The sequence below is a fragment of the Fervidobacterium sp. 2310opik-2 genome, from assembly GCF_011057735.1.
GTDB lineage: Bacteria > Thermotogota > Thermotogae > Thermotogales > Fervidobacteriaceae > Fervidobacterium > Fervidobacterium nodosum.
Genome location: NZ_LNGG01000026.1, coordinates 1 through 57,671 on the forward strand (window position 1 = coordinate 1; position 57,671 = coordinate 57,671).

Sequence of the window (57,671 nt, forward strand, 5' to 3'; positions counted from 1 at the left end):
TAAGAATGAAAGTGAAATATTAAGTTATTGAAAGTCAAAGTGTTGACTAGGTTTTTTATTTTTCTATTTTTTCTCCTCTTGACTTATTACCGGAAATCTTAAAGAAGTTTTTTAGATACAAATTTTAACGTTGGTAAAAAAATTTTTATATATTTTAACACAAACAACCAAAACAAGTCAAGCGATTTTATTAGAAAACGAGAGAAAATTAAAAAAATATGTATTTTTAGTATGTTTTTACAACTTAATCTGATTTTTTGAATAATTATAGTATCGAAAGACTAAAATTGTTACTTAATAAATGGAATTTGTGTTTAATTTAACGTGATTAAAATTGTTAAAGAAACTTAATGTTTCAAATATGGTATAATTATTTGTGAGTATTTCTGAAAAGAAGAGGTGATAAAATTGAATATTCTGCTTGGCGTTAGCTCAGGTATAGCGATTTATAAGGCAGTCGACTTAGCGAGTAAAATAAGAAAGCAAGGCTGGAATCTTCAAGTTATAATGACTGAAAATGCTAGTAAATTGATAAATCCTATTGTTTTCTCATCGGTTGGAAACTGTAAAGTTTATACAGATACATATGAAATTGAATCTGGTTGGATAATACACACTGAGCTTTCAAAATGGGCTGATGTATTTATAATTGCGCCCGCCACTGCAAATACAATAGCAAAACTTGCAAATGGCTTGGCTGATAACTTGCTAACCACAACCGCGCTTGCATTTGACAATGGTAAAAAAATAGTTGTCCCAACTATGAACACAAGAATGTACGAAAATCCAATAACACAAGAGAATATAGAAAAGCTTGGTAAGTTAGGTTGGAAAATACTCAATCCTGAAAGTGGCCATCTTGCCTGTGGAGAAGTTGGAAAAGGCAGATATCCTGAGAATGAAAAAATTATAGAATTCATAAAGATAGTATCAGAAGAAAAACCATTGGAAGGTAAAAAAGTCCTTGTAACCGCCGGTCCAACTGTAGAATCTATAGATCCCGTTAGATACATATCAAATTATTCAAGTGGAAAGATGGGTTATTCCATAGCGACTGTAGCTAAAAGATTGGGAGCGGAGGTTATGCTAGTAACTGGACCAACATGTATTGAATATCCTTTCTTTATGGATGAAATAGTTTCTATTAAATCTGCGGAAGAAATGTACAAAGCAGTTTTGAGTAAAAAGGATAATTATGATATACTTATTATGTGTGCGGCAGTTGCTGACTACAAGCCTAAGGTTAGTGCTCAACAAAAAATCAAAAAATCCGCAGAAACACTTATTATTGAGCTTGAGAAAAACCCAGATATACTTGAAACAATTGGTCATTCAAAAAAAGAAAATCAAATTGTTGTTGGATTTGCCGCAGAAACAGAAAATATAATAGAAAACGGTTACGAAAAACTTGTGAGAAAAAACGCAGACGTGATAGTTGCAAACGATGCTAGAACTGCTATGGGAAATGATAGAAATCACGTTTATATAATTTTCAAAAATAATTCAATCGTTGAACTTGAGGGAACAAAAGAAGAAATAGCAAAGGAGTTGTTGATAAAGCTATGCAAAGTTCTACAAGAATCCTAAGAAAAATTTATATATTTATCAACATCATCTTATTAATTCAAACATTTACTTTTGGGGTAAACATTGAAAAAGTTTACGTTGGTATCAAGTATTCTTTCAGGAATTTTAGGACAGACGGTACAGTAATTTTAGTGGATCCTTTTAGTAGAAACATGGTTGTATACAATCTCGAATCAAAACAAATAGTTACAGCTTATTCTTCCATTGGAAGTTACGTCATGAACGTTTATCAATCAGAAAACGATTATATAATAGTTGACAGAACAACACCAAAAATTTCAAAGATTAACCCTTATGGTAATTTAATTAAAAGCGTATCTTTTCAAAAAAGAATTCAGTCAAGTTTACTGCAAGATAATGTTTTATACATTCTTCTTGAAGGAGGCGAACTTTATTCCTTTGATAAAGATTTAAATACTATAGGAACATACAAATTTTCTGGATCACCAGCTTACATATTCTCTTGGAATGGAAAAATATTTGCAACTTATCTTTGGAATGAAAATTACGACATAGAGTTTGTAAACGAGAAACCTCAAAAAATAGGATTAACAACACCTTCTATTCTTGTTGGTGACATACTTATAGATACCCGTGATGGACAACTTTATAACCTTAAAACAGGCAAAATAACTAAAATATCCAAATACATCTCGAGCGCTTATTACGATGGTGAGAAATACTATATAACTTCTATGGCAGGATTGTCACTTACTATTGTGCAAAATGATTCTGTTCAAAATTCTTTCAAAGTGCCATACACCCCAACTTTTGTAAAAAAGGTTGGAGAATACATAGTTATATTAAGCGCTCCTTACAATAAAGTTATGGTAACAAAAGATGGGAAAGAAATCAACGTATTTGATACGGGTGATTATCCTTTTGAAGTATTTACACTAAAAGATTCACAAAGCGCATTTTCTGTATATTGTTCCGATAGTGGCGAGTTTTATTATTACACTTTTTAAAAAACTAAAAATCATTAATTATTAAGGAGGTAGAAAGATATGAAAGCAGTCAGATGGGTTAATACATTTTTTCCAAAGGTAAAAAACACGCAGTCAATTTCTGATGCACTCCATGAAATGAGAAAATATTCTTGTGATTATTGTATCGTCGTAGACGAAGATGGCAAATTTGATGGATTGATTCACAAATCTGTTATAAAAGAAGTTGAAATGGAAGAACAGGTTGGTAAATACGTTATTTTCCCAGATTTTTATATTGTTGAGGATTCAACAATCGAAGAATCTGCGATGATGCTTATTGAAAACAAAGAAACGGTACTTCCCGTTGTTAATTCAAATAGTGAGGTTATAGGTGTACTAACCATTCAAGAAGTACTCGAAGCTATGACAGAAATGTCAGCAATGGATGAACACGGAATAAGAATTAATCTGACACTTCAAGACAAACCTGGCGAATTGAAGAAAGTTATCGATGTGCTTGCAAACAACAGAATAAACATTCTTTCTATACTAACACTTAAAGATGATAACAATCGCCTTGTATCAATAAAAGTTGATAGTAAAGATGCAGAAAGCGTTGCAAGTATACTTGAAGTATATGAAATTCCATACGAATCAATAGTTGAAGAAGAGGGATTTTTCCAATAAGAAATGGATATACTATTCAAACTAGAAACATTCGAAGGTCCTCTTGACTTACTCCTTTATTTAGTCCAGAAAAAACAGATAGACATCCGCCAGTTGTCGATTTCACAACTGGCAGATGAGTTTTTATACTATATAAATCAAATGGAAGAATTCAATCTAAACGTTACTTCAGAGTTCATATCAACGGCAGCTTATTTGCTTGAATTAAAATCAAAAAGCTTAATTCCTTCATTAAGTGATAAAGAAAGAAAAGAGTACGAATACAAAAGGGAACTTTTGTTTAGGAGAATCGAAGAATACGCTCGATTAAAACAATTAGCAGAAGAATTATCAAGAAAAGATTCTGCTGAGCAATATCCTGTGAAAGTTTTGTATACTTTCCCAAAGGTAGATGAGAAAAAACTTGTAAATATAGTTAAAGCAGCAATAAAGGAATTAGAGGTAAAGCAAAAAGTTTACGTTATAAAAAAAGAAAATTACTCTCTTGAAAAAGTGATGGAAGAAATAGAGCAAAGTTATGATTCAATAAGTCTATACGAATTGCTTAGAAATAGTACATCAAAATATGAAATAATAATCAAATTTTTGGCTATACTTGAACTAATACGTTTTGAAAAATTTATCATTGATGAAAACCTTGTTTTAAAGAAAGTGGTGAAGGCGAATGTCGCAGTATAACACCAAAAACAAAAAGGCATTAATTGAATCGATTATCTTCGCCTCACGCGGAATAAGTAAAGAAAACATATCCACTTTGACCGAAATTCCTCTTGAGGAAATTGAATTGTTAATTAACGAAATAAAAGAAGATTATTCTTCCGAAGATCATGGTATTGAACTTAGAGAAATAGAAGGTTACTTAAGATTCTATACGAAACCTCAGTTTTCAAGTATTGTTTCAAAAGTAGCCAAGAGAAGATATCTTGGAAGTCTTTCGCCTTCACAACTTGAGATAGCTATATTTTTAGCAGTTAGAAAGCAAGCAACAAAATTAGAAATAGACAGTATGCGTGGAAAAGATTCAACGAATGTAATTAAACAATTATTAACCTCTGGAGTCGTTAAACGAAGGAAATCAGGAAGAACTTTTGTATATAGCCTTACTGAAACATTTAAAGATGAAAGCATGATTGAAGAACTTGTTCGCCAAGCAGGTGGTGCTTCGTTCGAAAGCATTGCACAGAATATTTTTGAACCTGAAGAACAAAGCAATTCAAATAACAAACAGGAAAATCAAGAAAGCTAAATAAAAAAACTAAAGAGGGATGTTCATGACTGTAAATGAAGCAAAATATCTATCACAAAAGATAATGGAAGCTGGCGAAATTCCACTTTTAATAGGACATTTTGGTGTTGGGAAAACTGATATAGCAAGGGATATAGCAAAGGAAACAGGAAGAAAGCTTATTATTTTAGTCTTATCGCAGATGGAACCAGGGGATTTGATTGGGTTACCTGCGAGAGATGAGAATAAAACAAAATTCTTAGCACCAGATTGGTGGCCAGAAGATGGTAACGTGATAATTCTTTTGGATGAAATAAACAGAGCTCACAGAAGCATAAGGAATGCGATAATGCAACTTCTTGTGGATAAAAGAATTCACAATCATGTACTTCCAGAAGGCACATGGTTAATGGCGTCTATGAACCCACCTGATGAAAACTATGACCAAGTTGAATTAATAACAGACCCTGCTTTTCTCTCAAGGTTCTTTATTCTTGAAATACATCCGGAACCATCTGAATGGATAAATTGGGCTGAAAAAAATAGTATTCCAAGAGACATAATTAACTTCATAGAAAAATACCCAGAGTTTCTTTCTGTTCATGATACTCTGTCATTAAAAGCCTCTATAAAACCAAGTCCGAGAAGTTGGTATAAACTTGGGAAAGTACTTTCTCAATTAACTGAAGAAGATAAAAAAGAGTATTTATACATATTAGCAAGTGGAATAATTGGTCCAGAAGCTGCAAAAGTGTTCGTCGATAGGGCAATTTCTTCTAATATTTTAAGTCCATATGAAGTACTCATAAATGGTAATATTCCTACAGAGCTGGATATTCATCAAGCAAACGGATTGTTGATAAGATTAGTAGATTTTATAACCTCCGTAGATGAAAAAGACCTTCAAGAATTACGCAAAAAATTAGATAATATATCGGAAAATTTAATAAGACTATCGAAAGTCGTTCCATCTGATTCGTTCGAAGCTTTTATGAGAATGTTGGTAAATCTCTCCAACACACCTGGGTTAAAAGGCGAATTTTGTGACAAACTTATGAGAAAATTAATTTCTCTTGAAAAAAATAATTAAAAAACAACCTCGAGTATTTAAGCTCGAGGTTATTTTATTATATAATTAAACTACTTCAAATTTTCTGCTAGAATTTTGCTGAAAAATTCAAACTTTCCATTCTTAATAGTTATTATAAGAACATCCTTCAAAGCATTGCCATTTGCGTCTATAGTTATAAAGCCCGTTACTCCTTCAAAGTTTTTGGTTTTCCTTATTGCTGACGCTATTAACTCTGAATTCTTAGTTTTTGCTCTTTCAATTGCATCAATAACAAGCATATAAGCATCATAACCGCATGCAGAGTATGTCGAAGGTTTTTCACCATATTTCTTTTCAAATGCTTGAATAAATAACTGCGATTTTTTTGTTCCGAGTGCATCAGGGTGAAAATGATCCGAAAAGTAAAGTCCTTCAACAGCTTGACCGCCTAATTTTATTATCTCAGGCACAGCGGCACCATCACCTGCTAATATATACCCCTTATAACCCATTGACCTTGCTTGTTGAGATATTAACGCTATCTCATTGTAATATCCAGTGATAACTATTGCCTCACTACCATATTTAATAGCTTGAGATATTTGGGCACTAAATTCCTGATCTCCAGATTTATATTGTAACTGTAAAACTTGCCCACCTAATTTTTCAAACTTTCCAGTAAAATAATTTGAAAGACCAACACTGTAATCTTGTTCAATATCAGTAAAAACACTCACTTTTTTTAATTTCAATTTTTTTGATGCAAATTCAGCAAGAGCAAACCCCTGCAAAGGATCGATAAAAGTAACTCTAGTGACAAATTTTTTCCCTTGAGTAACTAATGGATTAGTAGACATAGTAACCATCGGTACTTTCTTTTTTTCTACTACTTCACCAGCTGCAATAGAATTACTACTAAGGATTTCTCCAAGAATAGCAATAACTCCTTCTTTGTCAATAAGCCTTGCAGCGCCATTTGCTGCTTCTGTTTTTTCACTTCTCGTGTCCATATACACAATCTCTACTTTCTCACCTAAAACAATGTTTTTCTCTTCCCAAGCAAGTTCTATACCTTTTTTAAACATATCACCAAAAGATGAAACACCACCAGTTAACGGTAAAAGCGCACCTATCTTGATAACACCAAAAGTACTCAGACTCAAGATCAAAAGAAGTATAAAAACAAATCTTTTCATACAAGTCTACCTCCTTGGAAGAAATTCTTGTAATATACAAAAATGTTTAACTTAAATCAGCTAAAAAACTTGAAATTTCATAATACAAATCAAAATTTAATATACTTAAAAAATTTTTTCGTATTTTAACATTCAAGAAAACATTTGTCAAGGAATAATTTTAGACAAAAGATGAAAAAATTTAAAATTAGCGAATAATTCAACATGGTTGAATATAATTTGCTTTTTTAAAATTAGTTAATATAGCGAACAAAAAATTAATTTTATTAATTTTGAAAACATAAATGAGCAAAAAATTAGAAAAAAACAACTTTTTCCACTCAATATGACTCGATTAAAATTCTTAACTACAAGATATTGGTTTTCATATTTTTTTAAATTCGCCTTATTTCTTATTTACTCTTAAATATCCAGAGTTATCTAAAAAGTGAAAAAGGTTCAGTTAAGTGATATAATTAGAAAGTGTATAAATAAAACCTTAACGGGGGGATGATTTATGCCAGAAGTCATAAGGGCACCAAGAGGAACACAATTAACATGCAAATCATGGCAAACAGAAGCCGCGATGAGAATGTTAATGAATAATCTTGATCCAGAAGTTGCAAGAGATCCGGCCAATTTGATAGTTTACGGAGGTAAAGGTAAAGCTGCAAGAAACTGGGATTGTTTCTACAAAATAGTTGAAACACTTAAAAAATTAGAAAACGATGAAACGTTACTTATTCAAAGTGGAAAACCAGTCGCAGTTTGGAAAACACACGAATGGGCACCGCGTGTACTTATCGCAAATTCCAACCTTGTACCAAAATGGGCAACGTGGGAATATTTCAACGAACTTGAAGCACGTGGGCTGATAATGTATGGGCAAATGACAGCAGGAAGTTGGATATACATAGGTACACAAGGTATACTCCAAGGTACCTACGAAACATTCTACGCTGTTGCTAAGAAATACTTTGGTGGAACACTTAAAGGTAAACTTGTCCTAACGGCAGGGCTTGGTGAAATGGGCGGAGCCCAACCACTCGCAGTTACAATGAATGACGGTGTAGTAATCGCTGTTGAAGTTGATAAAAGGATGATAGACAGAAGAATCCAAACTGGTTATCTTGATACATGGACAGATAACTTAGATGAAGCTTTGAGATTAGCAAAAGAAGCATTGAAGGAAGGTAGACCTCTATCGATAGGTTTACTTGGAAACGCAGCAGAAGTACATCCAGAGCTTGTAAGAAGAGGTATCATTCCCGATGTAGTAACAGACCAAACAGCCGCACATGACCCATTAAATGGTTATGTCCCTGCTGGCATTTCATTCGAAGAGGCTTTGAAACTAAGGAAAGAAAATCCGGAAAAATACCTTGAAATGGTTTACGATAGTGTTGTGAAACACATTGAGGCAATACTGGAAATGCAAAGACAAGGTGCAAAAGTATTTGAGTATGGGAACAACATAAGAAGATTGGCACTAGACCATGGAGTAAAGGATGCTTTCAATATCCCAGGGTACGTTCCCGAATACATAAGAGATTTATTCAGTGAAGGTAAAGGCCCATTCAGATGGGTAGCATTGTCTGGTAAGCCGGAAGACATTTACAAGACTGACCAAAAGGTATTAGAACTATTTGGAGAAGACGAGCATCTTAGGAAATGGATAGATATGGCTCAAAAGAAGGTAAAATGGCAAGGATTACCGGCAAGAATATGCTGGCTTGGTCAAGGACAGAGAGCAGAAATGGGACTTGCAATGAACGAAATGGTCAGAAAAGGCGAACTTGAAGCTCCTATAGTTATAGGTAGAGACCACCATGATACAGGTTCAGTAGCAAGTCCATACAGAGAAACAGAAGCAATGAAAGATGGTAGCGATGCAATAGCTGACTGGCCATTGTTAAATGCAATGTTAAATGTTGCAAGTGGTGCGACATGGGTCTCTATCCACCATGGTGGAGGCGTTGGAATAGGATACTCAATTCACGCTGGAGTTGTTATCGTTGCTGATGGAACAGAACTAACAAGACAAAAACTCGAAAGAGTATTGACAAACGACGTTGGCATGGGAGTAGTAAGGCATGCAGACGCTGGATATGAAATAGCTATCCAAACAGCCAAAAAGCATGGAATTAGAATGCCAATGATGGATTAAAACTATTCGAATGGAGCAGGTGAAAGATGTACTTTGGACCGGAAAAGTATAAGAGTATAGAAAAAATCGAATTTGATAGCTCAGAATTATTGAACTTTCTAGAGAGTAAAAAAGATAGGCTTGATGTTTACCACCGCCATGTTGCGGTGGTAACTTGTTATTCGAATGAACATAGTGAAATAAACCCGACTGAATCACAAAAAAAATTCCCATTTTTTATGAATTTCCTAGTAACTCCTTCAAATGAAAAACTCATAGGTTTATCCATCTCTAACCCTATGTCAACAAATCCAGCAATATACAAGCTCCAAAAGATTAAAGATGAAGAAAATTTTAAGGAAAAATTCAAAAACTTCACAAATGAAAATTGTAATCTTCAATGTGGTATAATTAAACTGCCTCTCAAAACACGCTTTGTTGCAATCTCAGGTCCAGATGAATTTTTAAAAAAAGAAATATTTAGTGAAAAGGTGCTGGGAACAGAATCTTTCTCTTTTGCACAAAAAGTTGATGAAAAAATTATTGAACGTTTGGAAAAATACAAAGAGGGAAAATTCAAAATCTGTAAAACCATTATAAATGATGAAGGGATAAATTTCTTCATCGTTGATAAAAGTGTAAATGACGAATTTAGACCCTTATTATCCGAAGTTGTGTCATTGCTAAGAAAAAAGCACAATCTCAGCCCAGCAAAATACTTTGCATTAAACGAAAAAGTTATAGGTTCTTTTATGTTAGATTTCAACACAATATTTTCAGAAAACCCGTTTGTCCAGGTCGAAAAGCTAATAGAAGAATATGAAATGATAAAAAAAGATTTAATCAGGCATTTTGTATGACCTTACAAAATCATTTTTTCATTTAATTTTATGGAGATGATTTCAATGAAGAAAATATTTTTAATTATTCTAATTTTTCTACTTTTTCTAAACTCATCTCTAATAGCAATTACATTTCCACAGCCAACACCATTGAAATATGTTAACGATTACGTTGGAATAATTAGCGAAGATTATGTAAAAAACATAGTCTCTATAGGTAAAGAACTTGAGGAAAAAACTGGTGCTCAACTAACAGCTGTCATAGTTGATACCATAGGAGACACAACAATCGAAGAATACGCTGTTGAGTTATTCAGAAAATGGGGAATAGGTCAAAAAGGCAAAGATAATGGCGTGTTATTACTTGCTGCCATAAAAGACAGAGTAATGAGGATTGAAGTTGGGTACGGGCTTGAAGGTGCGATACCAGATGGCAAGGCGGGACGAATAAGAGACGAATACATAATACCATATTTCAAACAAGAAGACTATTCCAAAGGAGTTTACTATGGCTATTTGGCTCTTGCGAAAGAGATAGCAAAGGAATACAATGTAGAATTGACAATGGATATAGATAGTGAATTACCTCAACCAGATGAAACTGAAACAATTCAAAAATATTTACCGATAATTGTCTTTGTAATCATCGTAATACTGATAACTCTATCAAAAAGAACAAGGATAAGTGGTATGGGACCAAGGGGGCCATTTGGACCAGGTGGATTTGGTGGATTCGGAGGTTCCGGTGGCGGAAGAAGTTCTGGCGGTGGATTTGGTAGTTTCGGTGGTGGGCGAAGCGGTGGAGGTGGAGCAAGCGGGAAATGGTGAAAAATGAATTAGACAAAAAAATAGATAGAGAAGAAAAAGGTGGCAAGTTAAATGTACTTATAATGGAAGGACTTGCTATATTTTTTGTAATGCTAGTTCACTCTGGAACACCTAACTATATTTACAGTTTTTTTAGTTACGGTTTGTCATCTCTAATCTTTGCAAGAGGATATCAATGGAAAGAGAAAAGTTTGGATAAATTTATTTTATCAAGAATTCAGTTAATAAAAACATATTATTTCGCAGGACTAATAAACTCGCTTATATTTTTGCTTATAGTCCCTGAAAAATTTATCACAACATCCAGATGGAAATACCTCGTGAATTTTCTTATAGGAAAATTGGATAAGCTTTCAGAAATCCCTATAAATATTGTTCCATTGTGGTTCTTTCTAATGCTATTTTTTGCGGAAATATTCTATCTGATACTATCCAAAAACAAGATAACCATCTACATTGCAATCGTACTTTCTATATTCATACGTATTATTCCACATACTCCGCTTCCATTTAAAATAGACGCAGCACTATGCTCTATACCATTTTTTTACATTGGAAAAAAATGGAAAGAAATGAATATGAAAATTTCGTCTCCTTTCTTTCTCTTATCAACATTCGGTTTATTTCTAGTAAGTAGATACAACGGAGATATATCTTGGAACACCCAATGGTTTGGTAAAAATGGCTTGATTGCCTTTTTAGGTGAAATACTTGCTATATTTGTCGTTATTTATCTATCAGAGTTCATAAAAAACTCAGTATTTGAAGGTTTCTTTTATAAGCTTGCTTTCAATTCATTATTTGTGATATCTTATCATTTCTTATTTGGTTCAATTCTTTACTATCCTTTTTCCTTATTGCTTGGACCTATTGAAAATCCTATGGAATTACTTCATAAATTTTGGTTTATCCACTTTGCAGCAGTTATAGTGATAGTATTATTATCAATTAAGTTCATCCCAAGAAAAATTAGAAGCTTCCTTATTGGAAACTTTAATGATTTTACAAAAAGGAAAGGAAGGAGATCTGTTTGATTAAACCTCTGGTATCAGTTATAATCCCGGCATATAACGTTGAAGGGTATATAGAGAAAACTATTGAGAGTGTATTAAATCAAACATATAGGAACTTAGAAATAATAGTCGTAAACGACGGCTCAACTGATAAAACAAGAGAAATTGCGTATAGTATACTGAGAAACTCCGGTGTAAACTTCAAAATCATCGATCAAACTAACCAAGGAGTCAGCGTTGCAAGAAACGTTGGAATCGAAAATGCATCTGGAGATTACATAAAATTTTTAGATGGCGATGACAGGCTTCCTCCAAATTCTATTGAACTTCTTTTGAGTAAAGCTTTGGAAAAAAATATAGGTATTGTCTTTGGCGGACAAGACGTTATAACATTTAATGGTAAAGTTATATACAAATATGAAGATATGTATAAATTCAAATGGGAAACAGAATCATACAAAAGAGCAATAATTGACTTTTTAACAGGTGAAATATACATATCCGTTAATAACTCGCTAATAAGCTCAAAATTAATCAAAGAAAACGACATAAAATTTACTAAAGGAGCTAAATATGGGGAAGATAACGAATTTTTGACAAAAGTTATCTATTATTCGAAATCAATTTATTATCTAGGAATTACAACCGCACTATTAGTTTACAGGCCAACATCATCAACAAAAAAACCAACGCTTTCAGTATTTCACAACGTTGGTTCGGTAAAACGACTTATAAAATTCTTTAAAAATCTCTCCGAAACGGAAATAGCAAAAGTTTTAGAAAATTATTCGCTCCCTTCTGCGTATGGTTGGTCCATAGCAAATTTAGCTTTTAGTGGTTATCCTTACAAAAAATGGATAAAACTTGCAAAAAATAAGCATATTTTAGAAAATGTAAAAAAAATGAAAATACCTACCAGAAAAAGAACAAGATTTCAAAAACAAGCTTTAATCCTAAAAAACATATATTTAACATGTCCATCAATTCTGTACTTTATTCTTAGAATATCATCAAAATACTTCTCAAACAAAGCTGGAAGATAAAAAATAATGATGAAATTGGGGATTCGATTAGAAAGGAGGAAAGAGCGCGTTAACTTGTATTACAAAACAAATAATCTGCGCTCAAATTAGATGGGTAAGAAGTATCTTATTGCCACGGCATGCAATAAAAAGTACGAAGAATTTTTGATAAACCACTGGCTGAAGTCTTTGAAAGAAAATGTAAATTTAGCTGAAATAGATATATTAGTATTAGACTACGGATTAACAGAAAATGCTAAAAATATATTGAAAGAAAATTCTGTAATTGTGGAAGAAGCAACAGAATTCAACGGTCATATAAACAATTTAAGATTCAAAGAACTAAAAAAGTACCTTGAAGCAAATACTAAATATGAGCAACTAATTTTTTGTGATTCAGGTGATATAATCTTCCAATCCGACATTTTGCACCTTTTCAAAATTGAAAATGATAAAGTGAGAGGGGTATGCGAAGAAATATCACCGAATATGGATGTACTAATAAACAACGAAAAGGTAAAAAATGCTGATGAAATTAAGAGTTTTCTAAGAGGAAAAAGATTAATAAATGCAGGATTTGTCGTATACCCATCTCATAAATTTATAAATATCGTTAACGAAATGTTTCAAAAAATTATAGATCCATACGCATGGGGCGTTGATATGATACTCCTAAATTATTTTGCATATAAATATGGATTTTATGAACTTCCAACAATCTATAATTTTATTCCGACAACCTCGACTAAAAAATATTTTGTGAAAGACGGGAAATTTTACCTTAAAGATGGAACAATAATTCCTATTGTTCATAACGCGGGTGGGAAGAAATTTTTAAGGCCTATAAGAAACTTTGGATACGGTAAAGAATACAATCAAACACGTTGGTTAATAGTTTATTTACTGAGAATTTTCTACAAAACACTTTCATTTTTTAGAAGAAATAAATAATTAAAAAAATCTTATAATAAACACATTTTATTAGTCTTATTCATTTATAACAGACTTTATAACTGATCTCATTCTATTTCCATTAATAATCTCGTTTCTTAACTTTTCAATGTTATTTCTCCAAGTTTCATACTGTTCAGGAGTAATATTTTCAAGCTTGCTCTCAAGTTCCAACAAGGAATCTACACCAAAACCTATGTTGTATTCTTCTATAAGCTTAAAAATAGCGCTCCCTTTCCATGCAATTATCGGTAATTTGCTGACAATGTACAAAGATGTTTTGTGTGGAAGATTATATTTTAAATATTCGCCTCTTTTTCCAAGAATTCTATCTATATCATCTCCATCCCATATAAGTCCAAAATGACCTTGGATACGTGCGGGGAGTTCATCTGGAGGATATGCACCTTTAATTTCTAAAAATTCATTCATAACCCCATCGTAACCTTTTCCATAGAGTAAAAGTTTGTAATTTTTCGGGAAATAGTTACTTTCAGCTATTTTATGAATAAATCCAGCTTTCCACTTGCTTAAGTTTCCAGCATATACAACTAAAAATTTTTTATTTTCAGGAAACTCTCCTCTATGAGTTTTAATTATACTGTCAAATTCTTCGAAAATTAGATAATCAAAAAAACCTAAAACGAATGTCTTACCTCTAAATCCAAACTTTTTCTTTAAGAACTCTGCCATTTCCTCCGAAGGGCAAATAGCATGGGTAAATTTCGAAAAAACTATCTTTTCACGTAAAAAATCAATTTTTCTACCAATTCTTATAGTCTCTATATCGTGAACAAAAATAACCCTTTTCCCATCTCTAAATGCAAGCTTAATAAAAGGCGATAAAATTGCGTCAATTCCCGTACCGTTTTGAAAAAAGACAGTTGAGCTTTTATACTTTCCACCAAAGAAAGAATATATTATGAACTGGAAAAATTTAGATAAAGAAAAAATTCTTGTATTCTTACCATCTTTAAATAAATTTATAGGCTTAAAGCTTTCGCTTTGAAAAATTCTTTCAATATCCATTTTTGCTTTTGAAGCTGCGTTATAATTTTTCCAATAGAACGAAGAAATGTAATATATTTCCTTATTTGATTGCCTACTCACAAACAAACACCTCCATCACCAACGTTACTGACAATTATTGACAATATTAAGCTGCAATGATAGAATATAGATTGCGTTGTATATTCTCAAATATTATTGGGAGGTCGTCTAATGGCAGGACTGCGGACTCTGGATCCGCCAGTGGAGGTTCGAATCCTCCCCTCCCAGCCAATACATAAATTTCCCCCACGTTTCGTGGGGGATTTTTATTAGATTACTGCATTTCTGTTATCATGTCTTTTATTCCGCTAACTACAAAGCTTCTTTCAAACTCCAATTGTTCACCTGTTTCCATATTTTTTACAAGCACGATATTTCTTTCAAGTTCACTCTCACCAACGATTATCGTAAATTTAGCTCCAACTCTTGCAGCATTCTTGAGTTGCGCGCTCAACCCACGTTCCATAAGCTCAAGACCAACTGGTATACCTTCCCTTCTAAGTTCTTCCGAAAGCCTTATCGCTTCAGCTTTTACATCAAACCCACCAAGGTAAGCGATGTAAACTACGTTGGTTTCAATTTCATCAACTAAAACATTCTCAGCTTTCAATGCAAGTATCAATCGTTCTATGCCCGTTGCAAAACCTAACGCTGGAACGTCTTTACCACCTATTTCTTTTATTAGTCCATCGTATCTTCCACCACCAGCGATAGCGCTCATAGCCCCGAGCTTTTGGTGGTGTATTTCAAAAACCGTTCTATTGTAATAATCAAGACCTCTAACAAGTCTTGGATTTTCAATATACTTTATACCTACCGAATCAAGCAATGCTTTCAACTCTTCATAGTGCTTCCTAGAATTCTCACCAAGATAATCCGTTATCTTTGGCGCATTTTTTGTGTATTCTATATCAACTTTACAATCCAAAAGCCTAAGTACGTTCTTTTCATATCTAACTTTACAATCATCGCATAAATTTTCTAAATGCTGTGCGTAATATTCTTTTAAAGCTTCGCGATATTTCGCCCTATCTTCTATATCACCAAGCGAATTTATATGAATTTGATAATCAACAAGTCCTATTTCTTTCATCAATCTATCGGCAAAGATTATAAGCTCTGCATCGGCTATAGGTGACGAGCTTCCGAAAATTTCTGCACCAAATTGATGGAACTGCCTTTGCCTCCCAGATTGTGGCCTCTCGTATCTAAACATCGGACCAATGTAAAAATACTTTTGTGGAAATCCTTGAGCTATCATTCCATCTTCAACAAAAGCCCTTACAACAGGCGCAGTCCCTTCAGGCCTAAGTGTTATACTTCTTCCACCTTTATCCTCAAATGTGTACATTTCTTTCTGAACGATATCCGTATCCTGCCCCACGCTTCTAATAAAAAGCTTTGTTTCTTCGAATATTGGTGTTCTTATTTCACCGTATCCGTATCTTATTGCTAAATCTTTTGCCTTTTTCTCTATCCAATACCAATACTTCATCTCTTCGCCGTACAAATCTTCCGTGCCCTTTATTTTTTGGTACACTTCTTCTCCACCTCCGCAAGTCTTTGCTTCGCGTCTTTCTTTGCGTCCTCATCCACAATTTTCCACTCGGGTCTCGTTGGTAAACTCAAAGCTTTCTTATACATTTCAACTGCTTCGCAGTATTTTCCTTTTCTCTCATATAACTTACCGTACACAAAATAAGAATACACATGATTGGGTTCAAGTTCTATCGATCTTTTAAGTAACGCTTCGCCTCTTTCAAGGTCAGGAAAAATCGGCACTTCTATGTACCTTATAGCCGCTAAGAAATGAGGTAACCATTGGTCTCGACCATATTTAACAGCCATATCTAAATTATAGTCTATCTTACTTGTTAAAGTCAAAGCTAATAGGTTATTTTTCTGGACTCTGTGGGAAAGCACAAGAGCCATGCAATAGTAACCTTTCCAAAAATTTGGATAATCTTTCACAATTTTCTCTGCCAATTGATAAGCTTTTTCGGAATAATTATAACCCATTCCACCCCAACTGTACAGCTCCGTATATGCAATAACAATATCCCCCTTTTCATCGGGGGATAATTCTTCATAGTTAATTGACTTCAATAGTGCATCAAGTTCTTTTGCTTGCCTGTTGCCAATCATATATTGAATTTTGTAAGACAACTCAGAAGAATAAGACGAAGCCAAAAGCAACTCTTGTAAAATAAAAAATATTAATAAAACTAAAAAAACTCTAATGATACGCTCTAAAAAATTTCTCAACGACCTAGCACCAACTTTCTAATTGCGTATGCGACTCCCGCTTCATTGTTTGATTTACTTACATATTTTGCGTATTTTTTGACTTCATCTGGTGCATTTTCCATAACAACGGGATAACCAACGATTTTTAACATGCCTATATCATTGTAATTATCACCAAGATACATCGTTTCTTCAGGCTTTACATTAAAATACTTGAGTAAATAGTTGAAAGATATATCTTTAGATGAATTTGGGCCAAAAAATTCATAAAACACTTCTGAATTTATCCTATTATTTTTAACAACACTTACAGACTCACCAAATATGAATAAGTCATTCTCTACAATACTTTTTATCTTTTCCTCATCACCAACAAGAGCCACTTCGGCTATTGAATCCCTGTTTGATATATAATTTACAACATCGCTAACATAATTTATTCTCCATTCATTTTGCTTCAAATAACTCAAAAACTCACCTGAATAATTTGTGTCTATATACATATCTTTCTCTTCCAAGAAGTCCATGTAAACGATATAAAACAAACCTTTTTCCCGAGCTTTTTCAACGATTAATTTAGCAACTTCAGACTTCAAATCGGATTTGTATATAACTTTATCCTCCATCCATTGGTAAATGAACGCTCCATTCTGCAAAATAACAGGGACATCCAAACCAAGCTCTTTCATATACCTTTTCGCTGAACCAAAATTTCGTCCAGTTGCGATACTTACATGCACACCTTTTTCCATAGCTTCTCTAAGAGCGATAACATTATCATCTGGAATATGTTTATCATCGTTCAATAATGTCCCGTCTAAATCCGTAACTATCAACCTAACCACTCTAATATACCTCCATCTTTCCAAAATTAACAAAATTAACAATTATATATTATCTTGAAACAACAACCTTTCCAAGGTCACCAACAATAATTTGAACACCTTTTGGTTTCCCATCGTTCTCGACAATTTCTACTTTCTTACCTATTAAAGATGAATCTATCCTTGGTGAGAAATTAGAAATTCTAACCTCATCCATAACAATAGAATTTTCAATTTCGCAATTCTCAATAAGCACGCCATTTCCAATCGACGTGTAAGGACCTATGTAGGCATTTGAGATTGTACAATTTTGACCAATTATCACCGGACCTCTTATAACACTATTCACCACTTCGGTACCTTCACCGATACTAACTCTACCTTGTATGACCGATGATGCCTCAACAGTTCCTTTTATACTGAACTCTTCGATTATATCATCAAGTATCTTGTGATTAGCTTCCAGCAAATCTTCGGGTTTACCTGTATCTTTCCACCATCCGTAAATTATATGTCCCTCGACATTCCCTTTGTTTTGGATAAGCCAATCAATCGCATCTGTAATTTCCAGCTCACCACGCCATGATGGTTTAATATTTGCAATACCTTCGAATATATCTTTTCTAAACAAATAAAGCCCTATAATCGCAAGATTTGAAGGTGGTTCTTTCGGCTTCTCAATAGTCTTTACTATCTTGTTTCCTTCCATTACCGCAATACCAAACCTTGTTGGATCGTTAACTGGCGAGAGCATTATAAGTGCACTTATATTCTTTCTTTGCTCGAATTCATCAACAAAAGGTCTTATATCATCCATAATAAGGTTATCACCAAGGTACATCATGAAATCTTCATCACCTAAGAAATCTTTTGCCATCAAAACAGCATGTGCAAGTCCTTTTGGTTCAGGTTGGAGAATATAAGTAATCTCAACGCCGTATTTGATACCATCACCAAGATTTTCTTCAAAATCAGCCTTATTCTCCGGGCTAACTATAATACCTATTTGCTTTATACCAACACTCTTTATTTTCTCAATTGTGTAAAGAATAACTGGTTTATTTGCCACAGGAATAAGGTGTTTTGCAGTTGTATAAGTTAAAGGTCTGAGCCTTGTTCCCTTACCTGCACACAGTATAATAGCTTTCATAGTCTTATCCTCCTTTTTCACTCTCTCAAATTTTGCGAGCTTCTTTAACAATATATTATAACCCAACAATTCATAGTAACAATTCTTAAATTATTCAGAGTGTTAAAACATAACAATGCATCGCAAAGTATATTATAGCATATATAGAAAAATTTAAGATAATAAAATGATTTTGAACATTAAGAAGGTATAATAGAACTAATTTTGTGCATTTTGATTTGTACTAAAATATAACAAGTGATAGAATTTTTGTACACGAATAAATTATTGGAATGGGAGGTTATCCATATGGACGCAAGCCAAATTTTAAAGTTAGTTGAGCAAGAAGGAATTAATTTCATAGACTTAAAAGTTGTTGATCTTTGGGGCAGATGGAGACATGTAACTCTTGCTAAAACAAATTTCTCAGAAAAGACATTTGTTGAAGGTGTTGGATTCGATGCTTCCAATCTTGGTTACGCCGAAGTCTTCAGCAGTGACATGGTAATAATCCCTGACCCAAACACAGCGATAATAGAAGAATACAACAGTGAAAAAGTCTTATCCATGATTTGTGATGTTTACGAAGTCGAAAACATGACACCTTGTTCGCACGATCCAAGAACAATACTGAAAAAAACACTTGAGTCAATAAAAGACATTGCGGATGAAGTATACCTTGGACCCGAATATGAGTTCCACATATTCGAAGATGTTAAGTACGAGGTAAAAACAAACAAAATATCTTTGGAAATTGATAGTTCAGAAGCATTTTGGAAATCGGGTGAAACAGGGGAATATTTCGTAGGAAGGAAAAAGGGTTATCACCGAATTCCTCCATTTGATAAACTGATGGAAGTAAGAAACGCGATAGTTAAAAAATTACTCGAGTACGGTGTCCCCGTAAAATATCACCACCACGAGGTGGGAACATGTCAGGTTGAAATAGAATTACCATTAATAGACGCTCTTAAAGCAGCCGATTATACAATGTTAGTCAAGCATGTTGCACGATTAGTTTCAAAAGAATACGGTTACTTAGTCACATTTATGCCTAAACCATTGTACGATGAAGCTGGAAATGGAATGCACGTGCACCAATTTTTGAAAAAGAACGGAAAAAATATATTCGATGGCGATAAAATCTACAACCTTTCACAAGAAGCGCTTTATTACGTGGGTGGTATACTAAAGAATGCCCCATCACTGATGGCATTCACCAATCCATCTACAAATTCATACAGAAGATTAGTGCCGGGTTTTGAAGCCCCAACAAACGCCGTTTTTGCGCTTGCAAACAGGACTTCAGCGATAAGAATTCCTGCTTACGTAAAAGACCCAGAAAAAAGAAGGATAGAATTTAGAACGATCGATGCAACGTGCAATCCTTACCTTGGTTTTGCAGCTATGATACTCGCTGGTATAGATGGTATAAGAAAGAAAATTGACCCAACCGTTGAGGGCTTTGGACCATTTGAAGGCGATCTATACGAAAAAGAGGTTAAACCTCTCCCGAAATCTCTCGAAGAAAGTTGCAACGCAATCTTAGCAAATAACGAATTCCTAACGACTTTCCCGAAAGAATTGATTAAACACTGGGTAAACGTTAAACTCTCCGAAGAAAGACAAGTTAACTCAATACCACATCCAAAAGAATTCGACTTATATTTTGATGTATAATTAATATCTCAATATATCAATAGAAAAATAAACGAAATCCCCTCTAAACGGGGGATTTCGTATTTTTATAATTATCACTATTGATTTTTTATCAATATTGATATATAATATTACCGTCGTCAGAAAACACTATCACCTAACATCTAAGAGGTGTTTACTTATGAGAAGAAAATGTGGCTGTCAACATGGTCAAGGTGGAAATATGCACAGATGCGAAGAAACTGGTTTTTCAACGGGAGATTTCCTTACAGCGGTTATTCTGAAACTGTTAAGCCAAAAACCGATGCACGGGTATGAACTTTACGAAAAACTTCAGCAGGTTGATTATTATCCGTTCAAACATGATCCATCCGTTATTTACAACATTTTAAGAAAACTTGAGCATCATGGAATTATCGAATTCAAAGTTGAAGAAGGAAACGGAGGATTAAGGAAGGTGTACTCTATAACTGAAAACGGAATTAAATACTTTAACAATCTTCTAAAGTTGATAGATACTCTTAAAGAATCCTTTGAAGAATTCTTGAAGAGTTAATTTAAAACAATTAAATCGAATAATCAAAAGGAGGCGGTATTATGGTAAGAATTGCAATACCAACAGACGATGGTAAAACCGTAGCTTCACACTTTGGAAGAGCGGAGTATTTTGTAATTGTTGAAATCGAAGATAGCAAAGAAGTATCAAGAAAACTTTCTGAAAATTTACACGCAAGAGGTCACCACGGCGGAGAGCATAACCATCATGGGTATGGAGAACACTTTGGAGAGCCACATAATGAACACAGGCACGAGCACGGGCATCACCATGGGCATGATGAAGTATTTGCTTCGACAGGGGATATAGATGGCGTTATAGCCGTGAAAATGGGGCCCCATATGTTTAATGACCTTAAAACAAGAAAAATAGGAGTCTACTTAGTACCATTAAATACTACCATAGACGACGCAGTAAAACTATTTTTAGAAGGAAAAGTGAAAAATATAGTTAAGTAAAAATCACTAAATACTACTCAAATTTTCAAGAGAGAATCCGCCCTTGTGTTTTAAAAAAGGGCGGATTTTTTATTAAACAAGAGCAAAGAAAAACAACAAGTCGTATTTTAAAATAAAAGCACAATATTTATTCCTGATTTGACATTTTTCGAAATTTAGTGTAAACTTTAAAGGGGTTTATTGGACTTTGGAAACGATTCAAGAAAATTACAAAGTGTATTACAACAACGATGAGTAAGAGAGGTGTAGATAGTGGCTAAAAACTCTAAAATTGACATAACAAATCAATTTACATATCATCTCAATCACACATTAGCTGAAAATAAAGACTTTTCAACAACTCTACAGAAATTTTTTGCACTATCTTACTCCATTAGAGACATCGTTGCGGAAAAATGGCTTAGAACCGAAGAAATCATATACAAAAGAAAAGATTTGAGAATTGTCAATTACTTATCGATGGAGTTTTTAATCGGTAGGTTGTTGTACAATAACATATTAAACCTACAAGTTGAAAACGATGTAAAGACCCTTCTTAAAAAATTTGATTTAGACCTTGATAAAATAGCATTACTTGAAGAGGATGCTGCTCTTGGCAACGGTGGACTTGGAAGACTCGCCGCGTGTTTTTTAGATTCTTTAGCAACTCTTGGATATCTATCATACGGTTATACGATAAGATACCAATACGGACTCTTCAAACAAACAATCGAAAATGGTTTCCAAAAAGAAGTACCGGACGATTGGCTAAAAAATGGTTATCCTTGGGAATTCCCAAAGCCTGAAGAGGCTGTAACAGTTAAGTTTTTCGGTAGAAGCGAGCCTTATACCGATGAAGAAGGTAACCTTAGATTCAAATGGGTAGATACGTACGATATATTAGCCGTACCATATGACATTTACATAACTGGTTACAACAGCGATATTGTTTCAGTGTTAAGACTTTGGCATCCTAAAGCTACCAATGAATTTAATTTCGCGGAATTTGAAAAGGGAAATTACGAAAAAGCCGTTTACGAGAAAAACCTTGCAGAAACATTGTGTAAAGTTCTATATCCAAACGACGCGTTTTACCAAGGTAGGGAATTAAGGCTTAAACAAGAACATTTCTTTGTAAGTGCAGCATTGCAAGATATAATAAGAAGACATAAAAGAAGATTTGGAAACAATTTAAGCAACCTTCACGAGTCTGAAGTTATACAACTCAACGATACACACCCTGCCCTTGCAATACCAGAGCTTATGAGAATATTACTCGACGAAGAAGGATACGGTTGGGATGATGCCTGGAACATAGTCAAAAACACAATAGCTTACACAAACCATACTGTAATGCCTGAAGCACTTGAAAAATGGGAAGCTCCATTACTCCAAAATCTCCTTCCAAGACATTATCAAATAATTGAGGAAATAAACGCAAGATTTTTAAAAGAAGTCGGGGAAAAATTCAACAATAATCTGAAAAAAATTATAGATATGTCCATATTTGAAGAAGGTAACATAAAGAAGGTAAGAATGGCTAATCTCTCATCTGTAGCTTCGTTCTCAATTAACGGTGTTTCTGAATTGCATACTGAAATACTTAAAAAAAGTGTTTTAAAAGATTTTTATGAAATGTACCCTGAGAAGTTCAATAACAAAACAAATGGGATAACTCAAAGAAGATGGCTCTTAGAATGTAATCCACCACTTGCAAAACTCATTACCGAAAGTATAGGTGATGGGTGGATAACAGACCTTTACGAGTTAAGAAAACTAGAAACATTTTTAGACGATAGTGAATTTCTCAAAAAACTTGCCGAAGCAAAAAAATGGAATAAAGAACGATTAGCAAATTACATCCGTGAAAAGTTAGATATATCCGTTGACCCATCCACGCTATTTGATATACAAGTTAAAAGGATCCATGAGTACAAAAGACAATTATTAAATGTTTTACACATAATACACCTATACAACGAAATCTTAGATGGGAAAAAGCCGGAAGTTCCGAGAACATTCATATTCGCAGGTAAATCCGCTCCAGGATACAGAATGGCAAAGCTTATAATCAAGCTCATCAACAGCGTCGCGGAAGTCGTGAATAGAAATCCAATTGTCAATAAACACTTGAAAGTTGTATTCATACCTAACTATAACGTCTCAGCGGCACAGATTATTATTCCTGCCGCGAATATCAGTGAGCAAATTTCCACGGCGGGAACGGAAGCTTCTGGAACCGGGAACATGAAATTCATGATAAATGGAGCGCTCACATTAGGAACATTAGATGGCGCAAATATAGAAATCCTAGAAGAAGTAGGCGAAGAAAACATATTTATCTTTGGACTTAAAGCCGAAGAAATAGAAGAAGCAAGAAGGAAAGGAATTTACAACCCGTTTGGAATTTACTTAGAAAACGAAAAAATTAGGAAAGTGCTTGACATGATTAGGGGTGGATACTTCACACCAAATGAACCAGATTTATTTGTAGATATATACGAATCTTTGCTTTACGGAAAACATGCTCCAATGCCAGACCAATACTTCTTACTCGCAGACTTTGAATCATATGAAAAAGCTCACAAAGACGTGGAAAAATTGTATCTTAACCAAGAAGAATGGAACAAAAAATCCTTACTTAATATAGCAAGAAGTGGAAAGTTTTCAAGCGATAGAACTATTGAAGAATACGTTAGGGATATATGGAAGACAAAAAAAGTTAACTAATCATCTTACAAAAAACAAGCGGGAGTTTAACAACTCCCGCTTGTTTTTTATTTATTCAAATTATTTCAACTTCTTGTGGCAGAACCACCAATCGTAACAATCGTATTCTTCCATTCTCTTTGCAGCCGTTGCACAGTCGCTCGCGGGCGGAATAATAACCTCATCGCCGATTAATTCGTTATTTGGCCAATTCGCTGGGAGAGCAACACCATTGGCATCATTGACTTGCAAACCTTTAACCATTCTAAGAATCTCATCCATATTTCTTCCAAGTTCTTGTGGGTAGTAAAGCGATGCTCTTAGTATACCCTTTGGATCGATAATGAATACTGCTCGGACCGTATTCGTTCCCTTCCCTGGGTGAATCATACCGAAAAGCTCTGCAATTTGACCCCTATCGTCCGCAATTACTGGGAATTTGATTTCCAAACCAAGCTTTTCCTTAATCCACTGTACCCATTTGATATGTGAGAAAACCTGGTCAATACTCAAACCAACAAGTTCTGTGTTTAGAGCCTTGAATTCATCGTACCTTTTCTGGAATGCAACAAATTCTGTTGTACAAACAGGTGTAAAATCTGCCGGATGGCTGAAAAGTACTACCCATTTACCTTCATAATCTTTTGGAAAATTTATAACTCCGTGTGTTGTCTTTGCTGTAAATTCAGGAACCTTTTCTCCTATAAGTGGTAAACCCATACCAAACACCTCCTATTTCAAAATTCATAATGGTTTTTCTGTTTTTCCTAAGTCATTTCTAAACCCAATATAATTTTATACTTAGTCTAAATAATTTCAAGAAACAAAATGTAACCAAATTGTTAATTTAATATTTATCAAATCAAAGTAGTGATATTAAATTATTTAATGAACTTATACATTCTTCCGGAAGCCTATCGTATCCTTGGTTTTCAATCTCTTTGTTTTTAATAAATTCAACTCTTTTTGTCAGTGAGAGTTTAACTAGTTCTCTGTACTCATAGTCCGATGTCTTTACTTCAAATTCAGGTATTTGCATAGTTTTTAATCCACCGAACCAATCGACAAAATTGGCTTTTTTCTCAACAATTTGCTCTATAATTTCAAGGGTCAATTCCTTTGGTACTTTCTTATTGAGATAGAATCCTGTATTGACTATATAACATTCCACTCCCTTTTCAAATAGTGCTTTAAACTTATTGTAGTCTTCAGAGAGCGGGTAAGTTCTGAATGGATTGGCGTATGGCTCAAAAACGAGCGCTTCAGGGTCTACTCCTGGAAGCAATTTTTCTGCCGAAGTTCTTTTGGTAGCCAATGTTGCACCCATTGTAGAAGCAAGAATAGGATCTTCTATCTTTACAACTGGTGGTAAAACCGGGTCTTTCATTATCCAGAATATTGCATTTACAGGCTCTTCAATCTTATCTACCCTGTTTGGTGACCATAATTTAGATTTTATCGCTCTACCATTTCCGTTCCTAATATCTTCCATAACGGGGACTACTTTTAAATTTTCGTCAACAGTTGCACCACAGTTTTGTATTGTTATCAAATATTTATTGTCTTCACTTGTTAGAGGATAATCTGATGTTTTATCGAAATACGACGGTTCAAGAGCGATGGAAGAAAGATCTTCTAAGTTTATAACAAGCGCATCATCATGAAGAACCGTAATTTGATACTTACCTTTATGTTTTGCGTGAGTTAGTGTAGACTTCCCAGAACCAGAAAGTCCAAAAAATGCAGCAACAAAATGCTTACCATCGTACTCGTATTTTTTCAAACCACCATGACACGCCACATATCCCTGTCTATTTCCAACAGACCAACCAAGTGTCAAAGTACCCTTCTTAAATTCTCCGAAATATCTTAATCCAAGCAACGCGGCACAGTTGTTATTCGGGTCAAAGAGCGCAAGCCCACCAGGATAATTAGGATGTGACCAATCAGGATCTGTAAATATGTAAATATCAGGTTCATTCAAAAGCTTGGAATTTTCATACATAAGTGAATATTCTGAAGTTAAGTCTTGAAAGTTTAGAAGCCAATTGTAAACAGTATTTTCAAACCCCTCTGGAATTAATATATGATTTTTGACGATAAAGTCAGGATGTAATCCTGTAAAACTAATCGCATGGTACATTTTCCTAAACCTTGTACCGTAAACTGCTTCACGAATTACTTCTGCTAATTGGTCCTCATTAACACCTGGCATACCTATTATTTTCCTTGCGCCTGCAAATCTTCCCACAGTCGCACCATCGTTGAAAAGCAATATTCTTGTCCCCTCATCGAGATTAAGAAGTTCTGGCTTATAGACAAAAAGGTCTGTCGCTATAGTTCCTGGAGATTTTAACGCTTTTTTGTAAGCTTCTCTTCTTGAAGTGAGTAACTCAACATTATTTCCATAAAAAGCTGTTTCAATCGTCGTTCTAATCTTAGAAAAGTTAACTTTGTTAATATCCTGCCACTTCCACCTTCCCTTTGTTGACATACAAAAACCTCCTCTTCTGATTCTAAAGTTTTGATTTTCAAATTTATCAATAGATTTAACCCATGAAATTTCACAAGTAAATTTTAAACCTTTTAAACATAACAAATAAACTTTGCATAATAAAACATACTATAACATAGCATTGAAAATCGATAATTTAAAGAGATTAATACAAATATAGGACTTTTTTCTTCTTTTTCCAAAGTTTTATTGATTAAAAAAATTAGTTTAATTTTTGAACTATTTAAAAAATAAACTGTCTAAATATATAGGGCGAAAATCAAAATAGGAGGGTCAACTATGGAACTCAACATAGAGTTTGCTAAAGAAGTTGTAAAAAACATTATGGAAATCACCACCAATTTCGTAAACTTCATACCACAGATTTCTGAATTTGAAGAAATGAGTACAACTGAACTTTACATATTTTTGTTTATAGCAACAAACGACAAAACTTTTAATAACGAAATTTCCAAAAAACTTGGAGTATCAAAAAGTACAGTAAGTATGTCTTTGAAAAAATTAATAGAAAACAAACTTATAGAAACTGTTGAAGACGAAAAAGACAGAAGATATACAATGATTCACTTATCGGAAAATGGACAGAAACTATTTAACAAGTTCTTGTCCTCATTTCAAACTATATTAGATGGCGTCTATAAATCTTTCGGAAACGAAAAAATTCAAAAACTAAACGAGTGTTTTGATAGTATACTCGAATTTTCAAGAGTAATTTCTAAAAAATAATAAATTTGGAGGCTGAAAGAGTATGGTATTAGTTACTGGAGGTACAGGACACCTTGGCAATGTTTTAATTAAAAAATTAATCACCGAAGGTGAAAAAGTAAGGGTTTTAGTCCAACCTGGAGATTCTCTCTATTCATTACAATACTTACCTATCGAGGTTGTTTATGGTGATATTCGCGGTGATATTAAAAAAGCTTTTAGTGGTGTCGATGCTGTCTTTCACCTTGCGTCGGTTATATCAATCACAAATTCCAACAAAAAGCTAATATATTCTGTAAACGTTGATGGCACAAATAACATTATAAATTTAGCTAAAGAGCACAGAATTCCACTCATATACGTTAGTAGCGTACATGCGTTCTCCGAAGTCAAACCCGGATCCGTAATAGATGAAAAGACTCCAATTGACGAAAATAACGTAGTCGGGGATTATGCAAAGTCAAAAGCAATAGCCACCAAAAAGGTTATGGAAGCATTTAAAGATGGTTTAAGTGGTTTTATTGTATTTCCAACAGGGATATTTGGGCCATATGATTATAAATTTTCTTATTTCTCAAGAGTTTTGGAAAAATATAGGCTTGGAAAGCTAAAGATAACAGTAAATGGTAGATTCGATTTTGTTGATGTTAGAGATGTCGCAAATAGCATCGTTGCTTTATATAATCTTTTAAAAGAAAGACATTATATCGTGAACCATCAAGGCTTCATAGTCTCTGGAAACAAAATTCACTTCGAAAAATTACCATTGTTATGTGGTCTGAGAAAATACAAGATACTAAAAAATTCATCCGCACGTCTAATGAGTTATTTAACACTATTATTTAACTCGCTTTTTAAAATCCCCGTTGAATTCGTTCCATACGCGTTACACACACTTGAGCTTGATTATACTTTTTCTCACGAAAAGCTTTCAAGCACAATAGCTTATCATCCAAGAAAAGTGGAAGAGACCATTCAAGATTTTTTCAAATGGCTTGACGAAATACATTGAACTTTTTATTTACCAAATTTATATTATTAAATATCAAATTTGCCAAAAATATTTTTGACAAATTTGATATATTTTTTTCATTTGCTTGAACAGGTTGAATAAAGTTGTGGTTGTGTGATATAATAGCATTTGTGGAACTGAGGAGGTGGATTTATTGGCACGCTTAAGGGTATACGAATTGGCAAAGCAGCTTGATATGGATACAAAAGAATTACTCCACGAGTTGGAGGAGCTTGGTATTGAAGTTAAGAGCCACATGAGTTTTATTGATGAGGAAACTGTAAATATCCTCCTTGACATATACAAGCAAACTCTTGATGAAGAGGAAGATATATCTCTTGCAAAAACACGTGAACCGTCTAAAGAGAAAACAGAAGCGAAAAAGCCTCCAGTCCACATAACAGAGGCTGATTTAAAGCTTGATAAATTTGCCGAAAAGATAAAAATACCACAAAACAGAATTATTCAAGATTTCTTCATGAAAGGTGAAATTCTCAAACCCGGTCAAACAATTTCCATTTCACTTGCCAAAAAAATTGCAAAGATGTACGATGTAAGATTAACTTTCGAAGAAGATGAAACTGTTGTAAAAGAGCAACCAAAATTGGAGAATCCTCTCGATGAATTAAAAAGACAATTTGAGGAAATATACCAAAATAATAAAGACAAATTGGTAAACAGGCCTCCTGTAGTTACAGTAATGGGACACGTCGACCATGGTAAAACGACCTTACTTGACTATATAAGAAAAACAAGAGTCGCAGAAAAGGAAGAAGGCGGAATCACTCAGAGCGTTGGTGCTTACCAAGTTATTGTAAATGGTAAGAAAATCACATTCATTGATACACCTGGTCACGAAGTTTTTACAGAAATGCGAGCCCGTGGCGCTCAAGCGACTGACATAGTAGTATTAGTTGTAGCCGCAGATGACGGTGTCATGCCTCAAACCATAGAAGCCTATAACCACGCGAAATCTGCGAACGTACCAATAATAGTGGCTATTAACAAAATAGATAAAGCAAATGCTAATGTTGACATGACAAAGCAAGAATTAGTGACGAAATTGAATCTCATTCCAGAAGATTGGGGCGGAGACACGATTGTTGTCCCTATTTCGGCAAGAAATGGAATCAACGTCGATACACTTTTGGAAATGATACTCCTTGTAGCTGAAATGCAGGACATACGATGCATACCAGATTCGCCAGTTAGAGCGGTTACCATAGAGACAAGGCTTGACAAAGGCTACGGTCCTGTTGCAAACGCTATCGTTAAAGATGGTGTATTAAAAGTAGGGGATTACGTAGTCGCAGGTAAAGTATTTGGTAAAGTAAAAGCTCTCATCGATGATAAAGGTAAAAGATTAAAAGAAGCAGAACCATCAACACCAGTTATGATTGTCGGTTTTGAAGAATTACCAGACCCACACAGTATAATCTATGTAGTTGACTCAAAAGAGAAAGCACTTGAAATTGTCGAAAAAGTAAGAGAAATAGAAGCAAGGGAATTAAGAAAGAAGAGACAAGTAAAACTTGAGGAAATACTCAAACGAATGCAGGAAACTGAAAAACGAGAATTAAAACTTATTTTGAAAGCCGATACCGTTGGTTCACTCCAAGCCCTTCAAAACGCAATAGCAAAATTAAGAACAAATGAGATAGATATAGATATTGTCCACTCAGCGGTCGGAGCTATAAATTCAAGCGATATAATGCTAGCAAGCGCATCTGAAGCTATTATCCTTGGATTCAGGGTTAAAGCCGACAACCAAGCTTCAAAGCTTGCTGAGAGCGAAGGAGTTCAAATAAAAACATACACAATTATTTACAAACTCCTTGAAGATTTAAAGGCGGCGCTTGAAGGAATGCTTGAACCTGAAGAAGTTGAAGAAAAAACAGGTTATGGAGAAATTAAGAAGGTATTCAAAATCCACAAATACGGAAATATCGCAGGCGTTCAAATGTATGATGGATACGTTGATAAATCTGGATTTGTGAGAATATACAGAAACGGTGCACTCGTTTTCGAAGGGAAAATAGAGTCTCTGAAACATTATCAACAAGACGTCAATAAAGTTAGCGCTCCACAAGAATGCGGTATAAAGTTCCAAAACTTTGACGATATAAAAGAAGGCGATGAGCTAGAATTTTACATAATCAAAAAAGTACCGAGAAAGTTAACAACCTTGGTTGAAGAAACAAAACAAAATGAAAATTAAGAATAAATATAGAAAACAAAAATCCTCCGATAATCGGAGGATTTTTGTTTTATTAATTACAAAAACATATTTATTTTTTGAACCATACCGTTACCTTTGTACCAATAAGATGCTTTGATTCAAACTCTATCCTGTATCCTGCGATGTTAGCAAGATGCTTAACAACCGCTAATCCCAATCCTGAACCAGAGGCCATTTTTACCGCACTTGGTGTTCTATAGAACCTACCGAATATCTTTTCCTTCTCAGAATCTGGCACACCAATACCAAAGTCTTGAATACTCATTCTTTCAGCACTAAACTCGAGAATAACTTTTGACTTTTCGAAAGAATATTTTAAAGCGTTTGAAAGTAAATTTTTAAGGATTGTTCGAATTATGAATCCATCAGCTTCTATCGTTTTAGTCTCAAGATTTATGGAAATTTCTATTTCTTTTTTCTTCCTCAACTCTTCGATTTCTTCCATAACTTCTGAAATAATTTTCTGGACATTTAAAGTTTCCTTTCTTGGAACGTAAAGACCAAGTTGTGCCATAGTTATATACTCAATCTGTTGGATAATTCTATTAAGCCTTTTGGACTGTTTTTCTATTTTCCATAATTTTTCTATTTTTTCTTCATCTTCTTCGTTTTCAAGCATATCAGAAACAATGCTTTCAATAACTCCCAACGGATTTTTTAACTCATGCGAGATAAGAACAGACATGTTTAATTTAGCCTCTTCGATAATTTTTATAAAAGATACATCTCTCATTAATAAGGCTTCTATTTCTGGTATGTATCTAATGTAAAAATCACACCAGCCGCCTTTCTTACTGAGAAATACTTTTGATTCGATATTCAATGGTTTACGTTCATGTATTGAATCCACTAATAAAGTAGACTTTTCAAATATAAGCAAGTCAAAAATATCCATACCTTCGCTTGGGCCAAAAAAACTTTTTGCCATTTCATTGGCAAATGTGATAGTTGTTTTATCGAGTAAAAAGATCGCTTCTTCTAAATTGTTTAATAGTACCCTTACAAAGTCCTTATCATAATCGCTCATTTTCACTTGATTGGGCATCTCCCTTTTTTGAAAATTTGTACCCAACCCCCCTAACGGTTATTATCCAATCTTTTCCAATTTTCTTTCTAAGACTATTTATATGTACATCGACAACTCTATCAAAAACATCATACTCATCAGTCCAGATGGTCTCTAATATTTCTTCACGAGAATAAACCCTGTCTGGTCTTTGAGCCAACAATTTCAATATTTCAAATTCTTTTGCGGTTAAATCTATCTTTTGCCCATCGTAAAGGACAACGTAATCAGATGGATATATCTCCAATTTACCATAACGTATAACCTCTTTTATGCCTTTTGTACGGCGTAAATACGCTTTAACTCTAGCAACAACTTCTCTTGGATTGAAAGGTTTTCCAACGTAATCGTCAGCTCCAAGTTCTATACCAAGTATCTTATCAATATCCGTACTCTTTGCTGAAATTACGATAATACCTATATCAGGAAACTCATTTTTGAGCGTTTGAATCTCGTTTATAGCATTTCCATCAGGTAACATCAAATCGAGCAATATAACTTCATAAGTATTTTTCTCAAGTTTCCTATACATATCGTTTATCCCATTAGCGACATCCGATTCAAAACCATCTGATTTGAGCAACTTTTGAAGATTTTCTGCGATAATACGCTCATCTTCAACGATGAGAACTCTCATAGAAATGATTTCAACTCCTTTCCGGTTTCTATAAAAACAATTTCCTCACATACGTTCGTAAGATGGTCGGCTATTCGTTCAAGGTCTCTTGAAAATAAAATATAGAGTACAAGCGAATGCGGTTCAATATTATCAACTTCATTTGTTATTCTTCTATCAAGGTTGTCTACTACATCATCCATTTTCCATGTTTCGATAGCTAAATTCACATCTCTTTTGGAGAAAGCTATAACTGTCTTTTGTAGCATCCCTATAACTACTCCAAACATCTCTTTAACAAGCATAGATGGTTTAAAATCTGGCAAGTGTTCAACTATCCATATGGTTCTTTCCGCAAAATTACAAGAGTGGTCGGCGATACGCTCTAGGTTATTTGAGAGCTTCATAGCCGCAACAACATATCTAAGATCCTTTCCCAATGGATTAAACCTTGCAATTATATCGTAAACGAGATTTTCTATCTCCCTGTTGAGATTATCAATTTCATCGTCTAATTCTATAACTCTTATTGCAAGGCTTTTATCAAGGTTCTCGAAAGCCTTTGAAGATATATCAACAGAATCACTTACCAAAGATACCATCTTTACAAGTTCCGCTCTAAGTAATGAAAATTCTTTATCAAAATGATGTCTCATTTCAACCATTTTATTTTCCTCCCTATTAAAATTTTTATTTTTCATTTCTCTATCCAATTTTACCACTTAAAAACTGCTGAGTGATTTCATGCTGTGGATTTCGCAGAATTTCAGCGGTATAATTTTGTTCAACGATTTCACCTTGATACATGAAAACTGTGTAATCTGAAATTCTAGATGCTTGACCTATATTGTGAGTCACTATAACTATCGTAAACTCTTCAGCTAATTCTTCAATTAAACTTTCTATCTTTTGGGTGGCTACAGGGTCAAGCGCGGACGTTGGCTCATCGAAGAGAATTACCTCTGGTTCGATAGCTATAGCCCGTGCTATACACAATCTTTGTTGTTGACCTCCTGATAATCTCAACGCACTCTTATCCAACTCCGCCTTAACTTCGTCCCAAAGCGCTGCTTTTTCAAGGGACCACTTAACTTTTTCTTTTATTTCCTTTTTATCTGTTATACCGATAAGTTTCAATCCATAAGCTATATTATCATATATAGACATGGGAAACGGTGTTGGTTTTTGGAAAACCATCCCTATCTTCCTGCGTAAAGTATAAATATCAACATCTTTATCGTATATATTCTTTCCATGGAATAGAATTTCACCATCAACCTTGAAATCTGGTATTAAATCATTTATCCTATTTATACTTCTCAAAAGTGTGGACTTCCCACACCCAGAAGGTCCCATAATCGCGGTAATTTTGTTCTTGTATATTTTTAAATTTGCATTTTTTACAGCTTTCTTTGCACCATAATAAGCGTTAAAATCCTTTATATCCAAAACAAGTTCATTAGAAATATTCTTCATCTTTCTTCCCTCCTAAACATAAATGCTAATGTGTAGACTAATATAACGAAAACTATAAGAACGGACGCTGTTGCCTCTGCCATCCAACGTGCCTTCTCACCGTAGGCCGCCGCTAAGAAATACAAATGTGTTGGCAGTGTCATAACTGGTGAAAGCAAATTTCTTGGAAGGTCGGTCGCATAAAATACCGCTGCAGTGAGTATCAACGGTGCAGTTTCTCCTATCGCCCTTCCCGCAGAAACGAAAGAAACTGTCAATATGGATTTTTTTGCTGCGGGCAACAGCATTTCAAAGATTACTTCACTTTTCTTCGCGCCAAGTGCGTAAGCAGCTTCTCTCAATTCCCTAGGAATTGCCCTCATCGTTTCGTAAACTGATGATGAAATGACAGGCAGAACAAGGAGTGATAATGTTAATCCACCAGCTAAAATAGACGTGCGCATTCCCATAGTTATACAAAAAAGCCCAAGACCGAAAAGCCCATAAACAACTGAGGGAATTCCGCTAAGAATAGTCACAACGAACTTTATATATTCAAGATTGTATTCAGACAAAACAACACCAAGTAAGATACCAAGAGGTATACTTATCGCAAGTGCCGTTAACGTTAAAAGCAAAGACCCAAGAATAGCTGGGAAAATTCCTCCACCTGTCATTCCATCTTTAGGGAATTGAATAAAAAACGTTAAATTCCAGTATTTTAAACCTGGTATAAAGGCAAGCAAAAACAAAACAATTATCATCAAAGAAATTAAATACGTTAAAATCCTCAAAAACACATTCGCTCTTTTATTTTTCTTGGATGATTTACTATTAATAACAAGCTCATTTACATTTATCTCATTCATTTCTTATGCCTCCTTAAAATGGAAATTGAAACAATTTCAAAAATAGTGGAAAAGATTATGAGTATAAAACCAGCGGCAAAAAGAGCATGATAATGCATAGAGCCTCGTGCTGTTTCTGACATTTCACTTGCTATTGCGGCCGTCAATGTTTTCATCGGGTCAGTTAACTTTTGAGGTACTATTGAAGCTCCTCCACCAAGTAATAAAACCACTATCGTTTCTCCCACAATCCTATTGGCCGTAAGGACAATTGCGTTCATAATACCAGGGAGAGCTGCTTTGGAAGTAACTTTTGTGTAAGTTTTGAACTCGTTTGCTCCAAGCGCGGCACTTGCTTCTTCTAATTCGCGTGGTACGTTATCTAAAGATTCAAGAATGAGTATAGTGGCAATAGGTATAGTCAAAAAGAAAAGTCCTATGAGTGCAAGGAGTAAATTTTGAGGCGAGTATATACCAATTTTTGGAAAAATCGGGCTCGCAAAATCCAAAAGCACGAAAGCTATTATCACGGAAGGAATACCAGATAGATATTCAAATATCCTACGTATTACATATTTTTCTCTAAAATAAGCGTAACCATGGAGATATAAAGCTATAAAATAAGCTATTGGTAAAACCAATAATGAACCAAGTACGGTTACCAATATTGAATTTACTATAAGATTTCGCATTCCAAATTCTGGAGGATCCCAAACAGGATACCATTGATTCGAAAGAAAAAGTTCTGCCCCAACATTTTTTAGGGCAGGAAGAGATTCTTTAATGAGATACACATATATTCCAAAGAGAGTGCTTATTGCCAATATCGCAGGTACAATTAGCAGCAGGTTCCTAACTCTATCTTTTAAAGCTCGATTCATGTGGATCTCCTTTCTAAAAAAGTTTTAATTTTAAATTATTTAGATTTATATGAAAAGGTAGATGGTTGCTTTCAAATATCCGCATAACCATCTACCTTGCGTATATCTCTTATTACTGACCTAACGCTGCGACAAAGCCTGCTTTTTCAACCAATTCTTGTCCTTTCTTTGACATTATGAACTTAAGATATTCTGCGACTGGACCTTCTTCCGGCCAACCGTTTGTTACATCCACGAACACAAAGAGCGGTCTTGAAAGTAGGTATTTACCAGCCAATATATTTTGCTTTGATGGCGAAATGCCATTTACTGTGAGAACCTTAACTTGGTTCGGATCAACATATCCAACGCCAAAATAAGCTATTGAAAATGGTGTTTTTGCTACTGTTTCAAGTTCTGCCATAGATGATTCCAACATCCTTACCCTTGGAGACATCTTTTCATCACCTAAAACCTTTTCTTTAAAGACCTCGAATGTACCAGAAGCCGTATTTCTCGAAAACGCTACTATATCTTTTGCTGGAAGATTTGGATCAATTTGGTTCCACCTTGTTATTTTCCCAGTGTAAATATCTTTCAATTGTTGGATTGTTATATTCTTTATTGGAATATCTTTGTGTACAACTATTGCTATACCGTCCCACGCAACCAAAATAGGTGCAAACCACTTTTTCTGATTGAACATATTCTGCACTTCTGAATCCTTAAGCCATCTACTTGAGTTAGCGATATCCGTTGTATTGTTGAATAAAGCAGCTATACCCGTAGAACTACCTGCGCCTTCAAGTGTAACTTTTATTTCGGGATAAAGTTTGTTGAATTCCTCAATCCAAAGTTGCGCAACATCAAGTAACGTGTTTGAACCTTTGATAACTAAAGCATTCTTATCCACTGCGAAAATGCTTAAAGCGAGAACTAAAACCAAAATACCTAATAAAAATCTTCTCATAATATGCACCTCCCAGTTTTTGAAGTTTACAGCTTAATTTTCTAATAGAATTATTTGGAAAAAATTTTGAAACGTTAAGAAATATTAAGAAAACTTGGAAATGATTCCAAAAAAATATGCAAAAATTGAATAAGTAATGTATAATTTATATTGGAATTTTCAAAATTCTTCAAATTCAAAAATGGGAGGTGCTACTATGGTTAATTTTTCTAAGAAAGCTCTTGTTTTTCTATTTTTATTAGTTGTTGTTTTCTCATACGCTGCAACAGAACTGGTCATCCATTATCATCGCTGGGATGGCAATTACGATGGTTGGAACTTATGGATTTGGTGGGTAGAGCCTATCTCTAAAGACGGTACGGCATACCAATTTACTGAAAAAGACGATTATGGCGTCGTAGCAAGAGTTAAATTCGATGAAACTTTGACAAAAGTTGGAATCATTGTTAGACTTAACGAATGGCAGGAAAAAGATGTTGCTATGGATAGATTTATAACAATCAAAGATGGAAAAGCGGAGGTGTGGTTGTTGCAAGGTATCGAACAGATATACACAACAAAGCCAGATACAAGCCCAAGAGTACTTTTCGCTCAAGCTAGAGCACAGGATGTTATCGAAGCTTACTTAACAGGACAAGTTGATACTACAAAAGTTAGCGCAAAAGTTACAGTCGATGGTGTTGAAAGAAAAGTTGCAAAGGTTGAAAAAGCAAATCCAACGGATATATCAAAAACAAACCACGTAAAAATCACTCTTGCTGAACCAATAAAGCTTGACGAAGTCAACAAAGATGTCCAAGTCGCAATCGAAGGCTACAAACCAGCAAGAGTAATCATGATGGAAATCTTAGACAAAATATACTACGATGGTCCACTTGGTTTTGAATATTCACCAACGAAGACCACAATCAGAGTATGGTCTCCTGTCTCAAAGACAGTAGATGTGCTACTTTACAAAAATTGGGATGACAAAGAACCTACAAAAGTCGTACCTATGAACTACATCGGAAATGGCGCGTGGGAAGTTGTTCTCGATGGTGATTGGGAAGGTTGGTTCTACAGAATAAGATATTTCAGTTACGGAGAGTATAGGGAAGGAGTAGATTACTTCTCCAAAGCAGTCACGAAAAACTCTGCAAAGAGCGCAATCATAGATCTGAAAAAGACAAACCCATCTGGTTGGGATAAAGATGTAAGACCAACCATGAAAGCTCTTGAAGATGCTATAATCTACGAAATTCATATTGCAGATATGACAGGACTTGACAATTCCAATGTCAAAAATAAAGCTACATACCTTGGCCTTACCGAAAAGGGTACAAGAGGACCAAATGGCGTTACAACTGGTTTAGACCACCTCGTTGAATTAGGCGTTACGCATGTGCATATCCTTCCAATGTTTGATTTCTACACAGGTGATGAATCAGAAAGAGATTTTGAAAAGAGCTACAATTGGGGATACGATCCTTACTTATTCACAGTACCAGAAGGTAGATATTCAACAAACCCAATTAACCCATACGTAAGGATAAACGAAGTCAAGCAAATGGTCAAAGCATTACACGAAAATGGAATAAGAGTAATACTCGATATGGTATTCCCACATACATTTGGTATCGGCGTTCTTTCACCATTTGACACAGCGGTCCCTTACTATTTCTACAGAATCGATAAAACAGGCGCTTATTTAAACGAAAGTGGTTGTGGTAACGTCATGGCAACAGAAAGACCAATGCTTAAAAAATACGTAATCGATACATTGAAGTGGTGGGTATTAGAATACCATGTTGATGGATTCAGATTCGACCAAATGGGTCTCATGGATAAGAAAACAATGCTAGATTTGGAAAAAGAATTGCACGCTATAGACCCAACGATATTACTCTACGGTGAACCATGGGGTGGTTGGGGCGCTCCAGTAAGATTTGGAAAATCAGATGTTGGTGGAACACACATCGCTGCATTTAACGATGAATTCAGAGACGCTATGAGGGGTTCCGTGTTCAACGCAACAGTCAAAGGTTTCTTAATGGGCGCGCTTGCAAAAGAAACAGCAATCAAACGTGGCGTTGTCGGAAGCATTGAGTACGACGATGTAATAAGAAGCTTTGCAAAAGACCCAGAAGAAACAATTAATTACGTTGCATGCCATGATAACCACACACTTTGGGATAAAAATTACTTAGCAGCTCAAGCAGATACAAACATAAAATGGACAGAAGAAATGCTCAAAAACGCTCAAAAATTAGCTGGAGCCATACTATTAACTTCTCAAGGTATACCATTCTTACACGCTGGTCAAGATTTTGCAAGAACCAAAAAAGGTGATGAAAATTCATATAACTCACCAATTTCAATAAACGGTCTTGATTATGCAAGAAAAGCAGAATTCATAGATGTCTTCAATTACTACAAAGGACTCATAGAAATCAGAAAAGCTCATCCGGCATTCAGACAAAGAACAGCAGAGGATATAAAAAAGAAAATCACATTCTTGCCAACCACAAGGAAAATGGTTGCCTTTACAATCAAAGATGAAAACGATAGCTGGAAAGAGATACTCGTCATATACAACGGTGATACAAAAGACCAAGATTTCACATTACCAGAAGGCACATGGAACGTGGTAGTCGACCAACAAAACGCAGGTACAAAAGTATTGTATCAAGTTAGTGGAAAAATAACTGTAAAATCCACATCCACGATGGTAATGTACAAGTAAAATTAAAATTATTGAAAAAACCATCAGTATTGTGGTATAATATCCCCAAGAAAGGGGGTAGGATATATGCCCAAAAGAATTCTTGTCGTGGAAGACGAACCAAACATGAGACTATTGGTTACGGAAGAACTTACCGATGCTGGCTATGACGTAGATGAAGCGGCAAATGGAGAAGAAGCCCTAAGAAAATTCACAGAAAAAACATACGATCTTGTAACGATTGATATAGAAATGCCTGGAATGAACGGTCTTGAACTTGCCGGAAAATTAAGAGAAATAAAGCGTGATGTTAAATTAGTATTGTTAACCGCTTATTCGCATTACAAAAGTGATATGGCTTCTTGGGCCGCTGATGCTTACGTTGTTAAATCTTCTGACTTGACAGAATTAAAAGAAATAATAAGCCGTTTAATTAACATGTGATATAGTGCCCACACCAGACAAAAAGGGGTGGGCACTCACCCCTTTTTGTCTTTATATATACAAATATAATAATTATATATAAATTCTAAGCAAAATCAGGAGGTGTTTGAATTGGATTACAAAGAAACGTTAAACTTGCCACAGACCAACTTCCAAATGAAAGCAAATTTAGTCCAAAAAGAACCGAACATGCTAAAATACTGGGAAGAGAAAGAAATTTACAAAAAAACACTTGAGACCCGTGAAGGTGCTCCAACGTATTTGCTCCATGATGGACCTCCTTACGCAAATGGAGATATCCATCTTGGTACCGCAATGAACAAGATTTTAAAAGATTTCGTAACAAGATACAAAACAATGCGCGGTTACAGAGTCCCATACGTACCTGGGTGGGATACACACGGTCTTCCAATTGAGCACAGAGTCACAACAACCCTTGGCGAAGAAGCAAAGAAAAAATCACCAGTTGAAATAAGAAAGCTTTGTAAAGAATTCGCTTTAAAATACGTGGATATCCAAAGAGAAGAATTTAAAAGACTTGGCGTGAAAGGCGATTGGGAGCATCCATACATAACACTCACACCAGAATACGAGTACCACATATTAGACGTATTCAAAACATTGGTTGAAAATGGGAACGTCTATCGTGGCAACAAACCAGTTTACTGGTGTCCAACTTGTAGAACTGCACTTGCGGAAGCAGAAATCGAATACCACGACCACGAATCCCCATCAATATACGTAAAATTCCAAATGATTGATCAACCAGATACATACGTTGTCATCTGGACAACAACACCTTGGACAATCCCTGCAAACGTTGCAATAGCGCTCCATCCAGAATACGAATATTTGAAAATCAAAGTCGGAAACGAATACTGGATTGTCGCCGATGGTCTATTGCAAAAATTCGCTTCAGAAACAGGTATCGAATTCCAAGTAACCGAAAAATTCTTAGGAAAGACCCTAGAAGGCAAATTAACAAAACATCCTTTGTACGACAGAACTTCCGTTATCGTACTCGCCGATTACGTTACTCTTGAAGATGGTACTGGTTGTGTCCATACAGCACCTGGTCATGGTGAAGAAGACTATCAGACTGGTTTAAAATACAACCTCCCAATCTTATCGCCAGTTGATGACGAAGGAAAATTCACAAAAGAAGCTGGAAAGTACGAAGGATTGAAAATATGGGACGCAAACAAAGTAGTAGTCGAAGATTTAGAAAAAGCAGGGGCATTGATAAAATTTGGAAAAATCAGCCACAGTTATCCACACTGCTGGCGCTGTAAAGGTCCCGTTATGTTCCGTGCAACACCTCAATGGTTTATCTCTGTCAATAAAAACAACTTAAGGGGAAAGGTTCTTGAACAAATAAAGAAAGTAAAATGGTTCCCAGCATGGGGAGAAAATAGAATCACCGCGATGGTCCAAGAAAGACCTGACTGGACTATATCAAGACAAAGAGTTTGGGGTGTACCAATCCCCGCAGTAAAATGTAAGTCATGCGACGAAGTTACACTCGATCCAAAAGTTATAGAACACTTTGCGAATATAGTCAAAGAAAAAGGTACAGATGCTTGGTTCGAACTTGACATAAAAGAACTTATGCCATCTGATTTCTCCTGCCCAAAGTGCGGAAGCAAAGAATTTGAAAAGACTTACGACACATTAGACGTTTGGATTGATTCAGGTTGTTCTTGGGAAGCGGTTATAAGGTCAAAGGGTGAGAAATTCCCCGTTGACTTGTACTTGGAAGGCGATGACCAACACAGAGGATGGTTCCAAAGCTCAATATTCCTCGCAACAGCAAAGACAGGAAATGCGCCATTCAAAACAGTTGTTACGCACGGATTTATCAAAGACGAACAAGGCAGAAAAATGAGTAAATCACTTGGAAACGTAATCGACCCAATGGAAATTGTAAATAAATACGGTGCGGACATACTAAGACTATGGGTGGCAAGCACCGACTTCTTTGATAACATAAGGGTTGGAAAGAATATAATAGAGCAACAAGTTGAAGTATATAGAAAACTTAGAAACACGCTCAGATACTTACTTAGCAACCTTTACGACTTCACAGAAAATGATATCTTACCATACGAAAAACTACTCCCACTTGACAAATGGGCACTTGGAAGATTACAGAAATACATTGAACAAGTAACTCAATATTACGAAGAATTTGAATACTCAAAAGTTTACAACGCAACAGTAAAATACTGTACTACAGAATTAAGCTCCATATACCTTGACATACTTAAAGACAGACTTTACGTTGAAGCCAAAGACTCAATTTACAGAAGGTCTGCACAAACAGTACTTTACTACATACTCGAAGCACTTATCAAAATCCTTGCGCCAATTATGCCATTTACAGCAGAAGAAGCTTACCAAGAAAGTCCGTTGAAAAAATATGAAAGCGTACACCTTGAAAATTGGCCAGAAGTGAGAAAAGAATTTATCAATGAAAACTTACTCGAAGAATTCCAACAACTGCTGCTTGTTAGAGACGACGTTCTAAAAGCACTCGAAAATGCACGTTCTTCTGATGTAATCGGTCACTCACTTGACGCACACGTTAAAATTGAACCTAAAAACAGTGAAATTAGTCAATTGCTTGAAAAATATGCCGATATGCTGGAAGACTTCTTTATCGTATCAAAAGTCTCTATATTAAATGAACTATCAGATGGTATAAACGGACAGCTTGTGACTGTATTAGTTGAACACGCGGAAGGTCAAAAATGTCAAAGATGTTGGAAATACCATCCAGATACAGGAAAAGATGAAAATCACCCAGAAACCTGTCCAAGGTGTAGCGCAGTACTGAGAGGGGAAAGAAAATAAAAACATGACTATTAAAAGACTAAACATGGAAACATTTAGAAAATCTTTTGTTTATAAGCTTCTAATATTAACAATATTCACATTCTTTGCATCCTCGGTGGTGTACGCCGCCGAGGCTTCTCTATCGATACCATCAAAATTGGGAATTAAAAAAATAGAGTTAAATAAGACTATAAAAGTCGACGGAAAAAATTATCCGTACACCTTTTTAGATGGAATGCTCCTTAAAGATGGTGAAAGAAAAATTACAATAGACAACAAGACATACACCGTGGAAGTTAAGACACAACCAGACAAAGAATCTATTGAAGTTACCCAATCTTTGTACGCTTATACATTCACCAAATCAGCGTTAGTAATTAATCCAACCAACCGTTCATTGGAAAACTCAGGGAAAAGTACTGAGGTAACTTTGTCTGAAAATCCTCAAATCGCAATATTTGAAGATGAATTCGGTAATATTTCCGATGTTATATTCATCCCTCCACTACTTGAAAAACTAGACATACTAGATTCCCAAGTCCCAATAACAAACATATCTGGAAAAAAATTCCTACTCTCTTCAAAATCACCTTACAGACTACTGAGCAAAGTTCTTCTAAACGAACAAAGTGGACTCATACTTGAAGAAGGTGTGGTTATAATAAACGCGCTCAACTCTGAGCTTAACATCAAAGGTTCATTCATATCAACAGGTCCAATAACTATTCTCGAAAGCGGAAGATTAAGCGTAACTCAAAGTGGCATACTTTACCTAAATGGGAATGCGTCCACTACAAATGTAAACTCCGATATAGGGGCTTTAATCTTTCTTGATAACGCGAAGGCTAACAATGCCAATTTAGTACTACCAAACTTCGTTGTCATAAGAAATTCTGAACTTCAAAATGTAACAATAAATGGCGCTTACGCTGTGTATATAATAAATTCAAAGATAGAAAACCTAAACATCCAAAATTGCGGAAAAGTATATATAAACAACTCTGTAGTAAACACCTTCGTGACTTCTCTACTTTCCAAAGTAATCATGTACGACTCTCAAATAGACAACTCTGAAATCTCGGATCTTTCTGAGCTGAACATAGTTAATTCGAAAATTTCATCGCTGAAAATTCTAAAAGGTGGATTAGTTAAATCAAAAAATTCTGAATTAAACCAAATTGATATTGATGATTATTCAATAATCTACTTATTCAATACAAGTGCAAACGCGCTCAACGTAGGCAATGGAAAATATTACAACCTTGAAAGTAAGATAAAAACAATAAACAAAATTAAAAAATGAAATCTTTCAGATTGTGGGGGTGAAAATGATGAATGATTGTGTATTTTGCAAAATAATCGATGGGCAAATACCTTCTGAAAAAGTATACGAAGACAATGACTTTATCGTTATCAAAGACATTCGCCCAGTCGCTCCTGTTCATCTGCTTGCGATATACAAAAAACACATTGCGACAATAAACGACCTTTCCGAAGAAGATTCTAAAAACATGTGGAAACTATTTGAAGTGATAAAAAAAGTAACAAAAGACCAAAACCTCGAAAGCTATAGAATCGTCCAAAACAATGGCAAAGACGCTGGTCAAGAAGTTCACCACATACACTTCCATATAATCGGCGGAAGAAAATTAGGCGCTTTGGGATGATTGAATCGATTCTGAGCTATCAAAATACAAATAATCAAACAAATTCACCAAAAATCGGCAATTGACATACAGATATAGGTAAGATAAAATCAAATTAGAAAAAGTGAATATTCTCCCAAGGGGAGCTCCATACTGCGGGGCTGAGAGGAGGGAGGCAATCCCTCGACCCTACGAACCTGATCCGGGTAATACCGGCGGAGGGATTGGGAGTGGTAATTATTGTAAAAAAGTTAAATAAGCAAAATGAAATATCAAAACAAAAATCCCTCCGAAGAAAATTCGGAGGGATTTTTTATTGTAAAAAACTTCAAAACAGAGAGGAGATGAGTATGAAAGACTTAAAGATTTCCCAACTTATCGTAAAGCATTACTTCCAAAAACTAAACGATGTGCTGAATGTAGATGTAGCTATAGCTGGATGTGGGCCAAGCGCCCTTGCTCTTGCCACAGAACTTGCCAAAAATGGTAGAAAAGTAGCGATTTTTGAGGCGAAAAACGAACCTGGCGGAGGTATTTGGGGCGGTGGAATGATGTTCAATGAACTAGTTTTGGAAAGTGAACTCGAATGGTATTTGAAGGAACATCATATTAAGTACAAAAAGGAAGATGAGTTCATCGTTGTTGATGCCGTGCACTTTGCTTCCGCAATGCTTTACAACGCAACGAAAAATGGTGCGTATATATTCAATAACGTATTCGTTGAAGACCTTGTTATGTACAATGAAAGAATATCCGGTGTTGTCATAAACTGGATGCCAACTATAAAGGAAAAATTACACGTCGACCCTATAACGGTTGTAGCTAAATTCACAGTTGACGGCACGGGACATCCAGCAAATCTCGTCAGATTACTCTCCAAAAGAGGAATAATTAATTCTGTAAAAGGTTCTTCGGAAAACCTTTGCTCATGCGGAGTTGTTGAATACGAATTTCCAATGGACGCTGAGAATGGTGAAAAATTCGTCGTTGAAAACACAAAAGAAATTTACCCCGGTCTTTACGTCATGGGCATGGCGGCGGTAAGTGTCGGTGGTGGACCAAGAATGGGGCCAATTTTCGGTGGAATGATAATGTCTGGTCTTCGCGCTGCTGAATTGATCGAAGAAGAAATAAAAAGGATAGAAACATCAGAAAACAAAAAGCTGGTGAAAGCATGACACAACTTGAAATGGCAAGAAACTCTCAAATATCTCCAGAAATGACAACCTGTGCACAATACGAAGTGGTAGATGTCAAAGAAATAATTGAAAAACTGGCACTTGGGAAAGCCGTTATACCAAAAAACAAAATCCACAAAATATCAAGACCAATGGTTGTCGGTGAAGGATTTTCTGTAAAAGTTAACGCAAACATTGGAACATCACTTGGCTATAGTTCACTTGAAGAAGAAATCGAAAAGTTAAAAGTAGCTATAGACTCTGGTGCGGATTCCGTCATGGTACTCTCCACGTGGGGAGATTTAAAGGAAATGAGAAGAATTTTAGTCGAAATGAGCCCTGTGCCGGTTGGTTCAGTACCAATTTACGATTCCGCTGTTCTTTCGTACAAATCTGGAAAAAACGTTGTAGATTTCTCAGAGAAAGATTTCATAGATATGGTTAAATCGCACGCAGAAGATGGTATAGACTTCATGACCATTCACGTTGGAATAACGAAAAACGTGCTTGAAAAGGTTAAAAACAACCAAAGAATACTAAAAATAGTTAGTCGCGGGGGAGCGATTGTCACAGGCTGGATGATAAAAAATAACAAAGAAAATCCTTTCTATGAGTATTTCGACGAGATATTAGATATAGCTAGAGAATACGACGTAACGCTTAGCTTAGGTGATGGCATGAGACCCGGCGCTATTCTTGATGCCACTGACCATCAACAATTGGAAGAATTGTTCGTTATGCGCGAATTGGTTGAAAGAGCTTGGGAAAAAGGCGTACAAGTCATGTTAGAGGGTCCTGGACACGTACCACTCAATGATATAGAGATGAACGTGAAATTGATGAAAAAAGTGGGAAAAGGTGCTCCAATATTTTTATTAGGTCCCCTCCCCACAGATAGAGGTGTTGGATACGACCATATAGTTAGCGCTATTGGAGGAGCTTTGGCAGCTTACTATGGTGCCGATTTCCTGTGTTATGTAACACCATCTGAGCATGTTTCACTTCCAACTGTTGAAGATGTCAAAGAAGGTGTTATAGCTTCAAAAATAGCAGCAACGATAGCCGATGTGGCTCGTGGAAACAAAAAAGCCTTAGAACTCGAAAAACAAATGGCCATAGCAAGGAGTAAATTTGATTGGGAGAAGATGTTCGAATTGGCTATCCACTCTGAAAAAGCTAAAGATTACTTAAAGAAAAGACCATACGAAGAAAAAGGCTGTTCGATGTGTGGTCCTTTTTGCGCAATAAAAATAGCTAACGAATACGCAAAATAAATAAAATCAAAAGGGGATAAAAAATGCGAAAAGGCATATCAACAAGCATGATAAGGGCAAATATCGAAAAAATAGAAACTTTACCGGTATCATCACATTACGAACTCACATTTTTTAAGCAACAAGATGTTGAGACAGTCTTAAACTTCCTAAAAAAACGAAACGCGACATTTGGAATACATGCACCGTTTATATACAAATACAAAGAAACGCATCCATTCCCAACGCACCTCTTAGAAGATTTGAGAATAGACACATACATAACGAACGTATTTTGTGGTAAATTTGCAAAAAACATAGGCGCAGAATATATAGTAATCCACTTTCCAAACGCAAAGCAGAAGGATAATTGGAAAAAGGAAAAGATAGTAAATCAAGCGATAAACCATATCGTAAATTTAAATCGAATTATAGAAACTAGAATTGAAAATGTATATTTAAATGATTATTTCCATAATCCACAAGATTATGTATGGCTCGCGAAGGAAACCAACACTAAGCTATGTATAGATATCGGCCATTTACTCATAGACGCGGAACATTACATGTTCGACACTATAGACTTTCTTAATCAAACAATTGAATACACCAAAGAATACCATCTTTATTACGCTGATATTGAAACATACAACAAATGTCACCATGCGCCGTGGGGGGATTCTTTACAATTCAAAAAAATACTCGAATTTATGATCCAAACTAAAGAATTAGATATAGATTTGTTAATCGAACCATCAAACGATTGTCCAAATGAATTGAGTAAGCTTTTAGAGTTTTGGGAGGCGGTCTAAACATGTCAAATACCGTACTTGTTGTATCCGGGTTTGATCCATCAGCAGGAGCCGGGATTTTACAGGATATAAAATCGTTATCTTTACTTGGAATAAGCGCAATCGGAGTTGTCAGCGCGTATACAGTTCAAAATAGTGAAAAAGTTTTTCTCGCAAAATTCAGAAAATGGGAAGAAATAGATTCGGAGTTAACAGTCCTTCCCGAGCCTGATTACGTAAAAATAGGTCTCATATCTCCTGAAATGGTCAAATTCATTCGAGAAAAATATCCTGATGCGAAAATTGTTTGGAACATTGTTCTCAAAGCAAGTTCTGGGTACGAATTTGAGCAAAGAGAAATCGTTAAAGAAAATTTTGATTACGCCGATTACATTGTTTTAAACAACAAAGAAGCGCAAGAGTTAGATGTTAAACCTTCAGAAAAATTTATTGTAACGTACGGCCATACCGAAGGAGAATACATTAGCGTTTACTATAATGACAAAGAGATGAAGACAAAAAGAATTAAAGGACCTAAAGGTTCATCATTCCACGGAACTGGATGTGCTTTCACAAGCATTTTCACAGGATTTCTATCTATGGATTACCCCGTGGAAGAGGCTATTCAATCTGCGATGATTGTAATGAGCAAAATTCTAGAAAGAAGTACGGAAATACAGCAAGTGCAAAGTGAAAAACTCGCCCGTGAGTGGATGAAATACGACGCATTAGAAAGCCTAAGAATCGTGAAGGAAGAAATAGAAAAGATAGGCCACTTAACTATTCCAGAAGTTGGTCAAAATATTTCTTACGCACTCCCATGGTCACAACGTGAAGAAGAAGTAGCTAAATTTCCAGGGAGAATAAGACTAAAGGAAGGAAAAGCGTGCTTTGTCTCAGACCCGTCTTTTAATGACAAATCGCACACAGCAAGAATGGCTATAACGGCAAAGTCATTCAAACCTTACATAAGATGCGTAAGTAATGTAAGATACGAAGAAAAGTACATAGAAAACGCAATGAAAAAAGGGTTGAAAGTATTTAAATACGATAGAAACTTGGAACCTGAAGAGATTAAAAACAGCGATGGGAGTTCCATGCAATGGATGATAAAATACGCCATAGAAAAGACAGGTGAACTCCCAGATATCATTTACGATGAAGGTTGGTATGGAAAAGAAGCGATGATAAGAGTATTCGGAAGAAATCCTCAAGAAGTAATACAGAAAATAAAAATAATCGTTGGCATTTCAGAATAGCAAAAATTAAAGGCTTCGGAAAAAGACCGAAGCCTTTAATTTTTATCAACCATTAAAAGCCTTTTTCAAATTCACCATCTCCAACGCAGCCATAGCTGCTTCAAACCCTTTGTTACCACTCTTTATTCCAGCTCTATTCAAAGCTTGTTCTACAGTATCCGTTGTCAACACGCCAAAAGTGATAGGAATCTTCGAAGTCATATTAAATTGAGCAACAACCTTTCCTATTTCATTAGCGACAATATTGAAATGGTAAGTCTCACCTTGGATAACAGCAGCTAATACAATTATCCCATCGTATCGTTCCTCCTGCTTTGTCATCAAATTAAGTGCATACGCAACTTCCATACTTCCCGGCACTCTAACAACTTCGATGTCTTCGTATCTCACACCATGCCTTGTCAAACAATCTACAGCACCCTCAAGAAGCCTTTCAGTAACGGTACTATTAAACCTTGACAAAACTATCCCAAAACGCAAACCTTCTCCTGAAAAACCGCCTTCAATTACTTTGTAATTTTTGTAACCGTTGCTCATAAATTGACCTCCTTTGACCCTTCAATCTCTATCAAATGACCAAATTTTTCTACCTTAGTCTTTAGATAACTCACATTGAATTTCGTTACTTTCCCATAAAGGCTCACACGTTCAACGACGCTTATCCCATAACTTTCTAAAGCCTTAACCTTGTTTGGATTATTCGTTAAAAGCCTTACTTTATCAATGCCAAGTGCTTTTAATATCTGACTTGCCGCTGCATAATCGCGCTGGTCAGGTTTAAACCCCAGTTTTACATTCGCCTCGTACGTATCCAACCCTTTATCTTGAAGTTCATAAGCACTTATTTTTGCGCTTAAACCTATATCCCTCCCTTCCTGCCTAAGGTAAATAAGCACTCCTCCATCTTTTTCTATCATCTTCAAAGCTTTACCAAGTTGCGAGCCGCAATCACACCTTAGAGAAGATAAGCAATCGCCAGTCACACATTCAGAGTGAATCCTTACAAGTGGCACACCTTGCCATCGCTTAACAAGCGCAAAATGCTCTTTGTAATCTAATTTATTGTCAAAAGAAACAATTTCAAATATCCCATATTCGGTTGGTAATTTCGCAGTGGATTTAATCTTGATAAGTTCATTACTTAAAACGTAAAGTCTCCATACATCTTTAATACTCATAGTCTTCAATTCAAACTTCTCAGCTAATTTACTTAAATAATCAAAATCATGCGAGTCGCCTCTCTCGTTTAAAATTTCAACAATAACAGAGTAAGGCTTAAATCCACACATTTTCATGAGCTCAACCGAAGATTCGCTGTGCCCACGCCTTTTGGAAAAATCCTGCGAACCAATCAACATCACATGACCTGGATACCTAAATTCACTTATTTTTTTGTCTCTATTAGCCAACGCCCTGCAAGTTACCGCCCTTTCATACGCACTTATCCCTGTACCATCACCAAAATCTATTGGAATAAAATAATTTGCGCCGTAATTCGTGGGCAACTTGAAAAATCCTCTGCTCAGTAAATCACCTTCCGGTGCAACCAAACAAAAAAGCCCTTTACCATACCTGACAAAAAATTCAACCATACTCTCATCGATAAGCTCGGCTGGATAAACAAAATCCCCTTCTTTTTCTCTATTCTCATCAATTAATATAAGTGGTTTACCCGAAAGAAAATACTCCCTCAAATCCTTCAAAATACCCAATTCAATACTCATACATCATCCCATCCTTATACCCCTTCTCAAGATTATTTAATTCATTATGAATAAACCTTGCTAATACATCAATCTCATAGTTGACATAGGAACCAGAGGTAATAAATTTAAACGTCGTATTTTCTATTGTGTGTGGTATAAGTTGAACAGTAAAAGTATCAAGAGATGCATTCGCGATAGTAAGACTAACTCCGTTCAAAGCTATAGAACCTTTCTTAACAACTCCCCATCTTTCCTTTGGCATGGAGAAAGTAAGATACAATGTTTTATCGTATATATGCTTAGCTATAAGCTTCACCATACCATCGACATGACCAGTCACAAAATGTCCAGAAACAGAATCTCCAAGTTTCAAAGCCCTTTCCAAATTAAATAACTTCTCGTATTTAATATTAGTTAACTTCAACGTTTCCGCCCCAACATCGAAATACATAAACGAATCGTCAAAATCTGTAAGTGTAAGACAAACACCGTTAATGGCAATACTCTCTCCCAGTGATAAATCTCCCCAACAACGCTCAATTTTCAACCTATTCCCCACCAAAACTCCCTTTGCTACCTTTTGTATTATCCCTGTGAACATCTCTTCATCACCACCAAGAATTCTTTCTTATTCTTCGAAACTTTAAAATGCTTAATCGAAAAATCGAAAGGGGAATCTATAAAATTCACTATATTTTCAAAAATACCTTTACCTTTACCCAAAGCTTTCAATCCGTAAAAACCATAAATCTCATCGGCAAAGGGCAAAAATTGGCTGAAAATCTCGCTCCCACCTTCTACTAGCACAGAATCTACACGTTCTTCCTTGTAAAGTGTCTTAAGAATCTCAATCGGTTCCAAAACATTAAATATCTTCACTCCATTCACTCCATTGAGCTCAGGAGCACTCACTTGCTTTTCCGTAAAAACAATCACCTTTTCGCCTTGAAATACGTTCAAATCTTTTATCTTTTCAAAAATAACACCTCTTTTATCAAGCACAACTTTTATAGGATTCCTCTTCTTGCTTTTTAAAAACCTAACGTTGAGCGTCGGATTATCTTTAATAACCGTACCTGCGCCCACTAAAACCGCCATATGTTCACTTCTCAATTTGTGAACAACCTTCCTCAACTCATCTGTAATCCATTTAGAGTTTCCGTTAACATCCGCGATTTTCCCATCAAGCGTAGCAGCGTATTTTAACGTAACATATGGAATCCCAGTCTCAACGGACTTAAAAAAGAACTTTGCCAATTCTCTCGCTTCTTCCTCGAGTAAGCCGATGTGCACATCCACACCATTTTTTCGCAATTTCTCAGCACCGTTTCCACTAATTGGATTAGGGTCCGTGCAAGCTATGTAAACCTCCTTTATTCCAGACTGAATTATCAAATCGGTACACGGTGGTGTCTTGCCATAGTGGTCGCACGGTTCAAGAGTTACGTACATAGTTGAACCAGTAAGGTCAATCCCTGCATTTAAAGCAGACAATATTGCGTTTCTTTCAGCATGGTATCCACCATAGTACTTGTGGTATCCCGTGCTCAAAATCTTGCCGTCTTTAACAATAACGGCACCAACAGGTGGGTTAGGATTTACAAACCCAATACCTTTCTTTGCAATAACTATGGCAAGTTTCATAAATCTTTCATGAACCTTATCTTCGTTCAGAAAAATCACCCCTTTTGAAGAATCAAAAATAAACGCCCCGAGAGTCTTTTTACTCTCGGGGCTTGATTACTAACCATTTAACATCTGAGCACAATAGCAAATGCTCTTGGTACTCTCTCCCATCCGGACTTTCACCGTCGGCTCCGGAATTCCACCGGATCAACCTTCCTACAAAAAACTTAAAAACTTTCGGAAGGCTCGCGGGCTTTCACCGCCGGTCGGGAATTTCACCCTGCCCCGAGAGTACCTGAATATTTTCAGAATATATTATACCACTTTATATTTTACAATATATCCCTTTGCTTTGTCTCAACACCCATTGTTCCTGCAACAATTGATGAAATAACAGAAAGTAAAGCAAGGTAACCAAAAATCTCAAGGAACGATTTATTATTGGCGAGCATAAAACCACCGTACTGAGGAGCCAATATACCTGCAATCCTTGCTATAACCCCCGCCATGCCATTCCCAGTTCCCCTCATCGCTGTTGGATAAAGTTCTGGTGTGTATGCGTAAACTAACCCCCAAACGCCCAACGTGAAGAACGATAAAAGTAAAGCAACAATTACCAATTGAACCGTCGAACTAACGAATGCCCATATAATAGAAGTAATAGCCATACCGAGCGTGTAAACAACCAAAGATTTTTTCCTTCCAATCTTCTCTATAAAATAAGCCGCAGAAAGATATCCTGGAAGTTGTGCAACCATCATAAAGAAAGTAAACCACAGAGATTTAGTCGCACTTAGTCCCTGCTGAGCGAATATCTTAGGCGCCCATGAAAATAGCGTATAGTAAACAAAACTCACCGTAAACCATTGAATCCATATCATTACAGTACGTTTAAAATAAGCACCCTTAAGTATATCAATTACACCTACTTTCGATTCGGGAATAGGCTCTATGTTATCTTCTATTTTAATCGAAAACACCTTTTCTAGCTTTTCTTTACCAGACTTTTTGAAAACAAACCTCGGTGATTCGGGAAGTTTAAACAACATTGGAAGCAACAAAATACCTATCAAGAAAACATAGTAACTTATCCTCCAACTAACACCAACCGTTAAAACAGAAATCAATCCAATGATTATACTTCCAATAGCCCAGCTAGCTTCAAGAAGAACCAGGTACGCCCCTCTTAATCCCCTACCTGTAAATTCAGCCATATAAGCATTCACAGATGGCATAAGGCCACCGTAACCGATACCTGCCAACAAACGAAGTACAATAAAAGTGCCAACATCTTTTGTAAACCCCAGCAACGCTGTGAAAATAACAGTAAATAAGAAATAAAGAATATTGGAAAGCTTCCTACCAAACATATCAGAAACTATTCCAACACTCAGTGCACCTATAAGCATACCAACGAATGTGGAGCTGATAACATTAGCAGAAGTTGAAACCGATAAATTCCATTCTTTCGATATATTCGGTAAAGTAAAAGACAAAACCAAAACTCCCGCTGCGTCAAACATCCACATCAAAGAAGTAATAAAAAGCATTTTCTTTTGATAGTTCGGTGCAATCTTCTGTTCTATTACACTGTCTAAGCTTAACACATTTACCACCTCCCAGTTTCGTATTTTACCATACATTACACTTATTGTCTACTAATGACAACAAAACAAAAGTACAAATATAATCGAAAACCGTACAAAATTGGTGTATAATTGTTTGATGTTGGAGCAAGAAAGAAAAACTATCGGAGGTGATTTAATATAAAAGTACTTGTTTATTTACCACTCAAAGTTGATGTGGCAAAAAGTTTGAACTTACCTGTTAAATTACCAGTTTTAGCGGAAGATTTGCCATTAATAACTGACCAAGATAACATTCCACTCGATGTTATACTCAGAGGCTTAGAAGAACAGTACAAGGTTGAGAAAAGTGACTATTGGTTATCTTACCTTGTATATTTTTACTATGAAAAATTCAAAGTTTTGCTAAACGAAAAAAATTACGCAGAAGCTGAAGAAATACTAAAAAAAGTAAAAGAACTCCATTACGACTATCGTTACCATTTCTACAACGCATTACTCCAAGCAAAAATGGGGAACTATGAATTCGCTGAAATCGAATTCAAACAAGCTTTAACACTTAACCCAGACTTTGCCTTAGCTTACTATGAACTAGGTAACGTACTATTCGCAGAAAAAGATTACGAAGATGCAATAGAAGCGTACAGAAAAGCTTACGAAAAAGACCCAAACTTCTTATTGCCTCTATTGAAAATAGGCGATACTTACATGGAGCTCGGTCAACTTGACGATGCGGAGATGTTTTACAAATCCATAATCGCACGCGACAAACTGCACCAGTATGCAACAAAAGAAGGGCTCGAAATCGAACCCATGCCAGAGGCATACCTCAGATTAGGTGTTTTATACAACCTTAGGCAACAATACGAAAAAGCCGAAGAAATATTCAAATTGGGACTTAGCACCGGTAAAAAAGCTGAGATTACCTACAATCTCGCTTATACACTTACAAAATTGGGCAAACATATGGAAGCTTACAAAATATTATTGGATTTATCAAAAGAAGTCCAGACACCAGAAGTCTTAAACGAACTTGGCATACTCCAAAGAAGACTTGGACTTTACGAAGAAGCATACGAAACATTCAAAAAAATAGAAGAACACTTCCCAGAAAATTTTGAAAGGATACAATTTTACGTTGGCAAGAAAGACTTTGAAAGTGAATACATCAACGAAATGAAAAAGGCGGAAAGTGTCTTAGAAAAAGTGAAATTCCCATTTGAAAAAGAATTGGAAATAATCATAGAATCAACGGACGATGATGGAAATATATTGATAGACAAATTCGCTGAAATTACAAAAATAAACATTCAACCATTCGATAATCACAACCCAAACTTTGAAAACTTCCCGTACATACTCTCAGGAATGTACATAGCGGGTACAGACCCAATTATAATGGAAAAGAACGCAACGATATTAACAATTGCGACAATAGGTACAGGACTTCCATTAGCTTGTACAACTACCATTCTAAGACTTTACCAATACATACTCTCTAACGAAAGCAACGTTGACCATTTCATAGAAGACATCCATCCGGAAATTGATGAACTACACTTCGACTTTTCTAAGCAACTGCTTGAATTACTCAATCAACCGTTGGACAACTTCTTCGATGCAGAAATCACAAATTACGCTGAATTCACACTCAACCTTGTAAAAGCCATTGGATACTTTCCAACAAAAGAAGAGATTGAGAACATAAAAAACGAAATGCTTAGAAAAACTGTCGGATTTTTAGTTGAAATAATGAACAAAATAAGAAAAGTATAAAAAATGTTAATAAATCACCCAAGCAAAGAGCGGTTATATCCCGCTCTTTGTTTTTTTGTACTTTACTCTAATTGACACTTATTTACTTTAAATGTAAAATATTAACAAGAAAAATTTGAAAACAGAAAAAACAAAAGGAGTGTTTGTAAATGAAAGTGATGTTTATCGGTGGGGGAAATATCGCAAATATAGTAATTGAAGAATTAAAGGATTATATAGACAAATGCTGGTATTTTGATATATCACCAACGAGTTTATCGAAAAAAAAGGAACTAAAATGTCATTTTCTTGAAAACTTTGAGATACCAGCCGAGGCAGATATAGTTGTGGAATGTGCTTCTGTTGAAGCGGTTAAAAAGTACGGAATAGAGGTTCTTAAATCTGGAAAAGACTTTTACATAATAAGCTCTGGTGCTTTTGCAGACGAAGAGTTTTTCGAAAAATTCATTGAGAAATTGAAAAATTCTAACTCGAATGTTTTCATACCATCTGGCGCAATAGGTGGAATTGACATTATATACGCGATTAGAAAATATATCGATTCAGTAACACTCACCACACGAAAGCCACCAAAAGCTTTTGGATTAGATAACGTTCAAAGTGAACAAATCATATTTTTCGGTAACGCAAGAGAAGCCATAAAAAAGTTTCCACAAAATACCAACGTTTCTGTAACCTTATCACTCGCTGTGGGAAGTTTTGAAAAAGTTAATGTAAAAATCCTTGCTGACCCAAGCGTAACTGAAAACATCCATGAAATAACAATCCACTCGAAAGTTGGCGATTACACAATAATTCACAAAAACAAACCTTCACCAAATCCAAAGACAAGCTATTTAGCTCCTCTTTCACTTGTGGCAAGTATAAGGAAAAAATTTGAAAAAATGAAAATTGGCTGAAAAAAGGGGGAAGTTAAAATATGCAAAAGTTCTCGAGTATAACACCTCAGGATATAAAGAAACTGGCCCAGGAAAAAGGTTATACAATTGTTGCACATAATTACCAAATTAAAGAATTACAAGAGATAGCTGATTATCTAGGGGATTCTTTGCAACTTGCAAGACTTGTGACAAAATTAGACTCACAAAAAATCCTATTCCTCGGTGTTGATTTCATGGCAGAGATGATAAAAGTTTTAAATCCAGAGAAAAAAGTTATAGTACCCGTTAGGTATTCCACTTGTCCAATGGCAAATTCATTATCCGTTTCCGATGTTTTGAACGCAAAAGAAAAATACAACGCCCCGTTTGTTGTTTATGTAAATAGCCGGACAGAAGTTAAAGCTGTTGCAGATGTCGTTTGCACATCCGCAAATGCTGTGGATGTCGTGAAAGCAATCGATAGTGACATCGTTTTAATGGGACCAGATAAAAACCTCGCCTCATTTGTTGCGGAAAAAACTGGCAAAAAAGTTATCCCCATACCTGGTGAAAATGGATATTGTTACGTGCACAATTACGTAACCGAAGAAGAAATAACTCAACTTATGAAAAAATACCCACAAGCAGAAGTTATGGCACATCCTGAAACTCCTGAAAACATTCGAAAACTCTCACACTTCGTTGGGAGCACATCACAAATGGAAAAATATCCAGCAAATTCGAATGCCAAAGAATTCATAGTTGTTACAGAAGTGGGTATGATTGAAAAATTGAAAAAGATTTATCCAGATAGATTATTTATTCCTGTGCCTTCAATGGTCTGTTACAATATGAAGAAAAATAATCTCAAAAACACATATCTTGCTTTATTAGAGGAAAGAGAAGAAATCGTTGTTCCAGAAGAAATCGCAAAAAAAGCAAGGAAAGCAATCGAGAAGATGTTAGAACTCACGGAAAATAGAAAAAATGAAAAGGAAGTGGGAATAAATGTACGATAAAATTGTTGAAAATATAGTTGACTTAATTAGAAAAGACGAAGGATTCATCGATTTCGCGTCTTATCCGTTAAAAGGTAAGAAAACATCTGCTTGTATAATTTTAAAAAACGAAGAAGCAATAATTTCAGGCGTTGAAATCGTGCAAAAAGTGCTCGAAAAGTTCAATATCGAAAGTGAATTTAAAGCAAAAGACGGTGAAAGAATCTTCAAAGGAGAGATTGCAACTCTATCTGGCGATGCGTACAATCTTCTCATCTGCGAAAGGACAATTCTAAACGTTTTGTCGTTCATGTCTTCCATAGCGACAAAGGCAAACGCGATTGTTGAACGCGCGAAAAAAATCAAACCAGATATAAAAATCGCTGCCACAAGAAAAACTATTCCATTTACAGGTGAATTACAAAAAATAGCAATTATGCATGCTGGAGGAGACACGCACAGATTAAACCTCTCAGATTGCGCGATGATAAAAGACAACCACATCGCGCTTTACGGTTCAATAGCAAACGCAGTACAACAAGTCAGAAAAAACCTGAGCTTTAGCAAAAAAATCGAAGTGGAAGCTGAAACAGAAGAGATGGCATTTGAAGCCGCTAAAGCAGGTGCGGATATCGTAATGCTTGACAACTTTTCCCCTT

The 57,671-nt window shown here is 35.4% G+C and carries 52 protein-coding genes, 1 tRNA gene and 2 riboswitches (1 of these 55 running past the window's edge); of the genes, 33 read left to right on the forward strand and 20 right to left on the reverse strand.

All coding sequences use genetic code 11. The annotated features are described in order from the left end of the window. The first annotated feature begins 408 nt into the window (after positions 1 to 408). The 6 genes from coaBC to AS161_RS07990 are packed head-to-tail and all read left to right on the forward strand — an operon-like array spanning position 409 to position 5,518. A complete protein-coding gene (coaBC, locus tag AS161_RS07965; RefSeq protein WP_164542390.1) occupies positions 409 to 1,587 on the forward strand; it encodes a bifunctional phosphopantothenoylcysteine decarboxylase/phosphopantothenate--cysteine ligase CoaBC in 1,179 nt (392 codons plus the stop codon). Continuing rightward, positions 1,563 to 2,555: a hypothetical protein gene (locus AS161_RS07970; protein WP_164542391.1), complete on the forward strand. Its 993-nt coding sequence runs from the start codon at positions 1,563 to 1,565 to the stop codon at positions 2,553 to 2,555. Before coaBC ends, AS161_RS07970 begins: the two co-directional genes overlap by 25 nt. A gap of 39 nt (positions 2,556 to 2,594) precedes the next feature. Beyond that, on the forward strand, positions 2,595 to 3,203 hold the full coding sequence (locus tag AS161_RS07975; RefSeq protein ID WP_011994613.1) for a CBS domain-containing protein: 609 nt from the start codon (positions 2,595 to 2,597) through the stop codon (positions 3,201 to 3,203). Positions 3,204 to 3,206: 3 nt separating this feature from the next. Further along, complete coding sequence (locus AS161_RS07980; protein WP_011994612.1) at positions 3,207 to 3,881, forward strand: segregation/condensation protein A; 675 nt, start codon at positions 3,207 to 3,209, stop codon at positions 3,879 to 3,881. Next, positions 3,868 to 4,449, forward strand: a complete 582-nt coding sequence (locus AS161_RS07985; protein ID WP_164542392.1) for an SMC-Scp complex subunit ScpB — start codon at positions 3,868 to 3,870, stop codon at positions 4,447 to 4,449. The genes AS161_RS07980 and AS161_RS07985 overlap by 14 nt, the downstream gene beginning before the upstream one ends. Positions 4,450 to 4,474: 25 nt before the next feature. After that, positions 4,475 to 5,518: a MoxR family ATPase gene (locus AS161_RS07990; RefSeq protein WP_164542393.1), complete on the forward strand. Its 1,044-nt coding sequence runs from the start codon at positions 4,475 to 4,477 to the stop codon at positions 5,516 to 5,518. A 50-nt stretch (positions 5,519 to 5,568) separates the two neighbouring features. Here the strand turns inward: AS161_RS07990 and AS161_RS07995 are convergent, their stop codons facing one another. Beyond that, complete coding sequence (locus tag AS161_RS07995) at positions 5,569 to 6,675, reverse strand: ABC transporter substrate-binding protein (RefSeq protein WP_164542394.1); 1,107 nt, start codon at positions 6,673 to 6,675, stop codon at positions 5,569 to 5,571. A gap of 496 nt (positions 6,676 to 7,171) precedes the next feature. Between AS161_RS07995 and hutU the strand changes: the two genes are divergently transcribed. The 6 genes from hutU to AS161_RS08025 all read left to right on the forward strand — a co-directional run bounded on the left by hutU (position 7,172) and on the right by AS161_RS08025 (position 13,456). Then, positions 7,172 to 8,821, forward strand: a complete 1,650-nt coding sequence (gene hutU, locus AS161_RS08000; protein WP_164542395.1) for a urocanate hydratase — start codon at positions 7,172 to 7,174, stop codon at positions 8,819 to 8,821. 26 nt (positions 8,822 to 8,847) lie between these two features. After that, a complete protein-coding gene (locus AS161_RS08005) occupies positions 8,848 to 9,660 on the forward strand; it encodes a DUF4895 domain-containing protein (RefSeq protein WP_164542396.1) in 813 nt (270 codons plus the stop codon). Between the two features lie 45 nt (positions 9,661 to 9,705). Next, positions 9,706 to 10,470, forward strand: a complete 765-nt coding sequence (locus AS161_RS08010) for a TPM domain-containing protein (RefSeq protein WP_164542397.1) — start codon at positions 9,706 to 9,708, stop codon at positions 10,468 to 10,470. Beyond that, positions 10,464 to 11,504 carry a hypothetical protein gene (locus AS161_RS08015; RefSeq protein WP_164542398.1) on the forward strand — a complete coding sequence of 347 codons (1,041 nt, stop codon included), beginning with the start codon at positions 10,464 to 10,466 and terminating at the stop codon, positions 11,502 to 11,504. The genes AS161_RS08010 and AS161_RS08015 overlap by 7 nt, the downstream gene beginning before the upstream one ends. Next, the gene (locus AS161_RS08020) at positions 11,501 to 12,526 is read left to right on the forward strand and encodes a glycosyltransferase family A protein (RefSeq protein ID WP_164542399.1); all 1,026 of its coding nucleotides are present in this window, start codon (positions 11,501 to 11,503) and stop codon (positions 12,524 to 12,526) included. The genes AS161_RS08015 and AS161_RS08020 overlap by 4 nt, the downstream gene beginning before the upstream one ends. A 90-nt stretch (positions 12,527 to 12,616) precedes the next feature. Further along, positions 12,617 to 13,456 carry a hypothetical protein gene (locus AS161_RS08025; RefSeq protein ID WP_164542400.1) on the forward strand — a complete coding sequence of 280 codons (840 nt, stop codon included), beginning with the start codon at positions 12,617 to 12,619 and terminating at the stop codon, positions 13,454 to 13,456. Positions 13,457 to 13,492: 36 nt separating this feature from the next. Here the strand turns inward: AS161_RS08025 and AS161_RS08030 are convergent, their stop codons facing one another. After that, positions 13,493 to 14,566 carry a hypothetical protein gene (locus tag AS161_RS08030; RefSeq protein WP_164542401.1) on the reverse strand — a complete coding sequence of 358 codons (1,074 nt, stop codon included), beginning with the start codon at positions 14,564 to 14,566 and terminating at the stop codon, positions 13,493 to 13,495. Positions 14,567 to 14,663: 97 nt separating this feature from the next. Here AS161_RS08030 and AS161_RS08035 point away from each other — a divergent pair. Next, positions 14,664 to 14,737: transfer RNA gene (locus AS161_RS08035), tRNA-Gln, on the forward strand. 43 nt (positions 14,738 to 14,780) lie between these two features. On the opposite strand, the gene hisS is transcribed toward AS161_RS08035, so the two are convergent. From hisS to AS161_RS08055, 4 genes are read right to left on the reverse strand one after another with little or no spacing between them, the layout of a single operon-like run. Next, positions 14,781 to 16,046 (reverse strand): histidine--tRNA ligase, encoded by a 1,266-nt coding sequence (hisS, locus tag AS161_RS08040; RefSeq protein ID WP_164542402.1) that lies wholly within the window; start codon positions 16,044 to 16,046, stop codon positions 14,781 to 14,783. Beyond that, complete coding sequence (locus AS161_RS08045) at positions 16,031 to 16,771, reverse strand: tetratricopeptide repeat protein (RefSeq protein ID WP_164542403.1); 741 nt, start codon at positions 16,769 to 16,771, stop codon at positions 16,031 to 16,033. Before AS161_RS08045 ends, hisS begins: the two co-directional genes overlap by 16 nt. Beyond that, the gene (locus AS161_RS08050) at positions 16,768 to 17,598 is read right to left on the reverse strand and encodes a Cof-type HAD-IIB family hydrolase (RefSeq protein WP_164542404.1); all 831 of its coding nucleotides are present in this window, start codon (positions 17,596 to 17,598) and stop codon (positions 16,768 to 16,770) included. Before AS161_RS08050 ends, AS161_RS08045 begins: the two co-directional genes overlap by 4 nt. Positions 17,599 to 17,647: 49 nt before the next feature. Further along, a complete protein-coding gene (locus AS161_RS08055; protein WP_164542405.1) occupies positions 17,648 to 18,727 on the reverse strand; it encodes a glucose-1-phosphate thymidylyltransferase in 1,080 nt (359 codons plus the stop codon). Between the two features lie 288 nt (positions 18,728 to 19,015). Between AS161_RS08055 and glnA the strand changes: the two genes are divergently transcribed. The 4 genes from glnA (at position 19,016) to AS161_RS08075 (ending at position 24,088) form a co-directional block, all read left to right on the forward strand. Then, complete coding sequence (gene glnA / locus AS161_RS08060; protein ID WP_164542406.1) at positions 19,016 to 20,386, forward strand: type I glutamate--ammonia ligase; 1,371 nt, start codon at positions 19,016 to 19,018, stop codon at positions 20,384 to 20,386. A 160-nt stretch (positions 20,387 to 20,546) separates the two neighbouring features. Then, the gene (locus AS161_RS08065; protein ID WP_164542407.1) at positions 20,547 to 20,921 is read left to right on the forward strand and encodes a PadR family transcriptional regulator; all 375 of its coding nucleotides are present in this window, start codon (positions 20,547 to 20,549) and stop codon (positions 20,919 to 20,921) included. A gap of 41 nt (positions 20,922 to 20,962) precedes the next feature. Continuing rightward, positions 20,963 to 21,379 (forward strand): NifB/NifX family molybdenum-iron cluster-binding protein, encoded by a 417-nt coding sequence (locus AS161_RS08070; RefSeq protein WP_164542408.1) that lies wholly within the window; start codon positions 20,963 to 20,965, stop codon positions 21,377 to 21,379. Between the two features lie 252 nt (positions 21,380 to 21,631). After that, entirely contained in the window at positions 21,632 to 24,088 is a 2,457-nt protein-coding gene (locus AS161_RS08075) for a glycogen/starch/alpha-glucan phosphorylase (protein ID WP_164542409.1), read from the forward strand. Positions 24,089 to 24,148: 60 nt separating this feature from the next. On the opposite strand, the gene AS161_RS08080 is transcribed toward AS161_RS08075, so the two are convergent. Then, a complete protein-coding gene (locus tag AS161_RS08080; protein ID WP_164542410.1) occupies positions 24,149 to 24,787 on the reverse strand; it encodes a peroxiredoxin in 639 nt (212 codons plus the stop codon). 142 nt (positions 24,788 to 24,929) lie between these two features. Continuing rightward, entirely contained in the window at positions 24,930 to 26,561 is a 1,632-nt protein-coding gene (locus AS161_RS08085; RefSeq protein ID WP_164542411.1) for a phosphoenolpyruvate carboxykinase (ATP), read from the reverse strand. A gap of 300 nt (positions 26,562 to 26,861) precedes the next feature. Between AS161_RS08085 and AS161_RS08090 the strand changes: the two genes are divergently transcribed. From AS161_RS08090 to infB, 3 genes are all read left to right on the forward strand, one after another. Then, the gene (locus tag AS161_RS08090; protein ID WP_011994591.1) at positions 26,862 to 27,308 is read left to right on the forward strand and encodes a MarR family winged helix-turn-helix transcriptional regulator; all 447 of its coding nucleotides are present in this window, start codon (positions 26,862 to 26,864) and stop codon (positions 27,306 to 27,308) included. Positions 27,309 to 27,330: 22 nt separating this feature from the next. Next, positions 27,331 to 28,299 (forward strand): NAD-dependent epimerase/dehydratase family protein, encoded by a 969-nt coding sequence (locus AS161_RS08095; protein ID WP_164542412.1) that lies wholly within the window; start codon positions 27,331 to 27,333, stop codon positions 28,297 to 28,299. Positions 28,300 to 28,453: 154 nt separating this feature from the next. Next, entirely contained in the window at positions 28,454 to 30,517 is a 2,064-nt protein-coding gene (gene infB / locus AS161_RS08100; RefSeq protein ID WP_164542413.1) for a translation initiation factor IF-2, read from the forward strand. Positions 30,518 to 30,587: 70 nt separating this feature from the next. On the opposite strand, the gene AS161_RS08105 is transcribed toward infB, so the two are convergent. The 7 genes from AS161_RS08105 to AS161_RS08135 all read right to left on the reverse strand — a co-directional run bounded on the left by AS161_RS08105 (position 30,588) and on the right by AS161_RS08135 (position 36,353). Beyond that, positions 30,588 to 31,565, reverse strand: a complete 978-nt coding sequence (locus AS161_RS08105) for a PAS domain-containing sensor histidine kinase (protein ID WP_241241369.1) — start codon at positions 31,563 to 31,565, stop codon at positions 30,588 to 30,590. After that, positions 31,552 to 32,241 (reverse strand): response regulator transcription factor, encoded by a 690-nt coding sequence (locus AS161_RS08110; RefSeq protein ID WP_206518802.1) that lies wholly within the window; start codon positions 32,239 to 32,241, stop codon positions 31,552 to 31,554. Before AS161_RS08110 ends, AS161_RS08105 begins: the two co-directional genes overlap by 14 nt. After that, a complete protein-coding gene (phoU, locus tag AS161_RS08115) occupies positions 32,238 to 32,885 on the reverse strand; it encodes a phosphate signaling complex protein PhoU (protein WP_164542415.1) in 648 nt (215 codons plus the stop codon). Before phoU ends, AS161_RS08110 begins: the two co-directional genes overlap by 4 nt. Positions 32,886 to 32,925: 40 nt before the next feature. Next, a complete protein-coding gene (gene pstB, locus AS161_RS08120) occupies positions 32,926 to 33,696 on the reverse strand; it encodes a phosphate ABC transporter ATP-binding protein PstB (RefSeq protein WP_011994581.1) in 771 nt (256 codons plus the stop codon). Further along, positions 33,693 to 34,544 carry a phosphate ABC transporter permease PstA gene (gene pstA / locus AS161_RS08125; protein WP_164542416.1) on the reverse strand — a complete coding sequence of 284 codons (852 nt, stop codon included), beginning with the start codon at positions 34,542 to 34,544 and terminating at the stop codon, positions 33,693 to 33,695. The genes pstB and pstA overlap by 4 nt, the downstream gene beginning before the upstream one ends. Then, positions 34,541 to 35,404: an ABC transporter permease subunit gene (locus tag AS161_RS08130; protein WP_206518803.1), complete on the reverse strand. Its 864-nt coding sequence runs from the start codon at positions 35,402 to 35,404 to the stop codon at positions 34,541 to 34,543. Before AS161_RS08130 ends, pstA begins: the two co-directional genes overlap by 4 nt. 112 nt (positions 35,405 to 35,516) lie before the next feature. Then, positions 35,517 to 36,353, reverse strand: a complete 837-nt coding sequence (locus AS161_RS08135; protein WP_164542417.1) for a phosphate ABC transporter substrate-binding protein — start codon at positions 36,351 to 36,353, stop codon at positions 35,517 to 35,519. Between the two features lie 196 nt (positions 36,354 to 36,549). Between AS161_RS08135 and pulA the strand changes: the two genes are divergently transcribed. From pulA to AS161_RS08180, 9 genes are all read left to right on the forward strand, one after another. Then, a complete protein-coding gene (gene pulA / locus AS161_RS08140; protein WP_164542418.1) occupies positions 36,550 to 39,075 on the forward strand; it encodes a type I pullulanase in 2,526 nt (841 codons plus the stop codon). Between the two features lie 66 nt (positions 39,076 to 39,141). Continuing rightward, entirely contained in the window at positions 39,142 to 39,498 is a 357-nt protein-coding gene (locus AS161_RS08145) for a response regulator (protein WP_011994576.1), read from the forward strand. A 111-nt stretch (positions 39,499 to 39,609) separates the two neighbouring features. After that, entirely contained in the window at positions 39,610 to 42,351 is a 2,742-nt protein-coding gene (gene ileS, locus AS161_RS08150) for an isoleucine--tRNA ligase (protein ID WP_164542419.1), read from the forward strand. 4 nt (positions 42,352 to 42,355) lie between these two features. Continuing rightward, positions 42,356 to 43,636, forward strand: coding sequence for a hypothetical protein (locus AS161_RS08155; protein ID WP_164542420.1), 1,281 nt, complete (start codon positions 42,356 to 42,358; stop codon positions 43,634 to 43,636). Between the two features lie 28 nt (positions 43,637 to 43,664). Beyond that, positions 43,665 to 44,000, forward strand: a complete 336-nt coding sequence (locus AS161_RS08160; RefSeq protein ID WP_011994573.1) for a histidine triad nucleotide-binding protein — start codon at positions 43,665 to 43,667, stop codon at positions 43,998 to 44,000. Positions 44,001 to 44,108: 108 nt separating this feature from the next. After that, positions 44,109 to 44,221: riboswitch (TPP riboswitch) on the forward strand. 108 nt (positions 44,222 to 44,329) lie between these two features. Further along, a complete protein-coding gene (locus AS161_RS08165) occupies positions 44,330 to 45,157 on the forward strand; it encodes a sulfide-dependent adenosine diphosphate thiazole synthase (RefSeq protein ID WP_164542478.1) in 828 nt (275 codons plus the stop codon). Then, a complete protein-coding gene (thiC, locus tag AS161_RS08170) occupies positions 45,154 to 46,431 on the forward strand; it encodes a phosphomethylpyrimidine synthase ThiC (RefSeq protein WP_164542421.1) in 1,278 nt (425 codons plus the stop codon). Before AS161_RS08165 ends, thiC begins: the two co-directional genes overlap by 4 nt. A 23-nt stretch (positions 46,432 to 46,454) precedes the next feature. After that, on the forward strand, positions 46,455 to 47,222 hold the full coding sequence (locus AS161_RS08175) for a sugar phosphate isomerase/epimerase (RefSeq protein ID WP_164542422.1): 768 nt from the start codon (positions 46,455 to 46,457) through the stop codon (positions 47,220 to 47,222). A 2-nt stretch (positions 47,223 to 47,224) separates the two neighbouring features. Further along, positions 47,225 to 48,460 (forward strand): thiamine-phosphate synthase family protein, encoded by a 1,236-nt coding sequence (locus tag AS161_RS08180; protein WP_164542423.1) that lies wholly within the window; start codon positions 47,225 to 47,227, stop codon positions 48,458 to 48,460. A 45-nt stretch (positions 48,461 to 48,505) separates the two neighbouring features. On the opposite strand, the gene ribH is transcribed toward AS161_RS08180, so the two are convergent. From ribH to AS161_RS08205, 5 genes are all read right to left on the reverse strand, one after another. Next, positions 48,506 to 48,997, reverse strand: a complete 492-nt coding sequence (ribH, locus tag AS161_RS08185; RefSeq protein ID WP_011994568.1) for a 6,7-dimethyl-8-ribityllumazine synthase — start codon at positions 48,995 to 48,997, stop codon at positions 48,506 to 48,508. Beyond that, the gene (locus tag AS161_RS08190) at positions 48,994 to 50,184 is read right to left on the reverse strand and encodes a bifunctional 3,4-dihydroxy-2-butanone-4-phosphate synthase/GTP cyclohydrolase II (RefSeq protein ID WP_011994567.1); all 1,191 of its coding nucleotides are present in this window, start codon (positions 50,182 to 50,184) and stop codon (positions 48,994 to 48,996) included. Before AS161_RS08190 ends, ribH begins: the two co-directional genes overlap by 4 nt. Continuing rightward, positions 50,174 to 50,713: a riboflavin synthase gene (locus tag AS161_RS08195; RefSeq protein ID WP_238374581.1), complete on the reverse strand. Its 540-nt coding sequence runs from the start codon at positions 50,711 to 50,713 to the stop codon at positions 50,174 to 50,176. Before AS161_RS08195 ends, AS161_RS08190 begins: the two co-directional genes overlap by 11 nt. A gap of 38 nt (positions 50,714 to 50,751) precedes the next feature. Beyond that, positions 50,752 to 51,849 carry a bifunctional diaminohydroxyphosphoribosylaminopyrimidine deaminase/5-amino-6-(5-phosphoribosylamino)uracil reductase RibD gene (gene ribD / locus AS161_RS08200; protein ID WP_241241366.1) on the reverse strand — a complete coding sequence of 366 codons (1,098 nt, stop codon included), beginning with the start codon at positions 51,847 to 51,849 and terminating at the stop codon, positions 50,752 to 50,754. A 98-nt stretch (positions 51,850 to 51,947) separates the two neighbouring features. Next, positions 51,948 to 52,089: riboswitch (FMN riboswitch) on the reverse strand. A gap of 35 nt (positions 52,090 to 52,124) precedes the next feature. Further along, positions 52,125 to 53,399, reverse strand: a complete 1,275-nt coding sequence (locus AS161_RS08205; RefSeq protein ID WP_206518804.1) for an MFS transporter — start codon at positions 53,397 to 53,399, stop codon at positions 52,125 to 52,127. Positions 53,400 to 53,606: 207 nt separating this feature from the next. On the opposite strand from AS161_RS08205, the gene AS161_RS08210 reads away from it, so the two are divergent. From AS161_RS08210 to nadC, 4 genes are all read left to right on the forward strand, one after another. Next, entirely contained in the window at positions 53,607 to 55,154 is a 1,548-nt protein-coding gene (locus tag AS161_RS08210) for a tetratricopeptide repeat protein (protein ID WP_241241367.1), read from the forward strand. Between the two features lie 149 nt (positions 55,155 to 55,303). Continuing rightward, the gene (nadX, locus tag AS161_RS08215; RefSeq protein WP_164542425.1) at positions 55,304 to 56,053 is read left to right on the forward strand and encodes an aspartate dehydrogenase; all 750 of its coding nucleotides are present in this window, start codon (positions 55,304 to 55,306) and stop codon (positions 56,051 to 56,053) included. 20 nt (positions 56,054 to 56,073) lie between these two features. Beyond that, positions 56,074 to 57,033 carry a quinolinate synthase NadA gene (nadA, locus tag AS161_RS08220; protein WP_164542426.1) on the forward strand — a complete coding sequence of 320 codons (960 nt, stop codon included), beginning with the start codon at positions 56,074 to 56,076 and terminating at the stop codon, positions 57,031 to 57,033. Next, positions 57,023 to 57,671, forward strand: the 5' portion of a protein-coding gene (gene nadC / locus AS161_RS08225) for a carboxylating nicotinate-nucleotide diphosphorylase (RefSeq protein WP_206518805.1). It continues 185 nt past the right edge of the window; only the first 649 of its 834 coding nucleotides appear in the window; it begins with the start codon at positions 57,023 to 57,025; its stop codon lies off the right edge, out of view. Before nadA ends, nadC begins: the two co-directional genes overlap by 11 nt.

Bases quoted from the DNA above. Each gene is read 5' to 3' on its own strand.
- phoU (WP_164542415.1), bottom strand. From the start codon at position 32,885: ATGGTTGAAATGAGACATCATTTTGATAAAGAATTTTCATTACTTAGA.
- AS161_RS08005 (WP_164542396.1), top strand. From the start codon at position 8,848: ATGTACTTTGGACCGGAAAAGTATAAGAGTATAGAAAAAATCGAATTT.
- AS161_RS07980 (WP_011994612.1), top strand. From the start codon at position 3,207: ATGGATATACTATTCAAACTAGAAACATTCGAAGGTCCTCTTGACTTA.
- pstA (WP_164542416.1), bottom strand. From the start codon at position 34,544: ATGAATGAGATAAATGTAAATGAGCTTGTTATTAATAGTAAATCATCC.
- AS161_RS08155 (WP_164542420.1), top strand. From the start codon at position 42,356: ATGACTATTAAAAGACTAAACATGGAAACATTTAGAAAATCTTTTGTT.
- hutU (WP_164542395.1), top strand. From the start codon at position 7,172: ATGCCAGAAGTCATAAGGGCACCAAGAGGAACACAATTAACATGCAAA.
- pstB (WP_011994581.1), bottom strand. From the start codon at position 33,696: ATGAAGAATATTTCTAATGAACTTGTTTTGGATATAAAGGATTTTAAC.
- glnA (WP_164542406.1), top strand. From the start codon at position 19,016: ATGGACGCAAGCCAAATTTTAAAGTTAGTTGAGCAAGAAGGAATTAAT.
- AS161_RS08080 (WP_164542410.1), bottom strand. From the start codon at position 24,787: ATGGGTTTACCACTTATAGGAGAAAAGGTTCCTGAATTTACAGCAAAG.
- AS161_RS08070 (WP_164542408.1), top strand. From the start codon at position 20,963: ATGGTAAGAATTGCAATACCAACAGACGATGGTAAAACCGTAGCTTCA.
- nadA (WP_164542426.1), top strand. From the start codon at position 56,074: ATGCAAAAGTTCTCGAGTATAACACCTCAGGATATAAAGAAACTGGCC.
- AS161_RS08130 (WP_206518803.1), bottom strand. From the start codon at position 35,404: ATGAATCGAGCTTTAAAAGATAGAGTTAGGAACCTGCTGCTAATTGTA.
- ribH (WP_011994568.1), bottom strand. From the start codon at position 48,997: ATGAGCAACGGTTACAAAAATTACAAAGTAATTGAAGGCGGTTTTTCA.
- AS161_RS08180 (WP_164542423.1), top strand. From the start codon at position 47,225: ATGTCAAATACCGTACTTGTTGTATCCGGGTTTGATCCATCAGCAGGA.
- AS161_RS08175 (WP_164542422.1), top strand. From the start codon at position 46,455: ATGCGAAAAGGCATATCAACAAGCATGATAAGGGCAAATATCGAAAAA.
- pulA (WP_164542418.1), top strand. From the start codon at position 36,550: ATGGTTAATTTTTCTAAGAAAGCTCTTGTTTTTCTATTTTTATTAGTT.
- AS161_RS08105 (WP_241241369.1), bottom strand. From the start codon at position 31,565: ATGAGCGATTATGATAAGGACTTTGTAAGGGTACTATTAAACAATTTA.
- AS161_RS08190 (WP_011994567.1), bottom strand. From the start codon at position 50,184: ATGAGTATTGAATTGGGTATTTTGAAGGATTTGAGGGAGTATTTTCTT.
- AS161_RS08135 (WP_164542417.1), bottom strand. From the start codon at position 36,353: ATGAGAAGATTTTTATTAGGTATTTTGGTTTTAGTTCTCGCTTTAAGC.
- AS161_RS08160 (WP_011994573.1), top strand. From the start codon at position 43,665: ATGAATGATTGTGTATTTTGCAAAATAATCGATGGGCAAATACCTTCT.
- thiC (WP_164542421.1), top strand. From the start codon at position 45,154: ATGACACAACTTGAAATGGCAAGAAACTCTCAAATATCTCCAGAAATG.
- AS161_RS08090 (WP_011994591.1), top strand. From the start codon at position 26,862: ATGGAACTCAACATAGAGTTTGCTAAAGAAGTTGTAAAAAACATTATG.
- AS161_RS08015 (WP_164542398.1), top strand. From the start codon at position 10,464: ATGGTGAAAAATGAATTAGACAAAAAAATAGATAGAGAAGAAAAAGGT.
- AS161_RS07970 (WP_164542391.1), top strand. From the start codon at position 1,563: ATGCAAAGTTCTACAAGAATCCTAAGAAAAATTTATATATTTATCAAC.
- AS161_RS08110 (WP_206518802.1), bottom strand. From the start codon at position 32,241: ATGAGAGTTCTCATCGTTGAAGATGAGCGTATTATCGCAGAAAATCTT.
- AS161_RS08165 (WP_164542478.1), top strand. From the start codon at position 44,330: ATGAAAGACTTAAAGATTTCCCAACTTATCGTAAAGCATTACTTCCAA.
- AS161_RS08085 (WP_164542411.1), bottom strand. From the start codon at position 26,561: ATGTCAACAAAGGGAAGGTGGAAGTGGCAGGATATTAACAAAGTTAAC.
- nadX (WP_164542425.1), top strand. From the start codon at position 55,304: ATGAAAGTGATGTTTATCGGTGGGGGAAATATCGCAAATATAGTAATT.
- AS161_RS07990 (WP_164542393.1), top strand. From the start codon at position 4,475: ATGACTGTAAATGAAGCAAAATATCTATCACAAAAGATAATGGAAGCT.
- AS161_RS08025 (WP_164542400.1), top strand. From the start codon at position 12,617: ATGGGTAAGAAGTATCTTATTGCCACGGCATGCAATAAAAAGTACGAA.
- AS161_RS08065 (WP_164542407.1), top strand. From the start codon at position 20,547: ATGAGAAGAAAATGTGGCTGTCAACATGGTCAAGGTGGAAATATGCAC.
- AS161_RS07985 (WP_164542392.1), top strand. From the start codon at position 3,868: ATGTCGCAGTATAACACCAAAAACAAAAAGGCATTAATTGAATCGATT.
- AS161_RS08010 (WP_164542397.1), top strand. From the start codon at position 9,706: ATGAAGAAAATATTTTTAATTATTCTAATTTTTCTACTTTTTCTAAAC.
- AS161_RS08145 (WP_011994576.1), top strand. From the start codon at position 39,142: ATGCCCAAAAGAATTCTTGTCGTGGAAGACGAACCAAACATGAGACTA.
- AS161_RS07975 (WP_011994613.1), top strand. From the start codon at position 2,595: ATGAAAGCAGTCAGATGGGTTAATACATTTTTTCCAAAGGTAAAAAAC.
- AS161_RS08095 (WP_164542412.1), top strand. From the start codon at position 27,331: ATGGTATTAGTTACTGGAGGTACAGGACACCTTGGCAATGTTTTAATT.
- AS161_RS08055 (WP_164542405.1), bottom strand. From the start codon at position 18,727: ATGAAAGCTATTATACTGTGTGCAGGTAAGGGAACAAGGCTCAGACCT.
- AS161_RS07995 (WP_164542394.1), bottom strand. From the start codon at position 6,675: ATGAAAAGATTTGTTTTTATACTTCTTTTGATCTTGAGTCTGAGTACT.